The organism is Streptomyces sp. NPDC015346 (assembly GCF_043078785.1).
GTDB lineage: Bacteria > Actinomycetota > Actinomycetes > Streptomycetales > Streptomycetaceae > Streptomyces.
Map to the genome: position 1 here is coordinate 1 of NZ_JBIBTW010000008.1, position 47,035 is coordinate 47,035.

The 47,035-nt window shown below is 68.4% G+C and carries 43 protein-coding genes, 1 tRNA gene and 4 pseudogenes; 31 read left to right on the top strand and 17 right to left on the bottom strand.

Annotation, left to right across the window (positions count from 1 at the left end; genetic code table 11):
* The first annotated feature begins 415 nt into the window (after nucleotides 1-415).
* The 5 genes from ACF06X_RS26480 (at nucleotide 416) to ACF06X_RS26500 (ending at nucleotide 8,129) form a co-directional block, all read left to right on the top strand.
* Nucleotides 416-1,072, top strand: coding sequence for a hypothetical protein (locus ACF06X_RS26480; RefSeq protein WP_392289801.1), 657 nt, complete (start codon nucleotides 416-418; stop codon nucleotides 1,070-1,072).
* A gap of 53 nt (nucleotides 1,073-1,125) precedes the next feature.
* Nucleotides 1,126-3,882, top strand: coding sequence for a Helicase associated domain protein (locus ACF06X_RS26485; RefSeq protein ID WP_392289802.1), 2,757 nt, complete (start codon nucleotides 1,126-1,128; stop codon nucleotides 3,880-3,882).
* A 197-nt stretch (nucleotides 3,883-4,079) separates the two neighbouring features.
* On the top strand, nucleotides 4,080-4,973 hold the full coding sequence (locus ACF06X_RS26490) for a TnsA-like heteromeric transposase endonuclease subunit (protein WP_392290173.1): 894 nt from the start codon (nucleotides 4,080-4,082) through the stop codon (nucleotides 4,971-4,973).
* Entirely contained in the window at nucleotides 4,870-7,113 is a 2,244-nt protein-coding gene (locus tag ACF06X_RS26495; protein ID WP_392289803.1) for a transposase, read from the top strand. The genes ACF06X_RS26490 and ACF06X_RS26495 overlap by 104 nt, the downstream gene beginning before the upstream one ends.
* Entirely contained in the window at nucleotides 7,107-8,129 is a 1,023-nt protein-coding gene (locus tag ACF06X_RS26500; RefSeq protein ID WP_392289804.1) for a TniB family NTP-binding protein, read from the top strand. Before ACF06X_RS26495 ends, ACF06X_RS26500 begins: the two co-directional genes overlap by 7 nt.
* A 15-nt stretch (nucleotides 8,130-8,144) precedes the next feature.
* On the opposite strand, the gene ACF06X_RS26505 is transcribed toward ACF06X_RS26500, so the two are convergent.
* A complete protein-coding gene (locus ACF06X_RS26505) occupies nucleotides 8,145-9,068 on the bottom strand; it encodes a hypothetical protein (RefSeq protein WP_392289805.1) in 924 nt (307 codons plus the stop codon).
* 180 nt (nucleotides 9,069-9,248) lie between these two features.
* Here ACF06X_RS26505 and ACF06X_RS26510 point away from each other — a divergent pair.
* A pseudogene (locus ACF06X_RS26510) lies at nucleotides 9,249-9,530 on the top strand (Helicase associated domain protein); the annotation flags it as partial.
* A 560-nt stretch (nucleotides 9,531-10,090) separates the two neighbouring features.
* The gene (locus ACF06X_RS26515) at nucleotides 10,091-10,597 is read left to right on the top strand and encodes a transposase (protein ID WP_392289806.1); all 507 of its coding nucleotides are present in this window, start codon (nucleotides 10,091-10,093) and stop codon (nucleotides 10,595-10,597) included.
* 32 nt (nucleotides 10,598-10,629) lie between these two features.
* Here ACF06X_RS26515 and ACF06X_RS26520 read toward each other — a convergent pair whose 3' ends face one another.
* On the bottom strand, nucleotides 10,630-11,088 hold the full coding sequence (locus ACF06X_RS26520; protein ID WP_392289807.1) for a hypothetical protein: 459 nt from the start codon (nucleotides 11,086-11,088) through the stop codon (nucleotides 10,630-10,632).
* Nucleotides 11,089-12,019: 931 nt separating this feature from the next.
* On the opposite strand from ACF06X_RS26520, the gene ACF06X_RS26525 reads away from it, so the two are divergent.
* The 3 genes from ACF06X_RS26525 (at nucleotide 12,020) to ACF06X_RS26535 (ending at nucleotide 14,132) form a co-directional block, all read left to right on the top strand.
* Nucleotides 12,020-12,469 (top strand): transposase family protein, encoded by a 450-nt coding sequence (locus ACF06X_RS26525; RefSeq protein WP_392289808.1) that lies wholly within the window; start codon nucleotides 12,020-12,022, stop codon nucleotides 12,467-12,469.
* Between the two features lie 583 nt (nucleotides 12,470-13,052).
* Entirely contained in the window at nucleotides 13,053-13,631 is a 579-nt protein-coding gene (locus ACF06X_RS26530) for a hypothetical protein (protein ID WP_392289809.1), read from the top strand.
* 219 nt (nucleotides 13,632-13,850) lie between these two features.
* Nucleotides 13,851-14,132: a hypothetical protein gene (locus ACF06X_RS26535; RefSeq protein ID WP_392289810.1), complete on the top strand. Its 282-nt coding sequence runs from the start codon at nucleotides 13,851-13,853 to the stop codon at nucleotides 14,130-14,132.
* A 202-nt stretch (nucleotides 14,133-14,334) separates the two neighbouring features.
* Here the strand turns inward: ACF06X_RS26535 and ACF06X_RS26540 are convergent, their stop codons facing one another.
* Nucleotides 14,335-14,649: a hypothetical protein gene (locus tag ACF06X_RS26540; RefSeq protein ID WP_392289811.1), complete on the bottom strand. Its 315-nt coding sequence runs from the start codon at nucleotides 14,647-14,649 to the stop codon at nucleotides 14,335-14,337.
* A 128-nt stretch (nucleotides 14,650-14,777) separates the two neighbouring features.
* Between ACF06X_RS26540 and ACF06X_RS26545 the strand changes: the two genes are divergently transcribed.
* Both ACF06X_RS26545 and ACF06X_RS26550 read left to right on the top strand, forming a co-directional pair.
* Nucleotides 14,778-15,176 (top strand): hypothetical protein, encoded by a 399-nt coding sequence (locus ACF06X_RS26545; RefSeq protein WP_392289812.1) that lies wholly within the window; start codon nucleotides 14,778-14,780, stop codon nucleotides 15,174-15,176.
* 432 nt (nucleotides 15,177-15,608) lie between these two features.
* Nucleotides 15,609-16,001: a hypothetical protein gene (locus ACF06X_RS26550; protein WP_392289813.1), complete on the top strand. Its 393-nt coding sequence runs from the start codon at nucleotides 15,609-15,611 to the stop codon at nucleotides 15,999-16,001.
* Nucleotides 16,002-16,034: 33 nt separating this feature from the next.
* On the opposite strand, the gene ACF06X_RS26555 is transcribed toward ACF06X_RS26550, so the two are convergent.
* On the bottom strand, nucleotides 16,035-16,508 hold the full coding sequence (locus ACF06X_RS26555; protein WP_392289814.1) for a transposase: 474 nt from the start codon (nucleotides 16,506-16,508) through the stop codon (nucleotides 16,035-16,037).
* 524 nt (nucleotides 16,509-17,032) lie between these two features.
* Complete coding sequence (locus ACF06X_RS26560; protein ID WP_392289815.1) at nucleotides 17,033-17,536, bottom strand: hypothetical protein; 504 nt, start codon at nucleotides 17,534-17,536, stop codon at nucleotides 17,033-17,035.
* 264 nt (nucleotides 17,537-17,800) lie between these two features.
* Here ACF06X_RS26560 and ACF06X_RS26565 point away from each other — a divergent pair.
* Together ACF06X_RS26565 and ACF06X_RS26570 are read left to right on the top strand one after the other, a co-directional pair.
* Nucleotides 17,801-18,214: pseudogene (locus tag ACF06X_RS26565) on the top strand (AAA family ATPase); the annotation flags it as partial.
* A gap of 134 nt (nucleotides 18,215-18,348) precedes the next feature.
* Complete coding sequence (locus ACF06X_RS26570; RefSeq protein WP_392289816.1) at nucleotides 18,349-19,386, top strand: hypothetical protein; 1,038 nt, start codon at nucleotides 18,349-18,351, stop codon at nucleotides 19,384-19,386.
* Nucleotides 19,387-19,442: 56 nt separating this feature from the next.
* Here the strand turns inward: ACF06X_RS26570 and ACF06X_RS26575 are convergent, their stop codons facing one another.
* Complete coding sequence (locus tag ACF06X_RS26575; protein WP_392289817.1) at nucleotides 19,443-19,628, bottom strand: hypothetical protein; 186 nt, start codon at nucleotides 19,626-19,628, stop codon at nucleotides 19,443-19,445.
* A 6-nt stretch (nucleotides 19,629-19,634) separates the two neighbouring features.
* Between ACF06X_RS26575 and ACF06X_RS26580 the strand changes: the two genes are divergently transcribed.
* From ACF06X_RS26580 to ACF06X_RS26605, 6 genes and pseudogenes are all read left to right on the top strand, one after another.
* Nucleotides 19,635-19,916: a hypothetical protein gene (locus ACF06X_RS26580; RefSeq protein ID WP_392289818.1), complete on the top strand. Its 282-nt coding sequence runs from the start codon at nucleotides 19,635-19,637 to the stop codon at nucleotides 19,914-19,916.
* Between the two features lie 37 nt (nucleotides 19,917-19,953).
* A pseudogene (locus ACF06X_RS26585) lies at nucleotides 19,954-20,208 on the top strand (TniQ family protein); the annotation flags it as partial.
* 21 nt (nucleotides 20,209-20,229) lie between these two features.
* Nucleotides 20,230-20,553 (top strand): hypothetical protein, encoded by a 324-nt coding sequence (locus ACF06X_RS26590; protein ID WP_392289819.1) that lies wholly within the window; start codon nucleotides 20,230-20,232, stop codon nucleotides 20,551-20,553.
* 34 nt (nucleotides 20,554-20,587) lie between these two features.
* A complete protein-coding gene (locus tag ACF06X_RS26595) occupies nucleotides 20,588-21,313 on the top strand; it encodes a class I SAM-dependent methyltransferase (RefSeq protein WP_392289820.1) in 726 nt (241 codons plus the stop codon).
* Nucleotides 21,314-21,342: 29 nt separating this feature from the next.
* On the top strand, nucleotides 21,343-21,630 hold the full coding sequence (locus ACF06X_RS26600; protein WP_392289821.1) for a S8 family serine peptidase: 288 nt from the start codon (nucleotides 21,343-21,345) through the stop codon (nucleotides 21,628-21,630).
* 691 nt (nucleotides 21,631-22,321) lie between these two features.
* Nucleotides 22,322-24,739, top strand: coding sequence for a SpoIIE family protein phosphatase (locus ACF06X_RS26605; RefSeq protein WP_392290174.1), 2,418 nt, complete (start codon nucleotides 22,322-22,324; stop codon nucleotides 24,737-24,739).
* A gap of 222 nt (nucleotides 24,740-24,961) precedes the next feature.
* Here ACF06X_RS26605 and ACF06X_RS26610 read toward each other — a convergent pair whose 3' ends face one another.
* From ACF06X_RS26610 to ACF06X_RS26645, 8 genes are all read right to left on the bottom strand, one after another.
* Nucleotides 24,962-25,753 (bottom strand): alpha/beta fold hydrolase, encoded by a 792-nt coding sequence (locus ACF06X_RS26610; protein WP_392289822.1) that lies wholly within the window; start codon nucleotides 25,751-25,753, stop codon nucleotides 24,962-24,964.
* A 33-nt stretch (nucleotides 25,754-25,786) separates the two neighbouring features.
* Nucleotides 25,787-26,989 carry a thiolase family protein gene (locus ACF06X_RS26615; protein ID WP_392290175.1) on the bottom strand — a complete coding sequence of 401 codons (1,203 nt, stop codon included), beginning with the start codon at nucleotides 26,987-26,989 and terminating at the stop codon, nucleotides 25,787-25,789.
* A 2-nt stretch (nucleotides 26,990-26,991) separates the two neighbouring features.
* Complete coding sequence (locus tag ACF06X_RS26620; protein ID WP_392289823.1) at nucleotides 26,992-27,639, bottom strand: CoA transferase subunit B; 648 nt, start codon at nucleotides 27,637-27,639, stop codon at nucleotides 26,992-26,994.
* Nucleotides 27,640-28,395 carry a CoA transferase subunit A gene (locus ACF06X_RS26625; RefSeq protein ID WP_392290176.1) on the bottom strand — a complete coding sequence of 252 codons (756 nt, stop codon included), beginning with the start codon at nucleotides 28,393-28,395 and terminating at the stop codon, nucleotides 27,640-27,642.
* A gap of 5 nt (nucleotides 28,396-28,400) precedes the next feature.
* On the bottom strand, nucleotides 28,401-28,700 hold the full coding sequence (gene catC, locus ACF06X_RS26630; RefSeq protein WP_392289824.1) for a muconolactone Delta-isomerase: 300 nt from the start codon (nucleotides 28,698-28,700) through the stop codon (nucleotides 28,401-28,403).
* 42 nt (nucleotides 28,701-28,742) lie between these two features.
* Entirely contained in the window at nucleotides 28,743-29,633 is an 891-nt protein-coding gene (catA, locus tag ACF06X_RS26635) for a catechol 1,2-dioxygenase (RefSeq protein WP_392289825.1), read from the bottom strand.
* 84 nt (nucleotides 29,634-29,717) lie between these two features.
* Nucleotides 29,718-30,821, bottom strand: a complete 1,104-nt coding sequence (locus ACF06X_RS26640; RefSeq protein WP_392289826.1) for a mandelate racemase/muconate lactonizing enzyme family protein — start codon at nucleotides 30,819-30,821, stop codon at nucleotides 29,718-29,720.
* Entirely contained in the window at nucleotides 30,818-31,735 is a 918-nt protein-coding gene (locus ACF06X_RS26645) for a LysR substrate-binding domain-containing protein (protein ID WP_392289827.1), read from the bottom strand. Before ACF06X_RS26645 ends, ACF06X_RS26640 begins: the two co-directional genes overlap by 4 nt.
* A gap of 219 nt (nucleotides 31,736-31,954) precedes the next feature.
* On the opposite strand from ACF06X_RS26645, the gene benA reads away from it, so the two are divergent.
* From benA to ACF06X_RS26700, 11 genes and pseudogenes are all read left to right on the top strand, one after another.
* A complete protein-coding gene (gene benA, locus ACF06X_RS26650; protein WP_392289828.1) occupies nucleotides 31,955-33,349 on the top strand; it encodes a benzoate 1,2-dioxygenase large subunit in 1,395 nt (464 codons plus the stop codon).
* 34 nt (nucleotides 33,350-33,383) lie between these two features.
* Nucleotides 33,384-33,893, top strand: coding sequence for a benzoate 1,2-dioxygenase small subunit (gene benB / locus ACF06X_RS26655; RefSeq protein WP_392290177.1), 510 nt, complete (start codon nucleotides 33,384-33,386; stop codon nucleotides 33,891-33,893).
* 46 nt (nucleotides 33,894-33,939) lie between these two features.
* Nucleotides 33,940-34,971, top strand: coding sequence for a benzoate 1,2-dioxygenase electron transfer component BenC (gene benC / locus ACF06X_RS26660; protein WP_392289829.1), 1,032 nt, complete (start codon nucleotides 33,940-33,942; stop codon nucleotides 34,969-34,971).
* Nucleotides 34,968-35,768 (top strand): 1,6-dihydroxycyclohexa-2,4-diene-1-carboxylate dehydrogenase, encoded by an 801-nt coding sequence (locus ACF06X_RS26665; protein WP_392289830.1) that lies wholly within the window; start codon nucleotides 34,968-34,970, stop codon nucleotides 35,766-35,768. The genes benC and ACF06X_RS26665 overlap by 4 nt, the downstream gene beginning before the upstream one ends.
* Nucleotides 35,769-35,856: 88 nt before the next feature.
* The gene (locus ACF06X_RS26670; protein WP_392289831.1) at nucleotides 35,857-36,372 is read left to right on the top strand and encodes an MFS transporter; all 516 of its coding nucleotides are present in this window, start codon (nucleotides 35,857-35,859) and stop codon (nucleotides 36,370-36,372) included.
* Complete coding sequence (locus ACF06X_RS26675; RefSeq protein WP_392290178.1) at nucleotides 36,366-37,235, top strand: MFS transporter; 870 nt, start codon at nucleotides 36,366-36,368, stop codon at nucleotides 37,233-37,235. Before ACF06X_RS26670 ends, ACF06X_RS26675 begins: the two co-directional genes overlap by 7 nt.
* Nucleotides 37,219-40,014: an AAA family ATPase gene (locus ACF06X_RS26680; protein ID WP_392289832.1), complete on the top strand. Its 2,796-nt coding sequence runs from the start codon at nucleotides 37,219-37,221 to the stop codon at nucleotides 40,012-40,014. The genes ACF06X_RS26675 and ACF06X_RS26680 overlap by 17 nt, the downstream gene beginning before the upstream one ends.
* Before the next feature lie 120 nt (nucleotides 40,015-40,134).
* Nucleotides 40,135-40,260: pseudogene (locus tag ACF06X_RS26685) on the top strand (SMP-30/gluconolactonase/LRE family protein); the annotation flags it as partial.
* 291 nt (nucleotides 40,261-40,551) lie between these two features.
* The gene (locus tag ACF06X_RS26690) at nucleotides 40,552-41,925 is read left to right on the top strand and encodes a hypothetical protein (RefSeq protein ID WP_392289833.1); all 1,374 of its coding nucleotides are present in this window, start codon (nucleotides 40,552-40,554) and stop codon (nucleotides 41,923-41,925) included.
* Nucleotides 41,926-41,991: 66 nt separating this feature from the next.
* Nucleotides 41,992-42,067, top strand: a tRNA-Gln gene (locus tag ACF06X_RS26695).
* A gap of 213 nt (nucleotides 42,068-42,280) precedes the next feature.
* Nucleotides 42,281-42,847 (top strand): YrhB domain-containing protein, encoded by a 567-nt coding sequence (locus ACF06X_RS26700; protein ID WP_392289834.1) that lies wholly within the window; start codon nucleotides 42,281-42,283, stop codon nucleotides 42,845-42,847.
* A 7-nt stretch (nucleotides 42,848-42,854) separates the two neighbouring features.
* Here the strand turns inward: ACF06X_RS26700 and ACF06X_RS26705 are convergent, their stop codons facing one another.
* The 3 genes from ACF06X_RS26705 to ACF06X_RS26715 form a co-directional block, all read right to left on the bottom strand.
* Nucleotides 42,855-44,075, bottom strand: a complete 1,221-nt coding sequence (locus ACF06X_RS26705; protein ID WP_392289835.1) for a hypothetical protein — start codon at nucleotides 44,073-44,075, stop codon at nucleotides 42,855-42,857.
* A 1,031-nt stretch (nucleotides 44,076-45,106) separates the two neighbouring features.
* Nucleotides 45,107-45,430, bottom strand: coding sequence for a helix-turn-helix domain-containing protein (locus ACF06X_RS26710; protein ID WP_392289836.1), 324 nt, complete (start codon nucleotides 45,428-45,430; stop codon nucleotides 45,107-45,109).
* Nucleotides 45,427-46,551: a tyrosine-type recombinase/integrase gene (locus ACF06X_RS26715; protein WP_392289837.1), complete on the bottom strand. Its 1,125-nt coding sequence runs from the start codon at nucleotides 46,549-46,551 to the stop codon at nucleotides 45,427-45,429. Before ACF06X_RS26715 ends, ACF06X_RS26710 begins: the two co-directional genes overlap by 4 nt.
* Between the last annotated feature and the right edge of the window lie 484 nt (nucleotides 46,552-47,035).

Sequence of the window (47,035 nt, forward strand, 5' to 3'; positions counted from 1 at the left end):
CCCCGCGGAGCGGGTACCACATCGCTGCGCGATGTGCAAGCGAACACCCGCGCTGCGCGCGGGTGTTGCCCTCCCGCGGAGCGGGAGGGCTGGTGGGACGCTGCGCGTCCCACTCACCAGGCTTGCTTCGCAAGCCTGGTGACGCTCCGTTCGCTGCGCTTCCGGAGCTGGCTGGGCTTCGCCCCGTTGTTCCTGGGCTTCGCTTCGCTCTGCCCAGGGTCGGCGGGTCCGCTGCGCTCCCCCGCCTTAAGGGCCCTTCCGGCTGCGCCTCCAGGGCTCATGGGCCCGCTGGCGCGGGCCTGGCTGGCTAGGAGGAGTGGGGGGTGCTTGTGTGTCGGGTTTCGGTGGTGTCAGCTGCATCGTCTGATGCAGCATGTAGTATTGGTGAAAACGTGGCATAGGCTCGGGTGGGGAAATGGCGATCGACACAGATATCCCTGCGGGGCTCACACGCAGGGCGGAAGGCTTCATCCGGGCTCATGGATACTGGACCGGTCGCTACGACGTGGAGCAGTACAGGGTTCGGTGGATGGGCCATGGGGTGCCTGCGGCTCAGGTCGATCGCGTGGCGGCCTTCGAGGCGGCTTGGGGCGGTCTGGCCCTTCCTCCTTCTCTTCACTATGACGGAGGGCCGCGGACGCTCAGTGGGGATGTGCCCGAGGGGCCGGACCCTGACTGGCACTTCGGAGCCGGTACGCAGCGTACGGCTCTTCCCTACTCGTTCATGATTGGCCCGAACGGGGAGTTCGGTCTTCACGCCGGGAAGTGGGTGCCGCTGCACGCCAGTGACGAAGGATGGGTGGAAGCCCTGGCTCTGGCGGACCACGCGCGTAACTGGGCGCGCACGACCACGACTCTGAAGGGTGCTGCCGTGGACGAGCTCGTGCTCGAGGGGTTCGAGGCCGTACCGGAGGTTGCCAGCCTTGCGGACACCTGGTGGCGCGGTCCCGACTCGCTGGTCGCCGTCTACCGCGGTGAAGCCGAAGTCATGGACGCCCCTCAATGCCTCACTGCCACCATCTATGCCGGACTCGACGAATGGGGGCTCAGAGGCCTCGGCCCTACGGGCTGAGGCCTCGATATCCCACCGCTGCCCGGGCCTCCACCCAAAAAGGGGAACCAGAAATGCAGGGAGTCTCTCTCAGGGAACATCAAATCGCCCAAAAGTCGGCCTTCCGAAAATGGGTGGGATTCCCTGCAAGATCATCTGTTCCCCCTGAGGGGGCGCGTGCCATGGGGGTGTCCGCGACCGGGTCGGGGAAGACGATCACCACAGCTGCGTGCGCTCTGGAGTGCTTCCCGGAGGGGCGGATCCTCGTCATGGTGCCCACCCTGGATCTGATCGTGCAGAGCGCGCAGTCCTGGCGCCGGGTCGGGCACCGCGCGCCCATGGTCGCGGTCTGCTCAGTGGACAGGGACGAGGTCCTGGAGCAGCTCGGAGTGCGTACCACGACCAATCCGATCCAGCTCGCGCTGCGGGCGGGATCCGGGCCGGTGGTCGTGTTCGCCACGTACGCCTCCTTGGTGGACCGCGAGGACCCGGAGGACCCGTCGGGTCGGCGGACGGTGCCCGGGCCGCTGGAGGCCGCTTTCGCGGGCGGGGAGCGGCTGTACGGGCAGCGGATGGTGCCGTTCGACCTGGCCATTCTGGACGAGGGGCACATGACCGCGGGGGACATGGGCCGGCCGTGGGCGGCGATCCACGACAACAGCCGGATCCCCGTCGACTTCCGGCTCTACCTGACCGCCACCCCGCGGATCCTGGCCGCGCCCAGCCCTCAGCGGGGCCAGGATGGGCGTGAGTTGGTGATCGCTTCGATGGAGGACGACAGCGCCACCTACGGCACCAGGATTTTCGATCTCGGGCTGGCGGAGGCGGTGGAACGCTCGATCCTCTCGGGCTTCGAGATCGATGTGCTGGAGATCCGGGACCCCGACCCGATCCTGGGACTGTCGGAGGACGCGCTGCGCGGCCGGCGCCTGGCGCTGCTCCAGGCCGCGCTGCTGGAGCACGCGGCGCAGCTGAACCTGCACACCACCATGGTGTTCCACCAGCGGGTCGAGGAAGCCGCAGCGTTCGCCGAGCAGATGCCGCGCACAGCCGCCGAGCTGTACGCCGCTGAGGCCTCCGCGGCGGCGCTGGCCGAGGCGGAGGAGCTGCCCGCGTCATCGATCGAGGCCGAGCTGTACGAGCTGGAGGAGGGCCGTCACGTGCCGCCGGAGCGGGTGTGGGCGGACTGGCTGTGCGGGGACCATCCCATCGCGCACCGGCGTGAGGTGATCCACCGGTTCGCCAACGGCATCGACGCCCAGAACCGGCGGGTACACCGGGCGTTCCTATCCTCGGTACGGGCGCTCGGCGTCGGGGTCGACATCATCGGCCTGCGCGGGGTCGAAGCCGTATGCATCGTCGGCTCGCGCAGCTCCCAGGTCGACATCGTCCAGAACATCGGACGTGCCCTGCGCCCCAACCCGGACGGTACGACCAAGACCGCGCGGGTCATCATCCCCGTCTTCCTCCAGCCCGGGGAGGACCCGAAGGACATGGTTGCCTCGGCCAGCTACCAGCCCCTCGTCGACATCCTCCAAGCCCTGCGCTCGCACTCGGAACGCATGGTCGACCAGCTCGCCTCCCGCGCCCTGACACGCGGCACCGAAAGGCGGCGTATCCACGTCCGGCCCGCCCCCGCGGCCGGCCCGGAGAACGGGGACATGCCCGAGGAGACCAGCCAGGCGCAGCAGGAGGTCGACCGGGTCACATCCATCGTGGTCAACTTCGCCTCCCCCCGTGATGCCGCCGACATCGCCGCCCTCACACGCTGCCGCGTCATCCGTCCTCAGTCCCTGGTCTGGCTCGAGGGCTACCAGGCCATGGCCCGGTGGCGTGCCGAGAACGGGATCACCGGCCTGCACGCCGTCCCCTATGACGTCGAGACCGAGGTCGGGACGACGAAGGCGTTTCCGCTTGGGCGATGGGTGCACCAACAGCGAAAAGCGCTGCGGGCCGGTGAACTCGACCCCCACCGCAAAGAACTCCTCGACGACGCCGGAATGGTGTGGGAACCCGGCGACGAAGCATGGGAAACCAAACTCGCCGCGTTCCGCTCCTACCGGCGGGCCACCGGACACCTCGCCCCGAGGCAGGACGCGATGTGGGGCGAAGGCGAGGGAGACGGCCTTGTGCCGGTTGGGCAGCACATGGCCAACCTCCGCCGCAAAGACGGCCTCGGCAAAGACCCGAAGCGGGCCGCCGCACGCGCGGAGCAGCTGGCGGAGATCGACCCGGACTGGAACTGCCCCTGGCCACTCGACTGGCAACGCCACTACAAGGTGCTCGCCGACCTCGCCGCCGACGAGGCCGGTGGAGTGCTGCCCGACATCCAGCCCGGCGTCCTCATGGCCGGCGACGACATCGGACGATGGCTCCAACAACAGCGCAAGCCAGGCACCTGGAAGCAACTGTCGACCGAACAGCAGGAACGACTGTCCAAGCTCGGTGTGCAGCCCGACCAGGCACCGGCCCCCGCCCCAGCGGCGGCGCGTACGGCGAAGGGCACGAGCAAGGCGCAGCAGGCATTCCAACGCGGCCTCGCGGCCCTCAAGCAGTGGGTGGAACGGGAAGGCGCCCACCGGCCGGTACCAAGAAGCCACAGTGAGCAGATCGCGATCGAAGGCGAAACCGAGCCGGTGGCCGTCAGATTGGGCGTGTGGGTCTCGAACACCAAATCGAGGTGGGGCAAGCTCGCCCAGGAGCAGCAGGCCGCCCTCGCTGCACTGGACGTTCCCTGGGCAGTGACCGCGCCGGTGCCGAGTCGGCCTTGGGGCCCGGGTCCGGCGGGTGAAGCCGTCGTCCAGCCCGTACCGTCGGACGCGTCCGGGTAGGAATGCCAGAGCCGAGACGACACCATGAAGGACGAGATCGGCTCCCCAGTCGTAGACCTCGAACTTCGGGCCGCTGTCCAGCCAGACCAAGCCCGGTCTGCCGAGACACCACGCCCTGCGCGAAGAGTTCTCATCCGTTCGGGTGAGCGGCGAGGATCGGAACATCTGCGCTTCTGCTCATGTACTTGGCTTCGGGTATGAAGCCTGGCGGAGTTGTTGGTGTGGATGCGGCGGGTGATCTCAAGGTTTCCGCTGTACCTGTGGCTACCGGCAGGGTCGACGCGTGCTTTCGTGATCCTCTGGGAAAGGCACATCAGGTTTCGTGGCTTGAGGCGGCGCAGGACGTTGTCTTTGAGGACTGTCCTGTGATTCGGTCGTTTCCCGTCCGGTATGGGCGGCGCGTGGCGCCGGGGTGGTGGTGGTCGTCGACCAGTGGGCGGCTGGTGGCGTACGGGTCCGGTGTCATGCGGACCCAGCTGATGCTGCTCGACCGGGATCCGGCGGTTGTGGCGCTGGCCTGTCGGCCAGTGGAGCTGGTGTGGCGTGAGGACGGCAAGGTCGTCTCTCATGCGCCGCAGCTGATGGCCCGGCTTCAGGACGGCAGGGGCCTGTTGCTCGACTGCGCGGGACGCATCGGGGCGTCTGCCCGGCTGGCGGAGCGGGCGCGGGTTGTGGCGGCTGCCGCGGAGGCAGTGGGCTGGTCCTATCGGCTCGCGGGCCGCCGGATCCGGTGTTGGTGGCCAATGTGCGGTGGCTGGCCGGTTACCGGCATCCCCGGTACGCCGCAGGACCGTGGATGCCAGCTCTGGTGGAGGCGTTCAGCAGTCCGCGGCCAGCGGTGGAGGCTGTGCGGGAGCTGGGTGACCCGATCGCCCTGTGGCCCGCGGTCTTTCATGCGCTGTGGAGCGGTGTGCTTCGGGTGCGGCTGGACGAACCGTTGCACGAGCGTGCCGTTGTCTCGGTCGCACGGCAGGAGGCCGGAGCGGCATGACGCAGGCGGTTGTCGAAGTCGGGGCGCGCCTTCGCTACGACGAACGGGTATGGACGGTCGCCGTGCTGGAAGGTGCCTGGGCCACGCTGGTGACCGATGAGGGCACCTCGGCGGTGGTGCTGCTGCCCTATCTGTTCGCTGATCCGTCCTTCGATGTGGAAGGCGGGCCGACGCCGGGGAGAGTGCCGCCGTTCGGGCTGCTGGAGGCCCTGCCGGACCAGGTGCGCGAGCGGGCTGTGGCGTGGCAGCGGCATGTGCGGGAGGTGGAGACCGGCTTCCCTGACGCGGTCAGCCAGGGCGCCCCGCGTGAGCAGTTCGATCCGGCAACGTGGAGCCTGGCGCAGCGGGAACAGGCGAAGGCGGAGGAGTTGAGGGCGGCGGGCTGGGCTGCGAGTGCGGCGACGGTGCGCCGGATGCGAGCGCGCCACCGCAGCGAGGGCTTGTGGGGATTGGTGGACGGCCGGGCGGTGCGGGAGCGGTCGGCGGTGGGGCGGGCCGATGAGCGGGTGGTCGCGGCAGTCAGGAAGGTGCTGGAGGGGCAGCGGGAGCGGTCGACAGGCACGCTGGTACGGCTGCGCCGCCAGGTGGGGTGGCTGCTGGAGGAGGAGTACGGGGCGGGGGTGGTGGACTTGCCGCCGGCATCGACATTCAACCGGCTTGTGCACGCGGTGGCCGACGGGCAGGGCCTTTTGGGAACGGCGGCGCAGCGGCGGTGGCACGCGTCGCGGCCAGCACCTCCGTTCACGCCGACGGTGGCACTGCGGCCGGGCGAGCTGGTGATGCTGGACAGCACGCCGCTGGACGTGCTGGCGGTGCTGGACGATGGTGTGACCGGCCGTCTTGAACTCTGCATCGCGCTGGACGTGGCGACGCGCAGCCTCTGCGCCGCGCTGCTGCGCCCTGTGGGCACGACGTCGGTGGACGCGGCGATGCTGCTGGCGCAGATGGTGGTGCCGGCGGCGATGCGGCCGGGCTGGGACAAGGCACTGTCCATGCAGCGGTCCGTCATCCCGTATGAGCGGCTGATCGCGTTGGACGCTCGGCTGGAGCAGGCGGCCGCACGGCCGGTGATCATGCCGGAGACCGTGGTGGTGGACCAGGGCCGGGTGTATGTGTCGGCTTCGTTCGTCTCCGTGTGCGAGAGCCTGGGGGTGTCGGTGCAGCCGGTACCGCCGGCGAACGGCCCGGCGAAGGGGAACGTGGAGCGGACCTTCCGCGCCATCGCCGACGGTTTCAGCCAGTACCTGCCGGGCCACACCGGCTCGGACGTCTCCCAGCGGGGCGGGGCCACGCAGGAGGATGCGTGCTGGAGCCTGGCGCAGCTTCAGGAGCTGCTGGACGAGTGGGTCATCTGCGGGTGGCAGGAGCGCCGGCACGAGGCGCTGCGGCACCCGATGATGCCGCAGGTCGCCGTCTCCCCGAACGAGATGTGGGCAGCGCTGGTAGCGGTGACGGGGCACGTGCCCGTGCCGTTGTCCGCCGACGACTACGTTGAGCTGCTGCCCGTGAGGTGGCAGGCCATCAACGACTACGGCATCCGCTTCGGCTACCGCACCTACGACCACCCCGGCCTGAACCCCTACCGGCGCCGCCGCTCACCGCAGGCGGACAAGAACGGACGGTGGGAGGTCCACCACAACCCCTACGATCCGAACCGGGTGTGGGTGCGCCTGCCCGAGGGATGGCTGGAGGTGCCGTGGGTCCACGCGGCGGCGGTACGGCGCCCCTTCACCGCGTTCACCTTCGACCACGTCCGCCGCACCGTGGAACGCCGGCATGGCCGCGAAGAGCACGAGGCGGCGATCGCCCAGGCGCTGGATGCACTGCTGCGCCGTGCCAGCCAGGGACTGGGCAGCAGACGAGAGCGGACGGTAGCCGCCCGGGCCCAGGCGGCCGCGCAGATGACCGATCCCTCCCCCGTCACCACACGGCAGCAGTGGCCTGCGCCGCTCGCGCCGGGGGCCTCGTTCGGGCTGCCCGGCTCCTTCACCGTCCCGCTGGACGCCGACGGCTGGGACATCGACGACAGCCTGGATGACATCGATGACGATCCGGGCGGCGAGGACTACCTTCTCGCCGCCCTCGCCGACGGCCAGGACGTCACGGCAGGCCACACGGATGGAGCGTCCGAGACGACGGCCGCAACGGCCGGGGACCAGGCCGCTGAGCAGACGCCGGACGCTGGCGGGGCGGGCGGCATGCGCATCTACGACCCGTACCAGGAGGCCCAGGCATGGTGACGACGGCCCAGCCCGCCAGCACTTTCAGTCCACTGACGACGTGGGACGGGTGGCAGCAGTTCGTCGACGCGCCCCACGCACCGGCACGGGACGCCGACGACCAGGAGTGGACGCTGGAGCAGCGGGAGGACTACCACGCGCGGTTCGTGGTGCTGAAGACCCCCGCCATGGACACCATCTCCACTGCGGTCCGCCGTCTGCTGCTGCTCAACCGCGGCCAGCAGGGCGGAGCCCGGCGCGGCCTGATCATCTCCGGGCCGGCCACCACCGGAAAGACCACCGCCATGCAGCAGCTCGGGCGCACCGTCGAACTCGCCGACCGCCTCCGCCACCCGGACCAGGACGGCCGTCTGCCGGTCCTGTTCATCACCGTGCCGCCGTCCTCCACCCCGAAAATGCTTATCAGCGAGTTCGCCCGCTTCCTGGGCCTGCCGACGCTGGAGCGGATGAACCAGATCCAGATCACCAACGCCGTGTGCGAGCTGCTGTGCGAGATGGGCACCCAGCTGGTCCTGGTCGACGACGTACATTTGATGGACACCCGCAGCCGGGCCGGCGCCGAGACTTCCGACCAGCTGAAGTACCTCGGTGAGCGGATCCCGGCGACGTTCGTCTACTCCGGCATCGACGTCGAAGCCTCACCGCTGCTGACCGGCGTGCGCGGCTCCCAGCTCGCCGGCCGCTTCAAGATCGTGCGCAACCAGCCGCTGCGCTACGGCAGCAGCGGCGACAAGCAGGTCTGGAATGACCTGGTGAACGGCATGGACAGCGCGCTGCGGCTGCGCCAGCACCGGCCCGGCACGCTGGTCACACACGCCGCCTACCTGCACGCCCGCACCGGCGGCCGCATGGGCAGCCTCTCCCACCTCATCCGCGAAGCCGCCCTGGTCTCCCTGCTGGACGGCACCGAGAAGATCACCAAGAAGCTCCTCGAACACATCGAGCTCGACACCGCCGCCGAACAACGGGCCCGGGCACCCAGGCGCCACCCGATGCCCACGCAACGCCAGCCCTGACCGGCGGCGTCTGCCTCAACCGTCCGCACCGATCCCCCGTTCGCCACGGCTCGGATGCCAGTACATCCGGGTCCGCCAGGAAACGACCTCCAATCCCTGATGCACGACTTTCTTCCACCACAGCCGCAGCCACCGCGTATGGCTGCGGCACGACCGGGTCCGGTACGAGTCGCACCGCTGCAGGGCGAGACGAACCTTTCGTACCTGGACCGGCTGGCCGACCGCTACCGGCTCGGTGTCAGAGACCTCGTCCCCGCGCTGCTGCAGGTCGGCGGAGGACTGTTCAAGGGCTACCGTACGGACGGCGAGGTGTACCTCAACGCCGAAGCGCGCACCCGAATCTCCGCGTTCAGCCGCGTCCCTGAAGACGTCCTGGGGCGGGCCCTGCCTGCCTGGACCACTCAGGAACCCCTTGCGGCGGACGGGGCGGGTACGGCCGGGCGGTTCCGCTTCGGCTCCGTGGTCCCGGCTGCGGGGGAAGGCTGCCGGCTGTGCACGGCCGCACGCACCGGACGGGCCAAGCCCGCACGACTGTACTTGCAGCCGCACACCCGGATCTGCCCGCGCCACCGGCGCTGGACGCTCGGCACCCATTGGATCGACGGCGCGCCGGCCGGCACCGAGCAGATCGACCTGACGGGGCTGCCGGAGATGATCACGGCACACCGACGGCACATGAATCTGCTGCGTCACCGGCCGGACGGTGTTCGTGCGTTCGAGGTCGCGCATGCCGTGGCCGTTTCCTGGTGGGCACAGCAGTGGCCTGAGGAAGAGCAGTGGCCGCGCCGAGCACTGCAGCTCGCGCCGCCAGGCACCAATCCCGGCTGGTGGCGGCTGCTGGCCAGGGACGCGGTCACCTACCCAGAGACGGTTGCCCTCGCCTCTGTTCTCGTTGACGAACGCTTCAGGCGGCGGCTGCTCGCCGAGAGCGGCGGCCACCTGCCGCACACCCTTTCGGACACGCCTGCTCTGGTCAGTAAGCTGGCCCAGATCACCAACCGGGGCTGGCTGCCCGAGAAGATCGCTTCGACCTCAGCCGGGCCCTTGCTGGTGTGGGTGCACAACTGCGTGCGGTCCCATGCTGGTGCAGACGCCGCCAATCGTTTGTGGACGCTGCACATGGCACACCGGCCCCGGCCCATCGCCCGGGAACTGCAGGCCTACCGCGACGCGGGCAGTAAGCCGGAGGCGGTGGGGGGCAGCCCGTCGCGGGGCCGCGGGCTTCGGCTCACCCCCGAGCAGGCATTTCATACCGGTCTGGCCCACGCCCGTGCCTACGCTGCCCATCACGGCCACCTCGCGGCTCCGATCGGTGAGCGGTTCAACGGCTTTGCACTGGGCCGGTGGCTGTCCAACCACCGGAAATCCCCCGCGGTACCGCCCGAACACGTCGCGGAACTCGAGGTGCTGGATCCGTGGTGGCGCGATCTCCTCCCTGATCGGGAAGCATCGAGCCTGGCCGCCTGGCTCGCGCAGCGGCCTGGCGCCGAGGTCGTCTGCCGGGACCCCGCGCCGTTCTTCGCAGAAGGTGCCACAGCCGGAGCCCCGCAGGCGATTCAAGTCGCGGACCGGTGGCATCTCTGGCACAACCTCAGCGATGCCGCAGAGCGAAGCGTCGCTCAGCACCGCCGCTGCCTGCCCGTTCTCGTCCCCTCTACTCCCGAAGCGAGTCCGAATCCGAGCCCGCCCCGGCCGCGGACCCGTCCGGCTCGCCGTGGCCGCGAGGCCACCGGTTCGCCGACCGCACCGGGATCGGCACGCTGCGGTCCGCGCCCTGCTGGAGGCCGGGCACAGCCGACGTTCGATCCAACGGCAGCTCGGGATGACCTACCGTACCGTCAAGCAGCTCGCCGACGCCCAGACTCCAGAGGAGCTCTTCACAGGTCAGTGGCAGAACCGTCCCTCCGTTCTCGACGAGTACAAGACCTACCTCGACGATCGGTGGGCCGAAGGCTGCAGCAATGCCTGGAAGCTGTGGGAGGAGATCGTTCCACTCGGCGACAAAGGGCAGCTACCAGCGCGTTCGTGCCTACCTGCAAGAGAAGCGCACGTCACCGCAGACGGTGGCTGCCAGGGCGCCCTCGCCCCGGTCCGTTGCCGGATGGATCCTCCGCCGCCCAGAGAACCTCACCGAGATCGAGCAGCTTCGGCTCAAGACCGTTCGGACGCACTGTCCCGAACTGGACGCGCTCACTCGTCACGTCCGGTCTTTCGCCATCATGCTCGCGGACCGCAAAGGTGAGTGCCTGCCGGAATCGCTCGCCGCAGTCCGGCAGGATGACCTCCCCAGTCTCCACACGCTCGCAGCAGGCATTGACCGCGACCGTGACGCCGTCATCGCCGGCCTCACCCTGCCCTGGAACTCTGGTGTCGTCGAAGGCCACGTCAACAGGATCAAGATGCTGAAGCGTCAGATGTTCGGCCGCGCCGGCTTCGACCTCCTGCGCAAGCGCGTCCTGCTCGCGTGACGAAGCCATGCGGCCTTCCACGGCCGAAATGGCTATACCGGCTCCTCAAACAAGTCGATCCCCGCGGGCCTGCGATCAAGAAGCGGTCCGAGACGTTCCTCCATGTCAGCGAACCACCCGTCGAGGTCCGTATCGGTGTCGTAGAAGAACCAGGAGTCGAAACTTCCCAAAGCGTCCAGGTCCAGTGCTGGCGTGTAGCGGAGTTCGCAGCGAACTTGCACGTAGTGGTCGTGCTTACTGTCGTCACTGACGTTGAGCTGCCTCGTGAGGTCCACAGTGAACATCGGCCGCCCGCCGGAAAGGTACGTGCCGTACTGAAAGAGCAAGCCGTCAGAGTCGGCTTGGGGCGCTGTGTGAAAGCGCCTCCGCCCGAACCGCGTGAAGGCGAGCCATGCGCCCCGAGTCGACCCCTCGGCCGTCGTCGACTGCTCGGCCGCCAGCTCGGCACGCAGACAGTCGAGAGCGTCCTTCGCTTGCGACCTGTTGGGCATGCCGGCTCCCTCGCTTTGTGGATCAGCACCATAACCTGGCGTGGTCGGATCAAATCCAGCCCTGTCGCCGAGGCCTATGTCCCGATGACTCGCAACGCTCGGTCACTGCTGCACGGAAGCTGTGCCAGAACCCGAGTTTCGACAGCGCCTGAGCCTGCTAAGGCGTCGCGCTAACAAAGGACGCGGGGCCGGTAAGAGCTCGCAGCCCGGCAGGGCCACGCCGTGCTGAGCGTATGGGTGCACCTGCCACCAGCGGTCTGCCTCAGCACGAGCCACTTCGGCGTCGTACTGACTCGCGTCGAAGTGGAGCTCCGGCGGAGGGTGGGGCATGTCGGTGTGTGCTGCCCACGGAACCTCCCAGTCCGACCACTGCACGATCTCCTCGAACCGCTGCACGACCACGGTCAGGAAGCCGCAGCACCCGCCGGTGCACTCGGGTTCCCCCAGCTCCAAGCGGCGAGCCTCATTGGTCGCCCGCAGAGGGCTGGGCCGCCCCGGCGGCAGTAGATCGGCGGCGTACGGTCCACGGCCACCCTCGTCGACCGCCTCCTCAACGATGTCCTCGCCGTTGACCCAAAACCGCACCTGAGCCGCGAACCGGTTTCCCGGCGGCAACACCCTGATCTCCAAACGATCGAACATCAGACCACTCTAGAGCGCGCGCGCTAACGTCGACGCGGCCCAGCCGACGCCCTACCTCCACCCGGCCCGCGCGTGGGTCCAGGACGTGCCTCCCGTTCTCGTGAACATCGACCACGGCCCGGGCGGGGCGCCTCCCGAAGTCGTGCACATCTACCGTCAGAACTCGGTTCTGGCGCAGATCTTGGGGAGTCGTCGCGGAGTGTTACCCCGGTGTTCGATTGCGATGAGATGGTTCGCATGAGACCGCGTACGCCTTATCCCCCGGCGATCAGAATTGACGCTCCATCAGATGCTGCCAGGCCGCTGCTGCGCCCGCTTGGTGACGGTGATGGTGCTGGTCATGCAGACCGATGCACCGTTCTGGGGCTCGCTGGTGTTCGAGGGGATCGACGACGTAGATGTCGAGGCGGTAACGGCCGCGTTCGGCACGGTCGAGGTGCTGGCGAGAGGCCACGCGGCCGGGGCTGCATGTCCCGACTGCGGTCGCTTCTCGGACCGAGTCCACGACCGTTACCAGCGCAGGCTGAAGGGCCTTCCGCTCGCTGAGCAGGGCTTCGTGATCCGCCTGACGGTCCGGCGCTTCATCTGCGGATCGGCGGACTGCCCGCGCCGGACGTTCGCCGAGCCGTTCTCCCGGCTGGCTGCCCCGCACGCACGGTTCACGACTCGGCTCAACCGCGCCTTGGAACAAGTGGGGCTCACATTGGCCGGGCGGGCCGGCGCTCGGCTGGCGGCATAGCTGGGCTTCGGCGCGGGAAGGATAACCCTGTTACGCAGAGTCATGGGATTGCCCGACCCACGGTTCGACACGCCGCGTGTGTTGGGTGTTGACGACTTCGCGATCGTCGCGGCCAGACCTACTCCACCGTCTTGACCAGCGTCGAAGACCATCGTGTAGTCGATGTGCTCCCGACCCGTGACGCCGGGCCACTGGCCGCCTGGCTGGTCCGCCACCCCGGCGTGGAGATCATCTGCCGGACAGGGCCGGCGCCAACGCCGAGGGCGCCCGCCGCGTTGCCCCCGATGCTCTGCAGGTCGCTGACCGGTTCCATCTGTGGCAGGGCCTCGGCCGCGCCGTGGAGACCTGCGTCGCCGCCCACCGCGACTGCCTGCGCAATCCTTCGCCCGACGGTATGCTGCCGGAGGCCACCCGACTGGCATCCCGCCACCCGACTGGCATCCCGCCGCCCGCAGGCCACCCCGGCGCCTGTCGTCCGACGAGCCGAGCGGAAGAAGGCAGCACACGCCCTGGTCCACGAACTACTTGCCCAAGGTCATTCACGCCGGGCGATTGCCCGGCACCTGGGCTGGGCCTCAACACCGTGCTCCGGTACGCGAACGCCGCACGCTGGCAGGACATCATCCGCGAGAACCGGCCCCGGCCCAGCAGACTGGACCCCTACAAGCCCTACCTGGAGCGACGCTTCGCTGAGGGATGCACCAGCGTCACCCACCTGCACAGTGAACTCGTTGCCGACAACGCGCCCGTCACCTACCAGATGGTCCGCGCCCACATCGCCACCCTCCTCGTGACTCCCGCCGGCACGCCACCCCGGCCTCCGACGGTGCGCCAGGTGACCGGCTGGCTCACCCGACACCCCACTGCGCTGAGCGAGGAAGACCGGGCCGGCCTGAAGGATGTCCTTGCACGCTGCCCCGAACTGGACACAGCCGCCGGACACGTCCGCGGCTTCGGCGAGATACTCACCGACCGCCTCGGCTCGTGGATCGACGCAGTCGATGACAGCCAGCTCCCCGGTCTCACCGGGTTCGCGCTCCACCTTCTGCGGGACCTTGACGCCGTGACAGCTGGGCTCACTCTCGACTGGAGCTCCGGCAGCATCGAGGGCGCCGTCAACCGGATCAAAAAGATCAAGCGCCAGCGGCCGAGCCGAATTTGAACTCCTCCGCAAGATGATCCTGCTCCAGTAACACTGCGAGAGCAGGCGCCCAGCCGTGGCAGGATGGCCTCATGTTGATCCGAAAGGGCGATGCCGCGTAGGCGTCCCAAGGCCGTCCGCGCAGAGCGGTGGCGGCCACGATGGCACTGTTCGGTCCTGAGAGTCCGCGGTGTCTCCGCGCGGACTCGTGCAGCGATCCGCCGGGTCGAAGACCAGGAGATGTGGCCCAACGCGGTCGCCAATGCGCTCTCATGTTTCGAGCAAGCCTTTAACCAGCCGGGACGCTACCTGGACGCCTCCGAGTTCGAATCGCCCGGGGTGGGAGATGCCCGTGATGACCTCGAGTGGGCGATGCGGCACCTTCCGCCCGGAGCGCAACGGGACTTGGGCCGACTGATCACACGCATCGATGAGGAACTCGAGCGCCGCACCCTGCCCGCCCCCAACAACATCGAGCTGGGGGTGTTCGGCTGGTGGTGGACCAGAATGCGGGAACGCTGACGGGCCCCGGACCCGCGCCCTCAATCGAACGACACCGTCACCCTCCGCGACGGCTCCCCAAGATCTGTGCCAGAACCCAGAACTCGTGAACAGAACCAGCCGACCCTAAATTATCATTCCGTTAGGAGTTCTTAGGGGGTGTCTTCAAATGATCTTGCCTGGTGCTCGCCCCGGGGATCCCTGATGAACGGTCACGGCGTCATCAGCCGTCCAGGAGGACCCCGCCAGTCACACTGATGACAAGGGCCACCACTCCGAGGCCGAGGAGGAGAAGCACCAGGGAGGCGACCATGTGCAGCGCGACCTTGAGCAGCGAGTAACACAGGACCTCCTTGTCCGGATCGGACGGGTGGTAGGCGGCATAGGTGGTGCCCGTTCTGTCCTTGCCCGACAACCGGTGTTTCCCACCATGCAGATCCGTGTACTCGTACGACGCCCTCCCGTTGTGGCTGTACACCGCGACCTTCTCCGTCGCGACGGTGATGCCGTGCCGAGGCAGGTACCACTGCTGGCACACCCAGCCGACCATCACAACGCCGGCTACGGAGAGCCCGAGGCCGAAGGAGCGACGAGCCGGCCATGACCGCGATGCCCCATGCCCCACGGAGCCCGACGGCCAGGACGAGGGCGAACGTCTCGACGCCGATGGCGATCGCCGCCCTCTTCTGCTTGCGCAGCTCCGGATCGTCATCGGACTCGGGCACGGTGCGGGCGGACACCAGCGTCGAGCCGTCGACCGTCTCGGCCTCCTCTGCGCGCACGGGCAGGGCCGCGGTGACGGCCGGGACGAACAGCGCCGCGGCGGCCTTGCTCACGCCGTCGACGCGGTGCACGGCGGGCACCGTGCCTGCCGGGGCGACGAGTTCGACCGTGACGGTGCGCCCCTCGGCTCGGATCCGCTGGATCGCCTGGAGCGTGATGCTCAGCTCCTCGGCGTTTCGGCTCCACATCAGCGCGTCGCCGGTGAACTGGAGCACGGTGCCGCGGGAGCCACGCAGGACGGGTATGGGCGAGATCGACATGCCCGAGATCGTAAGAGCCTGAATGGGATCGTCGGTCACTTCGCGAGCAGTCCTGGCCCGCGAGGCACGCAAGGCGGCGCCTTTGAATGATCGTGTGGAAGTTCCGCACTGGCACGGCCTGGTGGGGTGTGCTGAGCGGTATGGTCCTTGGGCCACGCTTCACACGCGTTTCCGCAGGTGGGCGGCGGACGGAACGTTCGACCGAATGCTTAGGGCCGCTCAGGCTAAGGCGGACGCGGTAGGCGACATCAACTGGCTGGATCGGTCGACTTCACGCTCGTTCGCGCCCACCAGCACGCGGCCAGCAAGACATCTCATGTCGCTGGAAGTCAACTTGATGGGTGGTGGTGGTGTCACGTCCAGCCCAGTGGTCGGAGGTAATGGGCCTGGCTTGTCGGAGCCGCCCGATAGCATCGCCTCGCGTCATAAGAGCGGACACCAGAGAGGACCGAACATGCAGGTCGCTGGCGTTGAGGTTCGGGTGAATCACCCGGTTCTGGCGCTGGGGTCGACCGACTGGCTGCCGGTGTTGGAGCTGGCAGACGAGGCCGCGGCCGGGTGTGACACCCATGTGGTGGTCCGGGTTCAGGCTCAGGTGCAACTCATCAAGGTCCGGCTCTTCACCGAGCCATTCGACGACGGGCTGGGGCCGGATCCTTCCTTCACGACCGTCTTCGAGGGGCCGATCTCGTTGGCTGACGGACGGCTGGTGATCGGTGATGTCATGGGTGTGACGCGCTTCGTGAGCCTCATCGGTGAAGCGGGCAGGCGGCGGATCCGTGTCGCTGTTGACGAGCCTGGCTGGAACGCGGCCGCAGTCGACATCTCCGTGGGTCCGAAGCTCTAGGCAGCGAGCGCGGCAGTTGCAGCGAAGGCCCGTTCAGGGTCGTAGAGCGTACGGTTCTACAGGCAGTGGTAGAGGCAGCCGAGGAGCTTGTTGAACAGGTTCCGCAGGGGCGGCGGTGTGGCGTTCACCGGTGGAACGCCGGCTGTCGTAATGCTCGCGGGGTTCGTGCGAGCGCAGGGCTGCGAAGGCCCACATGTAGCCGGTGGAAGCCAGCCTCTGGTCTTTGACAGTCCGGGCGACCACGACGCGGCTGCGGCCTGAGGCCCGGGTCACCGGGGTGGCGCCGGCGTACGCCTTCAAGGCCCGGGCATCGGCGAACCGCTCCCGGTCGTCACCGACCTCGGCGAGGACGCGGGCTCCGGACATCACTGACAGGCCGGGGAAGCTGGTGACGATCTCCGAGTCGGGGTGAGACAGGAACGCTTCCTCGGTGGCCGTCGCAAGGTCGTCGACGCTTCGGCAGGTGGCTTCGAGCTGCTGGATCAAGGCTTGGGCCTGCTTACCCATGGCCTGCTCGACCTGCGGTAGCTGGTGCAGGCACTCCCAGCGGAAGATCTCCCGGAGCCGTTCGATCTCGGGGTCGGTCCCGCGCCGGAGCCGGCCGGCGTGATTGAGCAGAGCACGCAGGCTGCCGCCCGGGTAGGTGCCGCGGCCAGGACCGCGCGGGCGTGCTTGGAGTCGAGGCCAAGCGTGCCGGAACCGTGAATCCCCGATCCACCTTGGGCGTCCGCCCGACGGCGTATGGGGAGGAGCCGGTCTGGCCTGAGGGATCACAGTCCCGGAACGGCGGCAGGCTTCCACCTCACACAGCAGGCCCTTGCACTTCCGTACTTGGGCTCACTGCAGCGCTATTAGATCCACCTGGCCTGTGACAGCCGGGGCCGCCCGCTCGCTTTCGTCGTGACGGGCGGCAACACCAACGACTGCACCCGGTGCAGCCCGCCTCGTCCCGCGTACGCCACGCACGAGCGCCGCCGCCGACAGGCTGCTGTCGGCGCCGGCGCGGTATCCGTTTCGGTGTCGGTGGCCTGTCAGTGGAACAGCAGGGAGGCGTCGCCGGCGGCGGTGCTGACCGAGCCAGGGCAGAGGAAGCTGCCGGAGGTCTTCGTTGCGGTGAACGCCTGGTTCACGTACTTGCGGGTGGTGCCATCTCGGTTCCACAGGACGTTCGTCGCCTTGTAGCGGCATGAGATGCCGCTCTGCTGTCCCGTGATGTCGATGACGTCGGCCTTCGCCCTGCCGGCCGCGTCGTCGAAGGTGACCGCGGGGTTGTTGTTGAGGACGGCGGTGATGCTTCCGCTGCAGCTGAGGTTGCCGCCCGGCCTGTTGATGGTGGTGCGGTCGATGGTCAGCGCGGCGGGCGGGTTCGCGCTCGTCCGGGCGTTGGTCCAGGTGCAGGTGTTGCCCGCGACCACGATCACGCCGTCGACCCGCTGTTCGGCGGTGGGTCCTGACGCCGTCGCCGCCGCGGATGCCGCGGCGGTGGCCGCGATGATCAGGGCGGTGACGCACGAGAGTTTCGAGAGGTACCTCATGTCGCTCCTTCTGCCACGTCCTTGTGGGGGTGCGAGGGGAGCCCGCGTCCGCGTCCGACAGGCGGAGTCGCGCGGATCCGGGTGCGTTGCGTCATGGAGGGTCCCACAGCGATATTGAATTGTCAGGTTCGCGTCAATCAATTGGCTGGATAGTGCCCACGGGACGACGCCGCCGTGGAAACGGCGGACGATCAGGCCGGATACCAGCTGACCACCCTGCAGGGATGGCGTCGCTTCTCCGACGAACCGCCCGCCCCGCCAAGGCTGTTGAGCGAGGACGAGTACGAACGGCTTCAGCCGTTCCAGCGGGAGCTCTACGACGAAGAACGGCTCGACCACCATGCCCGACTGCGCGTGGTCGCCACGTCCACGGTCCGGCACACCGTCACCTGCGGCCGCCGCCTGGTCCTGCTCAACAAATACGCGATCAGCGCCCGCCGCGGGCTGCGCGTCTCCGGTCCCGCCGGCACCGGCAAGACCATCGCCATCACCCAGCTCGGGCGGGCGCATGAACTCCTGGACCAGGCCCGGCACCCGACAGTCACCGGCCGGATCCCGGTCGTCTACATCACGGTCCCACCCGCCGCGACCGCCCGCATGGTCGCCGCCGAGTTCGCCCGCCTCCTCGGCCTGCCGGTCCGCCGCACGTCCAACATCACCGACCTCATCGAGGCCGTATCGGCGTTCGCGTGAAAGTGCACAGGGTGGTACGCGGAAACGTCACCCCCTGCCGTGCGGCGCAGGGACTCAGTGGCCGTTCGACTAGCCATCGCCCGCGGACGGCTTGCCGGGGGGGCCTAGACTCGCGCGCCATGGAAGAGATGTTCGAGCTGGGGACCATCAGTTGCCCGTCCGGCACCCTAGTGATCATTGACGGTGGTTACCTGGGGCTGTGGAGCGGAGACCGGTCGCCGGCGGACATCGATCCGGCCTCCTTGGGTATCGAAGACCCTGCAATGGCCGCCGACGCCACGGGTGCCATTGACTTCGTGGTCAGCGGGCCGGACGCCTCCGAAGCAGTTCGGACCTTTGATAGGCAGCAAGGCTCCAGGTTCCATGACATCCCGGCCTCGAAGGCCGCCGAGTTCGAGGCGACTTTCGATGGTCACTGCCGATCTGCCGGCCTGGACGCGCGACTGGAGGCCCTGCCGGTTCGGGAGGCTCATGCCCACAGGGCCCGTCGGACAGCCGAAGAGGGCGGTGGCAGCTTTTCGATGTTCGGGGTGCCCGTCGTTGCAGTGGGTGGCGTACCCAGAAGTCGGCACCTGCCCGTGCTGGCTACACAGGTCGACTACGGAGACGGTGTCGGCGCTCGCTGGTCCGAGATCTCGATCCGGATGCGCGAGGGCCAGGTCGCGTCATCGGTTTCCTTGGGTGACATAGGAGTGGACTGGGCACGTGTGCTTTTCGGTGATGTCGAGGCCCTGAACACCTGGCAGCACGATGAGCCGGTGGACGGCTTGGCCGACGTGGCGTTCTGGGGGGCCGCGGCAGACGAAGCAGCCGCGACGTTTGCCGCACCCGAACTGGGCGAACCCGGCGAGGACGGTGTTCGCGGGTGGACTGCCCTGCCCGTCTCGGAGGCCATGGACAGAGCACGTGCTCTGTCGAGATGGAAGGACGAGACCGGACGACGCATGGCGGTGGACTTCCGACCTCACTCCCATCACTGGCAGATCATGCGCGAGGTACGTGCTTCGCACGTCGAAGCCGGATCCGTGGAACTCGGTGATGCCCGAGTGCTGTGCGCAATGACGAGCTGGGGCGACGGCTCCTTCCCGGTGATCGCCGATCTGGATTCGTCGGGTGACCTACTCGCAGTGCGAGTGCGCTTCGCCCACACACCCTGAACAGCAGCCCAGAGCGCGTGGCATGGGTACGTAGCGCCGTACCCCGGTGAGCACTTTCATGTGTACGCCGACAGGCCGTCGTCGTTGTCTGCACCGACACCTGCACCGGTCTGGTCCTGGTCGACGAACTCCACAACATCTCGCTCACCAGCCGCACCGGCGCGGAAGTCGCCGACACCCTGAAGCACTTCTCCGAGTGGATCCCGGCGACGTTCATCTACGCCGGCATCGACATCGAGCACTCCAACTTGCTGTCGGGAACCCGCGGGCAGCAGATCGCGGGCCGCTTCAGCCTCATCCCCATAGCCCCGTTCTCCTCCAACATGGAATGGAAGGGCCTGGTCGCCACGCTGGAGAGCACCCTGCTTCTGCACCGGCACCAGCCCGGCACCCTCACCGCCATCCGAGGCGCCGCGATCGACGCCATCCTCACCGGCACCGAGGCCGTCACCAAGAAGTCGCTCGCCGCGGTCCCCCTGGACCGCTCCGCGCAGTCCTTCTCCCGCACCGCCGCCGGGGCTCGTCGGTGAACGAGTACATGCAGATCCCGCTCCTCTCCCCGTTGACATCCACCCCCGGCTCGGTGAGACGACCGTCAGCTACATCCAGCGCCTCGCGCGAGCCAACCATCTCAAGCCCAGCGAGCTGGTCCGACACCTGGCGCCGCCACCACACAAGACCGGCAACAGGCCCGCCCTGGCCCATCTCGCGAAGGTCTGTGGCCGCTCGACAGACGTCCTGGCCATCACCCTCGCGGATGCCAAACCGGCGCAACTCGCTGTCTGCACGAAGGACGACCTCCGGCTGCGCCGCCGCGTCGCCTTGAAGAACGACGGTTTCGACATGACCGGGTTGATCAAACAGGACGCCCGCTGGAACAAGGACAGCCTGCGGCAGATCGCCAACAGCCGGCAGATCCCGCCCTGGGGCCTGAAGAGGATCCTCAGCCCGCGTTTCCCCGATCCGCAGCCTACATCGCGGCCCTTCATGAGCGAGGACAACTGCCGAAAGATCGAGATCTACTACTCACAGGGCCTCACTGCCAAGGAAACATGGCATTGCTTCCTCGACGACCACGACACCTGGATCACCCTGACGACCATCACGGCGCTCTACATCAGATTCGCCCGACAACCCCAGCCGGCCGAGTCCAGTGAAACTCAGTAGCTCTTCGGGGCCAGCTCTGCATACGTTCGGCCGCATGGCTGACGACTGCTTCGGGCATCCACGACTCGCCGCGATCTACGATCCGCTCGACCCCGACCGCAGCGACCTCGATACCTACCTCCGGATGGCGGAAGAGTTTGGGACGCAGCAAGTTCTGGACATCGGCTGCGGCACCGGGGTGTTCGCACTTCTCCTGGCCGACCGCGGGGCCGACGTCGTCGGCATCGATCCCGCCCAGGCATCCGTTGACGTCGCCCGGGCCAAACCGGGCAGTGAGCGAGTGCGCTGGATCTGCGGTGACGCGACAGCTCTCCCGCCACTGCAGGTCGACCTCGCGACGATGACGGCGAACGTCGCCCAGGAAATCGTTGATCCGGACACCTGGCAGAAGACGCTGCGGGGAGCCTACGAAGCGCTGCGGCCCGGCGGGCACCTGGTGTTCGAGACTCGTGATCCGGCCAGGCGCGCCTGGGAAGAGTGGACCCGGGAGAACTCCTACCACGTGACGGAGATCCCGAGCGTCGGCTCCGTCGAGAGATGGGTCCAACTGACCGAGGTGAGCTGGCCTCTGGTGACCTTCCGCTGGACCTACGTCTTCGCAGCGGACGGACAGGCGCTGACGTCGGACTCGACCCTGCGCTTCCGAGAGCGCGAAGAGGTCGAGACGGACCTGGTCACGCAGGGCTACGCGGTGGAAGACGTTCGTGATGCGCCCGACCGACCAGGCAAAGAGTTCGTCTTCCTCGCACGACGCACCTGATCCCTAGTGATCCACAGCACTCGAATTCGATGGCACTGTGGCCTCGACCCGCAAGCCCGCGATCGCGGCGTTGCTCGCGACGGTGGAATCGCGGCTGGCGAAGAACGGGGCCACGGCGGTCGGGGTGGGCACCGGGGGTGTCCGCCAAGACCCAATGGCCGACGGATGTCCTCGCTGTGGACGACTATTTCTCCCAGCCAGGCCGCAGTATGTCCATCAGCGGCACCTCCATGGCAACGCCGCACGTCGCCGACGCCGCCGCCCTCTACCTTGCCGCCCGCCCCTCGGCCACCCCGGCCAGGTCAGCGACGCCATGACGGCCAACGCCACCACAGGCGCCGTCAAGAGCGCCGGCAGCGGCTCCCCGAACAGGCTTGCCCAATTGGCCGCCCCCGGCGGGCAGGGAGACTGACCCAGTCCGCCGGCAGCGTGCAGCTCCTGCCCGGAGCGGGCATCCGGATATCGACGGACGCCTGACCTGCATCCCCTCTTCGCGTGAGGTCACCTTCGGCAGCGGGGTAAAGTCGCCGGGAATCACATCCAGCAGGCTCAGCACATGGTCTCCCGTACGCAGAGTGATCAGCAGTTCCCACCGCACGTGTCGTGGAACGTCCGGGCGGTGGGACAGGCGGTGCCACAGGGCAGGCCACAGGTAGTGGGTGCCGTCGGGCGCCGCATTCGCTTACCCACGCCGGGTCCAACCGCTGGCTCAGGCCGAGGTCACCCACCCGCTCCTCCAGCCTGGACAACGAGGCCCAGCGCGCACGGCACGCGACCGGCACCGCCGATGGGATTTCCTAGCCCCTCCCCCCGGCGTACAGCGGCGCTCAGCGATGCAGACCAGGCAGGGCATGGGCGCAGGAGGTTGTCTGTACCCCTTCCATCTCCAGGCCGACTGGACGGACCGCGCATGAATGGGCGAAATGAGAAGATTATTAAGGAGTCATTTTGCCTTCGAGGTGAGATGTCCCGGAACGCGCCTTACGGAGAGGAAGAGGGGCGGTGAAGATGCGCGGCCTTACCGCTCCCGAAGACCGGCCGGACGATCCGCTCGACGCCGTCCATCCGGCAACGGCAACGGTTGACGAGGGGGGCGTCGTGACCGGGTGGAGTGAGGGCGCCACGCGCCTGCTCGGCTATAGCCGCGAGGATGTGGTGGGGCGAGCGGCGGCCCGTCTGCTCGCCGAGGATGTCACCGAGGCGGCCAAGCGGTCCCTGTCCGGGCATGAGAGCTGGAACGGACGGGTAATGCTGCGTCACCGCAGCGGCCACTGTGTGCAGGCGGACCTGCTCGCGCACCATCGGGTGGCGGCAAACGGAGTCGACTGGCTCGTGGTGTGGACGACCGCACGTCGATCCGCCCCACGTGTGAGTGACGCGCTGGTGCGGTCGGGATTCGACCAGTCACCGTCCATTCTGGCGATCTACGACACCGATCTGCGCTCCGTGCTGGCGAACGCCGAAATGCAGAACGCGGTGGCGCTCACCGACGAACAGATGCGCGGCATGCGGCTGCCGGAGATCGTGCCGGACAACCCGGAAGCCGAGAACACCGAGCGGGCCATGCGCCGGGCGCTGGAGACCGGTGAACGGCAGCATCTGGAGCACGTCCTGCGCGTCCCGGGCGAGAGTCGCCAGCATGCCTGGTCGGTCTCCTTGGCCCCGCTGAAAGGCTCCTCCGGCCAGCTGTACGGAGTGGGATTGGCAGCACGTGACCTCACGGAGCAGTTCGAGGCCCGGCAGCGTCTGCTGCTGCTCAACGAAGCCAGCAGCCGCATCGGCACCACCCTGGACATGGCGCGCAGCGCACAGGAACTGGCCGATGTGGCCGTCCCCCGGCTCGCGGATTTCGTCACCGTCGACCTGCTGGTCTCCCTGGAGGACGGTGGCGAGCCGCCCTCGGGTCCGCTGTCCGGTCCGGTCACCATGCGCCGAGTCGCTCGGCAGTCCGTCATCCCGGGCGCCCCGGAGTCCGTGGTCGAACTGGGCGGCATGGCGACGTACCCGGCGCTCTCTCCTCCTGCCGAGTGCCTCGCCTCGGGCCGGCCGGCCAGGTACGAGATGACCGACTCCGCCGTCGCCGGTTGGACGGCTCATGATCCCGCCCGGGGCGCCCGCATCCGCGACGTGGGGATCCACTCCGTGATGGTCGTCCCGCTACAGGCCCGTCACATCATCCTCGGCGTGGTCCTCTTTCTCCGCCACCGGCGCCCCGAGCCGTTCGAAGAGGACGATCTGCTTCTGGCCGAGGAGATCACCGTCCGGGCGGCTGTCTGCGTCGACAACGCCCGCCGCTACACCCGTGAGCGCACGACCGCCGTGACCTTGCAGCGCAGCCTGCTGCCGCAGACGACGCCCGGCCAGGCGGCGGTCGAGACAGCTTCCCGCTATCGGCCCGCGGGTTCCCGGGCCGGCGTGGGCGGTGACTGGTTCGATGTCATTCCGCTCTCTGGTGCCCGTACCGCCCTGGTCATCGGTGATGTCGTCGGCCACGGAATCCAGGCGTCCGTCACCATGGGGCGGCTGCGCACCGCCGTACGCACGCTGGCCGATATAGACCTTCCACCCGACGAGCTGCTGACGCACCTGGACGACGTTGTCATCCGCATGTCCACCGAAACGGCCGCTTCTGCCGGCACGCCCTCTGCGGAGGCCACCGTGGCCACGTGCCTCTACGCGGTCTATGACCCGGTCTCCCGCCGCTGCACTCTCGCCCGCGCCGGGCATCCGCTACCGGCAGCCGTCGGCCCGGACGGTGCCGCGTACATCCTCGACCTGCCCGCCGGTCCGCCCCTCGGCCTGGGCGGCCTGCCCTTCGAGGCCGTGGAGGTGGAACTGCCCGAAGGCAGTCTCCTCGCGCTCTACACCGACGGCCTGGTCAAGGGGCGTGACCGCGACATCGATGAAGGATTGGAGGTGCTCCGCCAGGCGCTGGCTGACCCCGCCCCCTCTCTGGACGCCGTCTGCGACGCGGCGCTCGACGCGCTGCTCCCTGCCGGCACCGACGACGATGCGGCTCTTCTCCTCGCACGCTCCCGCGCGCTTGGAGCCAGCCAGGTCGCCACCTGGGACGTACCGTCCGATCCGTCCGTCGTCGCTCGGACCCGCGCGGACGTGGCCCACCAGTTGGCCGTCTGGGGACTCGAGGAGGCGCTGTTCACCACGGAGCTGGTCGTCAGCGAACTGGTCACCAATGCCATCCGATATGGTCGTCCTCCCATCCAGCTGAGGCTCATCCACGACCGCACGCTCATCTGCGAGGTGAGCGACAACAGCAACACCGCTCCCCATCTGCGCCGCGCCCGCGCTTTCGACGAGGGCGGCCGTGGTCTTCTCCTCGTCGCCCAGCTCACCCAGCGGTGGGGCACCCGTCACGCCCGGGAGGGCAAGACCATCTGGGCCGAGCAGGACCTCCCTGTCGGCTGAGAGCGGCAAGTCTCGAAAGGCCTCGGCCATGCGGAGGATCGACGGCCGAGCGTAGTGGGTGCTGCCGTCCCACCCTCGTACAGCGAACACCATCAGTAACGGCTGACTGGTCAGGACGACGAGTCCCCGAGGTCGCGATCGAGCCGGCGTGGTCGGTGGCCGGATGGCGTAGGACGCTGACGGACTGGCCCGCTGACGCGGATCGCCTCGTCGGTACTGTGATCAGCCAGTGTCGGCCGTCTTGATGTGAGTCATCAGCGCTGTCTCCACGGTAAGGGGCTCTTCCGCGGCGAGGTGTCCCGTGCTGATGATCTTCAAGGTCGCCCGTCGGATGCCGTGGGCGAGTTCCTGGGCGTGGTGGGGAGGGGTGGCCACGTCATGGGCACCGCCGATGACAAGTGTGGGGGCGCTGATCTGCCCGAGGCGGGGCCGCAGGTCATAGCCGGCCAGGGCGTCACAACAGGCCGCGTAACCGGCAGGGTCGGCGTCCGCGAGGCTCTTCAGCAGGGCGCGGCCCCGGGGTGTGGTCCTGGTGCGAGGGTCGGCGAACCATCGGCCGGGGTTGGTCACGAGCAGCGGGGCGGTGCCCTTGAGCCGTACGAGTGCGGCGCGCTCCCTCCAGGGGCCCGGAGCGCCGAAGTGGGCGGAGGAGCAGATCAGGGTGAGGGAAGCGACGCGCTCGGGGTGGTGGGCGGCGAGGTGGGCACCGATCGCTCCGCCCAGGGAGATGCCCGCGTAGTGGAACTGCCGGACTCCATGGTGGTCGATGAGGTCGAGGACGAGTGCGGCGAGGTCCGCCACGGTGGTGCCACCGGGCCCGGGGTCGCCCAGCAGATCGGCCGGGGAGTCGCCGTGCCCAGGCAGGTCGAAGGGCAGCACGCGGAAGTTCTGTGCCAGGGCCCGCAGGTGGGGTGCCCATACGGTCATCGACGTTCCGAGGGAGGGACCGAGGACCAGGAGGGGTTCTCCGGGCGGGCCCGAGAGGTGGTGGTGCAGCAAGCGGACGGGGGGCACGGCGGCTCCTACGAGATGAAGAGGGGGCGGGCGTCAGCGTTCCAGGACGAGGGCGAGCCCCTGCCCGACGCCGATGCACAGCGTGGCGACGCCCGTGCCCGAACCGGCGGCCTTCAGCTGGTGGGCGACGGCGCCGGCGAGCCGGGCGCCGGACGCGCCCAGCGGATGGCCGATGGCGATCGCGCCACCGCGCGGGTTGAGGATCGCCGGGTCGAACGAGGGCCACTCGGCGACACAGCCGAGGACCTGGGCGGCGAACGCCTCGTTGAGTTCCAGGGTGGTGAGGTCGGCGAACGTCCTGCCCGCCTTGGCCAGCGCCCGGTTGACCGCCTCGACGGGCCCGAGGCCGAAGTAGTGCGGCTCGATGGCGGTGACGGCGGAGGCGCTGATCCGGGCGAGCGGTTCACGGCCGCACTCCTTCAGGCCCTCGGCATCAGCCAGCAGCAGCGCCGCCGCGCCGTCGTTGAGCGGAGAGGCGTTGCCCGCGGTGACCGTCCCGTTCTCGGTCCGGAAGGACGGCTTCAGCTTCGCCATCGCGTTCAGGGAGGCGTGGTCGCGTATGCACTCGTCGCGGTCCAGGACCACCGGCTCGCCCGTGCGCTGCGGGATTTCGACCGGCACCGTCTCCGCGTCGTACAGGCCGTCCTTCCAGGCGCTCGCCGCCTTCGCGTGGGAGGCGAGTGCGAAGGCGTCCTGCTGTTCTCGCGTGATGCCGTGCTTCTCGGCGATCAGCTCGGCGCTCTCACCGAGTGGGACCGTCCACTGCGGCTCCATCGCCGGGTTGGCCATGCGCCAGCCGAGCGTCGTGGAGTACAGCTGGGTGTGCCCGGCCGGGAAGGGGCGATCGGGCTTGGGCAGGACGTAGGGTGCGCGGGTCATCGACTCGACGCCGCCGGCCAGGGCGATGGAGACGTCGCCGAGTGCGATGGCCCGCGCGGCTTGGATGACCGCCTCCAGTCCGGAGGCGCACAGCCGGTTGACCGTGACACCCGGCACGGTCACCGGCAGGCCCGCCAGCAGCGCCGCCATGCGGGCCACGTTCCGGTTGTCCTCGCCGGCGCCGTTGGCGTTGCCGTAGAAGACGTCACCGATGCGGGCGGGGTCGAGCTCGGGGGTGCGGGCGAGGAGTTCACGGATGGTGTGGGCGGCCAGGTCGTCCGGGCGGACGGAGGACAGGCCGCCGTTGTACTTGCCGACCGGGGTGCGGACGGCGTCGACGATGTAGACGTCACGCAGGCTCATCGGGCCATCTCTTCCGGGACGAGGACCTTGGCGGCTGTGTTGTCGGTGATGTCGGCGGCGGTCACGCCCGGTGCGGTCTCGACGAGGATCAGCCCGTCGTCGGTGACGTCCAGGACACCGAGATCGGTGATGATCCGGTGCACACAGGCACGGCCGGTCAGCGGCAGGGTGCATTCCTGAACGATCTTCGGACTGCCGTCCTTGGCCGTGTGCGTCATGACGACGATCACCCGGCGCGCCCCGTGCACCAGATCCATCGCCCCGCCGATGCCGGTGACCAGCTTGCCGGGCACAGCCCAGTTGGCCAGATCCCCGTCGGCGGACACCTGCATGGCGCCCAGTACCGCGACGTCGATGTGCCCGCCACGGATCATCGCGAACGACAGCGCCGAGTCGAAGAACGACGCCCCGGGGAGCACGGTCACCGTCTCCTTGCCCGCATTGATCAGATCCGGATCGACCTCGTCCTCGTACGGAAAAGGCCCCGTGCCCAGAATCCCGTTCTCCGACTCCAGCACCACATGCACGCCCTCCGGCAGATGTCCGGGGATCAGGGTCGGCAGGCCGATGCCGAGATTGACGTACTCACCGTCGCGGAGTTCAGTGGCCGCCCGGGCGGCCATCTCCTCACGTGTCCAGGCCATCTAGCCGCGCACCGTCCTGTTCTCGATCCTCTTGTCGGCGGCCTGCTCGGCGGTGAGGGGCACCACCCGCTGCACGAAGACGCCCGGCACATGGACATGGTCGGGGTCGATCTCGCCGGGTTCGACCAGTTCCTCGACCTCGGCGACCGTGACACGCCCGGCCATCGCGGCCAGCGGGTTGAAGTTGCGCGCCGACTTGGCGAACACCAGATTCCCGTGCCGGTCACCCTTGGCCGCCCGGAGCAGCGCGAAATCCGTACGGATGCCGTGTTCCAGTACGTGCGGTACGCCGTCGAACTCGCGGACCTCCTTGGGCGGGGACGCCACCGCGACACCGCCGCTCCCGTCGTACCGCCATGGCAGGCCGCCGTCAGCCACTTGCGTACCGACCCCCGCCGGGGTGTAGAAGGCCGGGATACCCGCACCCCCGGCGCGCAGCCGCTCGGCGAGGGTGCCCTGCGGGATCAGCTCCACCTCCAGCTCTCCCGCCAGGTACTGCCGTGCGAACTCCTTGTTGGCACCGATGTACGAACCCGTCACCCGGCCGATCCTGCCCGCCGCGAGCAGCACCGCGAGCCCCGAATCCAGCGCCCCGCAGTTGTTGGACACCACCCCCAGCCCGCCCACACCGCGCTCATGGAGCGCCTGGATGAGCACGTTCGGCACACCACTCAGGCCGAAGCCGCCCACGGCCAATGACACACCGTCAGTCACATCGGACACAGCCTCGGCGGCCGTCGCCACCACCTTGTCCATCGCCATCAGGTCGCCGCCACGGCAGGGGCTTCGAGCGCGGACGGATGGTTCGCCAGGGGAATGACTGTGATCGTCATGTAGGGGAAGAGCGGCAACTGCCACAGGAGGCGGTGCAGTTCCTCGTTGTCCGTGACGTCGAAGACGCTGAGATTGGCGTACTGACCGGCACACCGCCAGATGTGGACCCAGACACCGGACTTCTGGAGTTCCCGGCAGTAGCTCTTCTCGCGGGTCACCAGGTCCTCCCGGACTTCCGGTTCGAGGTCGTGCGGGATACCGACGTCCATCTTCACTGCGAACAACATGGTGTTTCCTTGCCGGTTGAGAGTGGTGTCGCGGTACGTACGTCAGGCCTTGTCGAGCACGAAGTCGTACGTGACCTCGTTGCCGACGCCGGATGCCGCGGGCGCGGTGTCGAGGACCAGCTCCGGCTTGACGGCCGAGGCGATGTCGTCCTCGACGTGGCTGCCGCCCCGGAAGTACAGCTGGGTGGTGATGAGCTGGTGGCCGGGTGCGGAGACCTTCAGGTGCAGGTGGGCGGGGCGCCAGGCGTGCCAGCCGGCCGCGGCGATCAGCTTGCCGCAGGAGCCGTCGGTGGGGATCTGGTACGGAGCCGGCTCCATGGTGTGGATCACGAAGCGACCGTCGCCGTCGGTGACGACGGTGCCGCGCAGGTTCCACTCGGGCAGCCCGGGGGCGAACTGCGAGTAGAGGCCGTCCGCGTCGGCGTGCCACATCTCGACCTTGGCGCCGGCCAGTGGCGTGCCGTCCACGCCGGCCACCTGCCCCTGGAACAGCAGCGGTGTGCCGGGTTCGTCGTCGCGCATGGGCAGGGTGGCCTCGGCGGTGAACGTCGGCGAGCCCGGGACGTAGTACGGGCCCTCGATCGTGCCCTTGCTGCCCTGCCGGTCCTCGTTGGCGACCTCTTCGACGACGTGCTCGACCCACACGTCGAGGAACAGCGGCCATTCACCGTCGAGGCCGACCTGGATGAGCCAGGCCTTGAGCGCGTCGTACTCGGCGTAGGTGACCTTGTGGCGGCAGATGATGTCGTGCACGGCGGCGAGGACTTCCGACGCCAGGGTGTCGACGCGCTTGGTGTCCACGTTCTTGGTGTCGGCGACGGCGGCGGCCGTGCGCTGCGTGGCGCGGAACTTCTCGGTCGCGGCGGCGCCGGAGGCGGCGGCGGTGGCCGCGGTGGCTGCTTCAGCGGCTGTGGGCGTGGTGATGTCGGTCATGTCTCGTTCCTGTTTTTGCTTCTGTTTCTGTCTTTTGTTTCCGTGGCTGGGGCCGGATTCAGTTCCTGGGGCGGTCCTGCGACCTCAGACGTCCTGGCGGTAGCGGGCCAGCTTCTCGGGGTCGATGTCGATCCCCAGCCCGGCACCTTCGCGGATGCGCAGGGTTCCGTCCTCGATGGAGAGCGGCTCGGTGAGCAGGTCGTCGGTCATGTCGAGGAAGTTCGACAATTCACCGGCTTGCCGGGCGGCCGACCGGTGAGCCGCGCCGAAGGCAACGGTGCAGAGGGTGCCGATCTGCCCGTCGATCTGATTGCCCATCACCAACTCGACGCCCAAGGCCTCGCACTGGTGCAGCACGCGCTGGGAGGCGGTGAAGCCGGTGCGCGCCGTCTTGATGCTGATGGCGGTCGCGGATCCGCCGAGCAGCTCGCGGGTCACCTCCGCCGGCCGGGTGGCGCTCTCGTCGGCGATGAACGGGATGGGGCTCCGGCCGACCAGCCAGCGGCGTCCCAGTACGTCGTCGGCGGGGCACAGTTCCTCGGCGAACGTCAGCCCCAGGTCGGCCATCTCGTCCAGGGCGCGGGCCGCCTCGGACGCGGTCCAGCCGCGGTTGCCGTCGATGTAGAGCTCCACGTCCGGGCCAAGGGCCTGGCGCAGTGCGCGGCAGGCGTCGACGTCGTCGGTGTAGGGCCGCCGGCCGACCTTGACCTTGAACGTGGTGATGCCGTGGGCGTCCCGGACGCGCTCGGCTTCGGCAACCATCCGGTCGGCCGGTGCGAAGCCCACCATGTGGCTCACCCTCATCCGGTCGGTGTACCCGCCGAGCAGACCGGACACCGGCATGTCGGCCGCCTGGCCCAGGAGGTCCCACAGGGCCATGTCGAGGGCGGCCTTGGCGGTGGGGTTGCCGACGGTCCGGTCGAGCCGTTCGTGGACGGCCTCCCGTTCCAGCGCCGAAAGGCCCAGGATCTGCGGCGCGAAGATCCTGTCGATCACCGCGACGATGGACTCCTGCGTCTCGCCGTAGGTGTAGGGGCGGGGCGGCGCCTCCGCGACACCGAGCAACCCGTCGTCCGTGTGCACGCGTACCAGCACATGGTCGGCATCGCGTACTTCGCCGCTGGCGAATACGAGCGGCTTTCTGTAGGGAATCGAAAAGGGAATTGCCTCAATCTTGGTGATCTTCATGACCCCTCGATCTCGAGGTTTTCGGGCGCGATAAACACGCGGTTCCTTTCGAGAATGTTCAGCAGATTCCTCACGAGGGGAGATTCGTCGTCCTCGCGCCAAGCCATCGCGAGCCGGACGGGCAGGGCGCCCTCGATGCGTTTGCACAGCACGCCTTCGCGCGGTGCCGAGCGGACGGAGTCCGGCAGTACGGCGACGCCGAGGCCGGCGGCGACCAGGGCCAGCGCCGCGGATGTCTCCGTGACTTCGTAGGCGCGGCGCGGGTGGAAACCCGCTGCCAGACAGCTGCGGATCACTGCGTCATCGACGACTGAGCTGAGCGTGGCCGCGTACATGATGAAGCTCTCATGCCGCAGCTGCTCGACGCGTACGACGTCCGCCTCGCTCAGCCAGTGCTCGTCAGGTACGGCGACGACCAGGGGCTCGTCGGCGAGGGTGCGGTGGGCTATGCCTTCCCGCCGGATCGGCGGGCGCAGTACGCCGACATCGAGGCGCCTTTCGAGCAGTCCCGACTCCTGGGCGGGCGTGAGCATCTCGGTGTGCACCTCCAACATCACTCCCGGCATCTCGCGTTTCACCAGCCGTGCCAGCGCGGGCAGCTGCCGGTACGAGGCGGACCCCGTCAGGCCGACACGCAGCACCCCCTCGGCGCCTGACGCGAAGCGCGTGACCCTGGCCGCCGCCTCCGAGACGGCGTGGAGAATGCGCTGCACGTCGGCGAGGAACACCTCTCCGGCCGCGGTCACGGCGACCTGCCGGGTCGTACGGGTGAACAGCTCGACACCCAGCTCGGCCTCCAGCTGGCGGATCGCCTGGGACAGCGGGGGCTGTGCCATGTGCAGCAGCTGCGCCGCCCTGCCGAAATGGCGGGTGTCGGCGACGGCCGCGAAATACCGGAGGTGCCTGAGCTCCATGGGGCCGCCTCCTGAATTCTCGGGCCCTCGATTGCGCCTCATCGTAGGAAGCGGAATCCCGGACGGACAAATACTTGATTCCAGCGTATTGATACGGAGGCGATATCAATACCCCCCTGGGTCAACCCTGGGGGAATTACCTAGGGCCCAGTCTTCATCGCGATGTCATGGTGCTGAAAAGCAGTCGTAACCGATGCACATGATTCGGAGGAACGGACTATGGTCGAAGCACCCAGCCGGGCGCGGACGATTCTCGAAAACGCCCTGGAGGAAGACCCTACGAGCGGCGTGTACCGCGTCCGCCGGAGCGTGTTCACCGACGAGGAGCTCTTCGAGCTGGAGATGAAGTACATCTTCGAGGGGAACTGGGTCTATCTCGCGCACGAGAGCCAGATCCCGGACGTCGGAGATTACTTCACCACCCACATCGGCCGGCAGCCCGTCGTCATCTCCCGCGACAAGCAGGGGGAGCTGCACGCCCTGATCAACGCGTGCAGCCACCGCGGCGCGATGCTCTGCCGCCGCAAGACGGACAACCGCACCACCTTCACCTGCCCGTTCCACGGCTGGACGTTCAGCAACGCCGGCAAGCTCCTCAAGGTCAAGGACCCGCGCGGCGCCGGCTACCCGGAGCAGTTCAATACCAACGGTTCACACGACCTGACCAGGGTCGCCCGCTTCGAGAGCTACCGCGGCTTCCTCTTCGGCAGCCTGAACCCGGACGTCCCACCGCTTACCGAGCACCTCGGTGACGCGGCGAAGGTCATCGACATGATCGTCGATCAGTCCCCGGAGGGGCTGGAGGTGCTGCGCGGTTTCTCTACGTACACCTACGACGGCAACTGGAAGTTGCAGGCGGAGAACGGCGCCGACGGCTACCACGTGTCGGCCACCCACTGGAACTACGCGGCGACCCAGGCGCGCCGTACCGCGGGTGAGTCGGCCAACGACACCAAGACGATGGACGCCGGTGGCTGGGCCAAGCAGCGAGGCGGCTTCTACTCCTTCGACCACGGCCACCTGCTGCTGTGGACCAAGTGGCTCGACCCCACCAACCGGCCTCTGCACGAGCGGCGCGACGAGCTGGTGGCGGAGTACGGCGAGGACAAGGCCGACTGGATGATCGGCGTCTCCCGCAATCTGTGCCTCTACCCCAACGTCTATCTGATGGACCAGTTCGGCTCCCAGATCCGGCACTTCCGGCCCGTCTCGGTCGACAAGACCGAAGTCACGATCTACTGCATCGCCCCCAAGGGTGAGTCGGCCGCCGCACGCGCCCAGCGCATCCGGCAGTACGAGGACTTCTTCAACGCCACCGGCATGGCCACCCCGGACGACCTGGAGGAGTTCCGCTCCTGCCAGAAGACCTACCTGGCCACCGCCGCCCCGTGGAACGACCTCAGCCGCGGTGCCGTGCACCAGATCCAGGGCCCCGACGAGGACGCCAAGCGCATCGGGCTCAACCCGCTCGCCAGTGGTGTGCGGACCGAGGACGAGGGCCTCTACCCCATCCAGCACGGCTACTGGCTGGAGACCATCCGCCGCGCGCTGGACGAGGAAGACCGGCACGCCCAGCGGCGTGACGACGTCACGGCACCCGCACGATGCGCATGACCACGGCGTTCACGAAAGGAGCAGCATCATGACGATGACCCCCGCGGAGACGAGCACCGTCACGCTGGAAGCGGTCCGCCGGTTCCTCTACCGGGAGGCGCGCCACCTCGACGACCGGGAGTTCGAGAAGTGGCTGGAGTGCTACCACCCGGAAGTCGAGTTCTGGATGCCGGCCTGGGCGGACGACGACGAGCTCACCCGTGACCCGCAGAGCGAGATCTCGCTGATCTACTACGCGAACCGCGGCGGCCTGGAGGACCGGGTCTTCCGGATCCGCACCGACCGCTCCAGCGCCACCAGCCTGCCCGAGCCCCGCACCGGCCACAACATCACCAATGTCGAGATCACCGCTGAGAACGGCGGCCTCGTGGACGTGCGCTTCAACTGGTTCACGCTCTACTACCGCTACCAGAGCGTCGACACGTACTTCGGCACCTCGTTCTACCGCATCGACTTCACCGGCCCGAGCCCACTGATCAGAGCCAAGAAGGTCGTGCTGAAGAACGACTACGTCCACCACGTGGTCGACGTCTACCACGTCTGAACCGAGTGGCCCTTCCCCCCTCCCGCAACCCGAAATGAGCACCACCATGGCATTCCAGGTCGCCCTGAGCTTCGAGGACGGCATCACCCGGTTCATCGACTGCGGACCGGACGAGACCGTCGCCGACGCCTCGTACAGGGCCCGGATCAACATCCCGCTCGACTGCCGCGACGGCGCCTGCGGCACCTGCAAGTCGCTCTGCGAGTCCGGGAGTTACGACGGCGGCGACTACATCGACGAGGCACTGACCGACGACGAAGCGGCGCTCGGCTACTGCCTGCCGTGCCAGATGACACCGCAGAGCGACCTCGTCCTGCGCATCCCCTCCACCTCGGCCGCCGCCAGGACGGCCGCGGCCACCCACACCGCCACCCTCACCGAGATCGCCCGGTACTCCGCCAGCACCGTCGGCATCACCCTGGACGTCGACGACCGCCGGGCCCTGGACTTCCTGCCCGGGCAGTACGTCAACGTCCGCGTCCCGGGGACCGAGCTGACCCGCTCGTACTCCTTCAGCACCGGGCCCCACCAGCACCAGGTGTCCTTCCTCGTCCGTATCACCGAAGGCGGCGCGATGTCGGGCTACCTCACCGACCGTGCCGAAGTCGGCGACCGCATCGACTTCACCGGCCCGATGGGCAGCTTCTACCTACGCGAACTCAATCGCCCCGCCCTGTTCCTGGCGGGCGGCACCGGACTGGCGCCGCTGCTGTCGATGCTGGAACGGCTGACCCAGGCACCGGCCCCGTACCCGGTCCACCTCATCTACGGAGTGAGCACCGACCAGGATCTGGTCCACCTGGACACGCTGGACGACTACGCCGACGTCATACCGGGCTTCACCTTCGACCACTGCGTCGCCGACCCGGCCAGCAGCGCCCGGAACAAGGGCTACGTCACCGGCCTGATCGACGAGAAGGCCCTGCACGACGGTGACGCCGATGTCTATCTGTGCGGGCCACCGGCCATGGTCGAGGCGGTACGCGGCCACGTCGCGGCCCTGGGCATCACCCCTGCCGGCTTCCACTACGAGAAGTTCGCGGTGACAGCGGGAGCGGGAGCAGGAGCGGCCCGGTGAGCCCGACGCCGCCGGCGCACTCGTTCACGCCGCACCCCGGCAGGTTCAGCGGCAAGAAAGTCGTGGTCACCGGTGCCGCCCAGGGCATCGGTCTGGCGGTGGCCCGCCGCCTGGTGGCCGAGTCGGCCGATGTCGTCCTGGTCGACCGCTCGGAGCTCGTCCAGGAGGTCGCCGCCGAGCTGAAGGCCGATGCCGTCGTCGCCGACCTGGAGCGGTACGGGGGAGCCGAGAACGCCATCGCGGTGGCCCACGCGCGGCACGGCAGGATCGACTGCCTCATCAACAACGTGGGCGGCACGATCTGGGCCAAGCCGTACGAGCACTACACACCCGAGCAGATCCAGGCGGAGATCCAACGCTCCCTGTTCCCGACCTTGTGGACCTGCCGCGCCGTCCTGCCCCACCTCATCGCGCAACGCTCCGGGACCATCGTCAACGTCTCATCCGTGGCCACCCGCGGCGTCAACCGTGTCCCCTACGCGGCGGCCAAGGGCGGGGTGAACGCCGTCACCGCCTCGCTGGCCCTGGAAGCGGCGCCGTACGGCATCCGCGTCGTGGCCACCGCACCGGGCGGAACCGACGCCCCGGCCCGGCGCGTCGCCCGCGGCCCAGCGGCCCGCAGCGATCAGGAGAAGTCCTGGTACCAGCAGATCGTCGACCAGACCATCGCCTCCTCCCTGATGAAGCGGTACGGCTCGCTGGACGAGCAGGCCGCGGCGATCGTCTTCCTCGCCTCCGACGAGGCGTCCTACATCACCGGCACGGTGCTTCCCGTCGCCGGCGGGGACCTCGGTTGAACCTCGGTTCAGCACACCCGCCCTCCGCTCCCACCCGCTCCGCGCTCCACCCGCCCAGACCGGCCACCACGATCATGGGATATCCGCGATGAACGCTCAGCCGCACAGACGCACCGGTCCACGCTCACGCCAGCACAACGAGCTGCGCTGGGTCATCGGCATAGCCGCCGTGACCCTCCTCTTCGACGGTTACGACCTGGTCGTGTACGGCACCGTCGTACCGAGCCTGCTGCGCGACCCGGGCCAACTCGGTCCCCTCACCCCCGGACAGGCGGGGGCGCTCGGCAGCTACGCCCTCATGGGTGTCATGGTCGGCGCGCTGGCCGCAGGCGCCATCGGCGACCACATCGGCCGGCGCCGCATCATGCTGGTCAACCTCGCCTGGTTCTCCGTCGGCATGGGGCTGACCGCGCTGACCACCAGCGTCACCGCCTTCGGCATCCTCCGATTCCTCACAGGCATCGGCGTGGGGGCCCTGATAGCCACCGTCGGCGCCCTGGTCGCCGAGTTCGCGCCGCCGGACCGGCGCAATTTTTCTACAACGCGATCGTCTACAGCGGCGTCCCCGCAGGCGGCGTACTGGCGGCCCTGCTGGCGCTGTTGACCTCCGACGCCATCGGATGGCGCGGGCTGTTCCTGGTCGGGGCGCTGCCGATCGTGCTGCTGCCCGTGGCGATGCTGCGGCTGCCGGAGTCGCCCAAGTGGTTGCTGGTCCGCGGACAGGAGGAACGCGCACGCCAGGCCGTGCCGGCCGCCGGGAAGCCCACCACAGCCGCCGACGCGGCACCGGACGCGATCAAGGAGAAGGTCGGCTTCGCGGCGCTCGCGACCCGCCGCTACGCGCTCGCCACCTTCTTCCTCGGCCTGATGAGCTTCTCCGCCCTGCTCCTGACGTACGGCTTGAACACCTGGCTGCCGGAAATCATGGGTCGCAACGGCTACGGAAAGTCGTACTCTCTGGCTTTCCTGCTGACCCTCAACGGCGGCGCCATCGTCGGCGGCCTGATCGCCTCACGGGCCGCCGACCGGCTCGGGCCCAAACGCGTGATCGCCGCCACCTTCGGCCTCGCCGCCGTGTCCCTGGCCCTGCTGACGCTCAAGCTCCCGCTCGGAGTACTGCTCGGCTTCGTCGCTGTCGCGGGGGTGGGCACACTGGGCACCCAGGTCCTCATCTACGGCTTCGTGTCCAACTACTACGACACCGTGGCGCGCGCCGCCGGTGTTTCCTGGTGTGCCGGGTTCGGCCGACTCGGCGGCATCGGCGGCCCGGTCGTCGGCGGGGCACTCGTCGGCGCCGGAGTCCCGCCCCTGTACGCCTTCTACGTGTTCGCCTGCGTCGCCGTCGCCGGCATGCTGGTGACCGGCTTCGTCCCACGTCAGACCGGTGCGCACGTCCCGGCCGCTCCCGAGCAGGAGCCCCTGCCCGGCAGCAGTGCTAGCGTGCTGAGACATGGACACGCGTCCTGAGCGACGCCGGAGCCTGATCGGACGGGCCGGCGAAACTGCCGCGCTGGCCCACAGGCTCAGCGCCGCCCGCATGGGCCATCCATCGATGGTGCTGGTCGCCGGCCCATCGGGGAGCGGAAAAACAGCCCTGGTCGAGCAGGTCCTCTCGGGGGCGGAGGAACCCCTGCACGTCCTGCGCGCCACGGGCGTGTCCTGGGAGTCGGGTGTGGCTCTGGGAGTGTCCGAACAGTTGGCCCGTTCCTGCGACGAGGAGCTGGACGTCCCGGCCACGGCGCCGGACGTGATCCTCGCAGCGGCACAGCGCCTCCACCAGCTCTTCCGGACGGCGCAGCAGCGCAGTCCCCTCGTGGTCGTCGTCGACAACGCCCACTGGGCCGATGTGGAGAGTCTGCGGGCGGTCCGCTCCGCGGTACGCAGGATGTCGACGGAGCAGGTGCTCGTCATCCTGATGGCCCGGGACGATCCGTACGAGCTATACCCCTCGCTGGAGACCTCGGGAACCCAGGAGACGCTGCAAGCGCTGAAGATCTTGGAGTTCCTGGAGGGCTGCCGCGAAGACGCGGTACGTGTCAGCCCGCTCGGGCCGGAGGAGGTCAAGGCACTGGCGAACGAGGCCTGCGGCATCACCCTCGCCCTCCCCACCGCGCGGCATCTGTGCAGGCACACCACGGGCAACCCACGGCACATCACCGAGCTGCTCCGCGAGCTGCCGCCCGACATCTGGCGGGAGTGGCAGCCCGTTCTGCCGGCTCCGGCCCGCTACGCCTTGACCGTACGCCACAGGCTCGCCCAGGTCGGCGAAGCCTCTCGGGCCCTGGTGGAGGCATGTTCCGTCCTCACCGACGGGGCTCTCGTCGCCGAGGCCGCCGCGCTCACGGACCTTGAGGACCCGCTTCCCGCGGCGGACGAGGCACAGGCGGCCGGACTGCTGATGGTGACCGTCGACCCTGGGCAAGTGACGCTTTCCTTCCCGCACCCGCTGGTCAGAGCCGCCGTCCTCACCAGCATCGGGTTGACGAGGCGGGGGGCACTCCACCGTCGCGCGGCGGCGATCACCGGGGACCGCGGCCGGCAACTGACGTACCGCGTCGCCGCCGCCAGCACGGCGGACGCGGAACTGGCTGACGAACTCGATCAGTACGCGGCCGAACGAGCCGCCGCGGGTGAGTGGGCCGCCGTCGCCGATCTTCTGGTGAAGGCCAGCCGCCTGAGCCCGGACCGTGCCACACGCCAGGACCGGCTGCTGCGCGCCGTCGACGCCATGATCGGTGCCGGAGACATCCCCCAGGCCTCGGTCTTCGCCGCAGAACTCGAGAGCTTCCCGGCCGGCACACTGCGCGACGTCGTCCTCGGCTACCTGGCCATCATGCGCGGCCGCGCGTCGGAGGCCGAAACGTTCCTGACTCAGGCCTGGGAGCGGTGTGACCCTGGGCGCCGTCCCGATCTGACAGCGAAGATCTGCCAGCGGCGCGTGCTGCACGCCCTGGCACGCTGGGACGCGCCTGATCTCGTCGCCTGGGCCCGCCGGGCGCTCGAACTGGCGGACCCGAATGACCCCTCAGCCATCGAGTCCGAAGCCATCATGGGACTGGGACTCGCCGCGATGGGCCGGCCGGACGAGGCCACGGCCGCCTATGAGGCAGCCGCTGCCAAGCTGCCCGGCGGCGCCCACCCTCAACGCTTCCAGCTCGGCCGCGGCTGGGTGGACCTCGCCCTGGACGCCCCCGAAGCCGCCCGCAGGGAACTCGAAGAGGCGGTCCCGACCGGTTACCGGATGGGCTCCACCCGGATCTCGCTGTGGGCACAGGGATGGCTGGCCCGCACGCAGTTCGCCCTGGGGGCATGGCAGGAGGCCCTGGAAACCGTGGAGCGGGCAGCCTCCCACCTCGCCGACGTCAGGATCGAACTCGTCCGTCCCCTGGTGCACTGGACCGGAGCCCACATCCACGCACTGCGCGGTGACTGGGACACGGCCGACCACCACGTCAGGGAAGCCGCCGCCGACATGCATCACTACGAGGTCATGCTCGTTCCTGCCTGCCTGGCACGCGCCCAGGTCGCCGAAGCCCGCGGCGACTACGAAAGGGTCGTCGAGGCGCTCGCTCCCCTACTTCGGCTGCCGTCCCTGGAGCGTCTCGACGAGCCGGGATTCTGGCCCTGGCAAGCCGTTCACGCCCACGCCCTGGTGATGACCAACCGCATCGACGAGGCCGACGCCTTCCTCATCCCGTACGAGAACCTCGCCGCACGCCGCGGTCACCACTCCAGCCTGGCCCGGCTCGGCCTGGTACGGGGGCGGATCACCGGCGCCCGAGGCGACATCGAGACTGCCCGCAAGGAGTTCGAGCAGGCCCTTGCCCATCTCGAACGACTGCCCCTGCCCTACGACCGGGCATGCGTGAACCTCGCTTACGGCCAGACACTGCGTCGCGCGGGAAAACGCCGAGAAGCCGACACAGTCCTGAAGAACGCCCGGGACACTTACCTCACCCTCGGCGCCCACAGCTGTGTCGAACGGTGCGAGCGAGAACTCAAGGCGGGCGGGCTGCACACACCTCGTGGCGCACCGGGACTGCCCCGCCTCACCGCTCAGGAAGAGGCCGTCGCCCGACGTGTCGCCGCCGGCGCGAGCAACAAGCAAACGGCCCTGGAGCTGTTCATCTCCGTAAAGACAGTGCAATATCACCTCACCCACGTGTACACCAAGCTTGGTATCCGCTCCCGGAGTGAGCTCGCCGCACGCTTCCGCGAAATGCCGGGCACCGACGAGTCGGCGTAGGGCGGTCTGAAGGCCGGTCGTGGATTCGCCCCCTGGGGCGGCTGGTCGGGACGACTGCCACACCGCCCGGCACAAAAGGCCCGAAGTTGGTCGCGGCGGCCGGAGCCCCGTGCGGCGGCCCGCTTCGATGAAGAGGGCCGGCGCTGGGCCGCCGCGATGGCGGACGGGGTCCACTTTTATGACCCTGACGGCACACTGATCGGGCAGTTGAACGTGCCGGAGGCGGTGGCCGACATCTCGTGGGGCACACGGCCGACGGACGGAGGCGGGCGGACGGAGCCGAGCGGACGGAACCGTCAAGAGACACGCCCCTAGTTCGGAGAAAGCAGGACCCCAAGGTCTTGAGCGGTATTGGCGGAGTGCCCTTGTTCTGCAGCTGTCGTATTCCTGGATGTCGGCTTGGTGGGACAGCGAGCCGCCCTGTCGCGGCCCGGCGGCGGGCTGGCAATCCCGCCATCACCACTGCGGGGTGGTCCGAGGCTGCAGCCGGTAGATATTCAGTTGGGCACTTGGCCTAGGAGTGACAAGGTGAGGGTCATGCTGTCGCCCACCGTCGAAGAAATCCTCCGGGAACTGCACGCCTCGCTCACACTGCGCAAGCGTCCGGAGGATGTAGCCCGGCTCATCCAGGATCTGTATGCGACACAGGGCACCGAACTCGACGAGGTCACTGAGGCCGCACTCGCCAAGGCCGCCGAACACTCGCTGCGCAACCTTTGGCACGGCTACACCTCCATGCGGGAGGATTTTGCCCGCCCGGTAGGCGCACAGCGCCAGCTCGCCCGTGCGGCAAGCCTGTTCACGAATGTGCCGGAGCTTCCGGACAGCGCCGGAGACGACCCGGACCGGATCGAGGTAGTGATCCGCGTTGCAGGCGAGTCCATAGGCCGCGTGTACGGCCAAAATGACTTCGGCGTGGACCGTCTCGACCGGGCCGAGCGAACTGCTGCCGGCCTCGGCGAGGTCTCCAAGCGCCAGTACAACAAGCGCTTCCGTCTCCTGCGCCGCATGGAGGCCAAGCTGGCGCGGCTGATCCACGAGCAACGCCGCCGCGAGGTGACGATGACGGGTAAGGGAGCACTCGCGCACGTAGTGCCGTACGGTCTCTTCGCTGTGGACCCGAACACGGCGGCCTTCATCGCGTACATCACGGCGCGGGGTTACATGCGCAGCGTCTTCACGAATGGCCGCCAGCGCCAGGTCTACGACGAGGTCGCCGAGGCGCTGTTTCAGCGCTTGCGCGCGCAGCCCGAGCGGACCTGCTGGTCTGCGGTCGCGCATGTGCATCCCACGTCGGAGGTGCTCGCGGCAGTCTCCGAGGAGGACCTCACTCAACTGCTGGTCCGATGGAACGGCTTCCTGCGCCAGGTCGCGGACCTGTTGGAGGACGCCTGGAATCGGCACCCGCTGGAGCGCGAAACGATGATCGTGCGCCGCGGCGACGACTCATCGACGTGGAACCAGGCCGCGCAGGCGTGGAACACGGCCCGAGCGCACTGGTTCGCGATTCTGTCCGAACTGGGCCAGGAGAAGATTCTGGACCGGGTCTGCCCGGGTAAGGTTCCTCGCCTGATGGCTGCCGATGTGGCGTATTGGCACCGTATGAGCGGCGGCGGGCTGCACCCTGACACCTACATCTGGGCAGAGCTGCCGTTGCCCTGGGAGGTACTCCGAGGGGAGAAGGAATGCCCACGTTCGTTGGTCGAGGCAGTCTGCGCCCGTCATCAGAGGGATCCCGTCGCCAGCGCCTGGACCGCCCCCAGGCCGACGGCTGAGGCTGTCGCCTTCCGCCGGACGCCCGAGCTTGTGCACGGTGTTGCCGTTGCGGACCCTCTCATGGCCAGTGCCCTCCGGTCGGCAGGCGTGTTCTCCGGCAATGGCAAGCGCGCAGCGGCGAGGGAGTGGCTGTGACTGCTTGCCCAGGGCGTGGGGAAATCGGTTGCCCAAAACGGCAGCCCCAGCCATGATCGGCGTGGCGACGAGGAAGCTCTGCGGAGGAGCGCCCGGCTCTGATCCCGGGTGGACGTAGGTTCGAATCCTGCCCTCGTCGCCACTTCACTTGACATCGCTTTCGTCAGGCCAGCTTTGGGCTGGCGATGCAGTCGAGCCGGTCTCGTTTCGCTCAGCCGGTCCAGCGGAGGGCATTACGGACGCTGGTTCCGGTGAAGTCGGCGAGGACCGTTGGCAGGTCAGCGGCGTCCCCGGATGCGCTGGCACCGCGAAAACCCGCTGGTCTCCGTGTGAGGTCGTGCGCGATGCTGCACACGTGATCGATCGAGAAACCGCAGTTCAGATCGTTGAAGAACAGCTGGAACGCGACTACGAGACGGACCGCTCGGTGCGCCCGGACCCGATGCTCATGGCTGTCGCGGGAGTGGAAGAGCACGAGCTGGTGTGGATCGTCTCCTGGACGTCCGAGGAGTACCTGCGCACCCGGAATCCGGACTTCATGGTGGTCGGAAACGGTCCCTACCTGGTTGATCGACTCGACGGGAGCCTGCACCAGATCGGCGTCGTCTCGGCGGTGTCTGATGGGTGGCAGGAGGACTACAGAAGCCGCATCCGAGGCCAGGCTGTGCGGACGGCGGTGGATGATCTGCACGAAGAGGTTCGCGGTGTGGCGGCTGCTCGTGGGCGGATCCACGCCATGCACACCCTGCGTCAGCGACTGCCGGTGCTGTCTCTTGCCGAGGTCATCGAGTACGTGGGCGCCTTGAAGGACGGCACCGTTCCTGATCATCTTCTAAGGGTCGCCACGGAGGAACTGGTACCCCCTGTCAATCCGGTGCTGACTGCGACGACCATCCGTGGGGGTGCCCGGAGCACCGGCTGACCTTGCGTCAGTTCCTCTTGCGGGTGGCAATGTAGTCGAACCAGTCGCGTCTGGCGTATCCGGTCCATCGGGTGGCGTTGCTGATGCTGGTCGCGGTGAAGTCGGCAAGGACGGATGCCGGCAGGTCGGCGGCCAGGGCGAGGCGGGCGCTGTTGCGGCCGGCAAGAGGCGTGATTCCGTGCTGCCGGAGTTTCAGGCTGAGGTAGGTGGCGCCGAGAGGGCGGGCGGGCTCCTGTCCAGGGAACAGCCACGGGGTGGTGCTGGCCGTCTGGTTGAGCTGCCAGCGTTCCTGACAGCGGTCGCGTAGTACGCGGACCAGCCGGGCGACTTTGGGAGGCAGTGGAATCCGCTGGCCGTCGAGGTTGAGAACTGTGGCTGTTTCATCCTCGACGATGTCGTGCACTGTGAGCTCGAGCAGCTTGGTCGGCTGGAGCCCGAACAGGAGGGTGAGTGCGCCGACCGTGCGGACGTCGATGGGCATGGTGTCGTCGGTCAGGCACTGGTGCAACTGGTCTGCCTGCTCCTTCTCGGTGGTGAAGGTGCTGGGTGCGGGAACGGTTGCCAGGGGAATGGTGAGATCCCCGGTGAGGCGGCGGCTCCGGGCCCAAGTGATAAAGGCTCGTACGTCGCGCCGGTTGGCCGGCCCTTCCTCAACCCATCTTTCGAGTGCTGGCTGTGTGAGCTGCCCGAGGTCTGTGCCGGTTTCGTCGAGCCAGCCGAGCAGCTCCAGAGCCCGGCGCAGTTTGGATCGCATCACGTTCTCGGTGCTGGCTCGCAGGGTCCGGTGCCGGTTGGCCCGGCGGATGCGGTGGAGGAGGTACCAGTGTGTGAAGGGGGTGGCTAGGTGTTTGTGGTGTGCGGGTGCTTGGCTCAGAAGAGCGTCGGCCCAGCGGGGCAGGCCCTCCAGTCGTTCGTCCCTCACGGGCAATACGGCGGCGGCAACGAGGACATCGCGGACGTAGCGGGTGGTCGGCGTGTTGGGCAGGTCGTCCAGATGCTGGTGGGTGAGCTGTTCCTCGGCGTCGGCCAGTTGTGAAAGGAGGGTAGGAACGCCGCTGCGAGTCAGCCAGTGCAGGACCCGACGCGGGCGTCCGGCCCCCGCGAGAGCAGAGTGCACGTCTCGCAGAGCCAACGGAATGGTGGCGCCGTCCACGCCAAGCGCGCTGTCCAGCCGCTTCCTTGTGAAGCAGCGGGTGCACAGGTGTCCCCGGTAGAGCTTGTCGTTCACTCCGCACTGCTGGCAGGCGTAGGTGAGATCAGTTCCTGCGCAGGGTCCGCAGATGCCGTGGCCAGCATCGGTGACGCCGATGAGCGGTCGGCGCTGCCCGCACTGATGGCAGGCGTTGGGGTGGTTGCGGATTGCGGTGTAGCAGGCTTTGCATACCGGGCCCATGGGCCAGTCGGTATGGACTGGGCGGTCGCGAGAGCATCGGATGCACGCACGTGCAGGACGGGGAGCGCAGCCCTGACAGAGGGGCTTGCCTGCCCGTTTCTGAGCACAGGGTCGGATCCGTCCGCAGGCGGAGCAGGCAACAGGGGGCGGGCGGTAGCAGGCGGAGCACAGGTCCGGGGTGTCCCGGCTGGCGCGCTTGTTAATGATGCGAGTTTCTCCGCATTCTCCGCAGGGGCGCTTGGGCTGCTGGTAGCACCGGCGGCAGACGGGGCCGTCTTCCGAGATCGCCTGAGCTGCGGCCTGGGTTCCGCAGCCGACGCATGTGTGTTCGGGGCGCTCCTTGCATCCCTGACAGCGGACACTGCCGTCGGGCATACGCCAGCATGCGCGACGCACGCGTCCGCATTGTCCACATTCGGTGGCCGTGTGTTTGCCGTAGCAGGTGCCGCAAAGGGGCCCGTTCGGCCCCACGGCGTTGATCTGCATCTGCCGCCCGCAACCCGCGCAGGTCTTCGCCGGCCGAACTCGGTAGGAACAGCTCGAACAGCAACGTCCGGCTGCAATGCGGTGTGTGAGGTAAGGCGTGGTCTTTCCGCAGCCGGTGCATGCCGGCAAAGCGACTGGCCCGTGCCCGGCTGCCACCAGGGCATGGGCGAGACGCACGAGGGTCGCTGGAGGAGTCGGGCCCGGATTCATCAGAGCGTCTGCGTGCTGCTCGAGGTGGCGGCACAGGCTGACGCAGGAACGGGCTGTGATCTTCGCGCGCTCAAGGGCCTCCACTGCTTGAGCGCTGGTCACTCCCACGAGCTGTGCGGTCAGGTGGGCGACCACCCGGCGACGCGCCTCGTCGGTACGGAGCGGGGTGGTCATGTCGCCCCAGGGCGCCGGATTGTGGTGCGGCGCGTTTGCGGCCGGGCCCGTGTCTGCTCGCCGACCGCCTTGCGTACTTCGGCGTTGGCGACTTCGACTTGGATCAGGTCGTTGGGTTCGCATCCGAGGATGTCGCACAGCGCGGCGAGGGTGTCCATGGAGAGTCTCTGCGGTGTCTGGGTCACGAGACGGAAGACCTGCTCGCGCGACAGGTGGACTCCACGTTCGGCCAGCAATGGAACAAGGTCCGTGGTCTGGAACATTCCCTTCTCCGCCATCCGGATCCTCAACTGCCAGGCGATGCCCATCTTCCGGATCATGTTCCCTGCTCCCAAAGGTCGCCATGCCGGGCCTGCAGCGAGCGCAGCAGGAGCCGGTTTCGGTACTCGTCCGAGACGTGGCTGTAGATGGCCGTGGTGCTGGCGTACGCGTGGCCGACCTGGTCCTGGACGAACTTCTCCGGATAACCGAACTCGATCAGATGGGTCACGTAGCTGTGGCGCAAGGAGTGCAGATCCAGCTCCTCCGGCAGGCCGGCCGAGCGGCGAGCCCTTTCGAAGGCGTCGTTGAGTCGTCGCAAGGACATCCGTCCCCGCCGCTCGGTGATCCAGAACGCCGGATGCCTGCCCGGCAGGAAGGCTGGGCGAACCTCGGTGACGTACTGGTCGAGAACTTCGACGATCCAGTCCATTTCTGGAACGGTCAGAACGGTGCGGCGTTTGGGCGGCCCTCCCTTGGAGGCCTTGCCGTAGCGGACGAAGAACGCCCCGAAACGGCCGTAGGCAGCGACCTTCGGATTCCGACGCAGGTCACCCAGGTCCAGGCCACATGCTTCCTGGCGTCTCAGGCCGTAGGCGTAGACCGCCTTCAAGACCATGGCGTCACGAAGGGCGGCGAGCGAGCCCTTGCGCCGACGCTTTCGGATCTCTTCGACTCGGCCGTCCGCCGCGTCGAAGAGATTCTGCACTTCGTCGTACGTGAGAGGCCTGCGCTCTGCGGCCCCCTCGTATCCACTGGTGTGGGTGACCGTGTTCCACTCGTGCAGGACCTGAACCGGAGCCCGTCCGAAGCGTTCCCTGCACGTGGCTGGCCATCCGTAGCGGGTGTCGGTGACGTACTCGAAGAACAGCCGTAGATCATTCTGGTAGTTCCGGGCTGTCGACACCGTCAGTGGCCTGCCCGGACGGCGGGTCCGCAGGTGATCGAAGAAGGCCTCAACTTCTCCTGGCGCCCACTGCCATGGGTACTCATTCGTGAAGGCAGCCAGCCTCCGAACCAACGAGATTCTGGGACGGATCGTCGACTCGAAGTTCAGGAATCGCGTGCGCTGCTGTCGCGCCCAGCCCTCCAGCATCGCTTCCAGAACCGCGGGTTCTGGAGCCAGATGTACGACTCCGTCGGCCAGGACCAGATGCGCAGCCCCGGGCAGTTCATCAACCACGCTCACGATGCATCTAACGCAACATCGTTGAGTTGGTAACGGGGGCCTGGTCAGGACCGCAGGGACAGACGCCGGCGCAGCGCTAACGTGAACTCCACCTGCAGGTCAGCGACTGGGGCCCAACGTGGCGGATATTGCATCGAATGCAATACGGCAGCCTGGAGGCAGTGGAAGTAGCGCCGGCCGCTGGGACCGGGGCATGTCTGGCGTGCTGCCTTCGCCTTGTCGAGCGCGGCTTCCTTCGCGAGGGACAACGGGAGCTTCGGCTTCGCCAGGTCGATCCGGACGGGGGCACTGCCCGACTCACGCAGACAGTGTTCACTCCGTAGGCCTGAACCGCTCGCTCCGCCACGCCCGCCTCGAGCAGTTCAAGGACGGCAGGCAGCTCGATCGGGGCCGGCGGGGGGGGGGCGCGGCGCGGGGGGCGGGCGGGGGCGGCGCCGGGGCGGGGGCGGGGGGCGGGCGGCGGCGGGGCGGGCGGCCG

Excerpts from the sequence above, each read along its gene's own strand:
- ACF06X_RS26480 (WP_392289801.1), top strand. The coding sequence starts at position 416 with ATGGCGATCGACACAGATATCCCTGCGGGGCTCACACGCAGGGCGGAA.
- ACF06X_RS26485 (WP_392289802.1), top strand. The coding sequence starts at position 1,126 with ATGCAGGGAGTCTCTCTCAGGGAACATCAAATCGCCCAAAAGTCGGCC.
- ACF06X_RS26490 (WP_392290173.1), top strand. The coding sequence starts at position 4,080 with ATGAAGCCTGGCGGAGTTGTTGGTGTGGATGCGGCGGGTGATCTCAAG.
- ACF06X_RS26495 (WP_392289803.1), top strand. The coding sequence starts at position 4,870 with ATGACGCAGGCGGTTGTCGAAGTCGGGGCGCGCCTTCGCTACGACGAA.
- ACF06X_RS26500 (WP_392289804.1), top strand. The coding sequence starts at position 7,107 with ATGGTGACGACGGCCCAGCCCGCCAGCACTTTCAGTCCACTGACGACG.
- ACF06X_RS26515 (WP_392289806.1), top strand. The coding sequence starts at position 10,091 with ATGCCTGGAAGCTGTGGGAGGAGATCGTTCCACTCGGCGACAAAGGGC.
- ACF06X_RS26520 (WP_392289807.1), bottom strand. The coding sequence starts at position 11,088 with ATGCCCAACAGGTCGCAAGCGAAGGACGCTCTCGACTGTCTGCGTGCC.
- ACF06X_RS26525 (WP_392289808.1), top strand. The coding sequence starts at position 12,020 with ATGCTGCCAGGCCGCTGCTGCGCCCGCTTGGTGACGGTGATGGTGCTG.
- ACF06X_RS26535 (WP_392289810.1), top strand. The coding sequence starts at position 13,851 with ATGTGGCCCAACGCGGTCGCCAATGCGCTCTCATGTTTCGAGCAAGCC.
- ACF06X_RS26545 (WP_392289812.1), top strand. The coding sequence starts at position 14,778 with ATGGCGATCGCCGCCCTCTTCTGCTTGCGCAGCTCCGGATCGTCATCG.
- ACF06X_RS26550 (WP_392289813.1), top strand. The coding sequence starts at position 15,609 with ATGCAGGTCGCTGGCGTTGAGGTTCGGGTGAATCACCCGGTTCTGGCG.
- ACF06X_RS26555 (WP_392289814.1), bottom strand. The coding sequence starts at position 16,508 with ATGGGTAAGCAGGCCCAAGCCTTGATCCAGCAGCTCGAAGCCACCTGC.
- ACF06X_RS26560 (WP_392289815.1), bottom strand. The coding sequence starts at position 17,536 with ATGAGGTACCTCTCGAAACTCTCGTGCGTCACCGCCCTGATCATCGCG.
- ACF06X_RS26570 (WP_392289816.1), top strand. The coding sequence starts at position 18,349 with ATGGAAGAGATGTTCGAGCTGGGGACCATCAGTTGCCCGTCCGGCACC.
- ACF06X_RS26590 (WP_392289819.1), top strand. The coding sequence starts at position 20,230 with ATGACCGGGTTGATCAAACAGGACGCCCGCTGGAACAAGGACAGCCTG.
- ACF06X_RS26595 (WP_392289820.1), top strand. The coding sequence starts at position 20,588 with ATGGCTGACGACTGCTTCGGGCATCCACGACTCGCCGCGATCTACGAT.
- ACF06X_RS26600 (WP_392289821.1), top strand. The coding sequence starts at position 21,343 with ATGGCACTGTGGCCTCGACCCGCAAGCCCGCGATCGCGGCGTTGCTCG.
- ACF06X_RS26605 (WP_392290174.1), top strand. The coding sequence starts at position 22,322 with ATGCGCGGCCTTACCGCTCCCGAAGACCGGCCGGACGATCCGCTCGAC.
- ACF06X_RS26620 (WP_392289823.1), bottom strand. The coding sequence starts at position 27,639 with ATGGCCTGGACACGTGAGGAGATGGCCGCCCGGGCGGCCACTGAACTC.
- ACF06X_RS26625 (WP_392290176.1), bottom strand. The coding sequence starts at position 28,395 with ATGGACAAGGTGGTGGCGACGGCCGCCGAGGCTGTGTCCGATGTGACT.
- catC (WP_392289824.1), bottom strand. The coding sequence starts at position 28,700 with ATGTTGTTCGCAGTGAAGATGGACGTCGGTATCCCGCACGACCTCGAA.
- catA (WP_392289825.1), bottom strand. The coding sequence starts at position 29,633 with ATGACCGACATCACCACGCCCACAGCCGCTGAAGCAGCCACCGCGGCC.
- ACF06X_RS26640 (WP_392289826.1), bottom strand. The coding sequence starts at position 30,821 with ATGAAGATCACCAAGATTGAGGCAATTCCCTTTTCGATTCCCTACAGA.
- ACF06X_RS26645 (WP_392289827.1), bottom strand. The coding sequence starts at position 31,735 with ATGGAGCTCAGGCACCTCCGGTATTTCGCGGCCGTCGCCGACACCCGC.
- benA (WP_392289828.1), top strand. The coding sequence starts at position 31,955 with ATGGTCGAAGCACCCAGCCGGGCGCGGACGATTCTCGAAAACGCCCTG.
- benB (WP_392290177.1), top strand. The coding sequence starts at position 33,384 with ATGACCCCCGCGGAGACGAGCACCGTCACGCTGGAAGCGGTCCGCCGG.
- benC (WP_392289829.1), top strand. The coding sequence starts at position 33,940 with ATGGCATTCCAGGTCGCCCTGAGCTTCGAGGACGGCATCACCCGGTTC.
- ACF06X_RS26670 (WP_392289831.1), top strand. The coding sequence starts at position 35,857 with ATGAACGCTCAGCCGCACAGACGCACCGGTCCACGCTCACGCCAGCAC.
- ACF06X_RS26680 (WP_392289832.1), top strand. The coding sequence starts at position 37,219 with ATGGACACGCGTCCTGAGCGACGCCGGAGCCTGATCGGACGGGCCGGC.
- ACF06X_RS26690 (WP_392289833.1), top strand. The coding sequence starts at position 40,552 with ATGCTGTCGCCCACCGTCGAAGAAATCCTCCGGGAACTGCACGCCTCG.
- ACF06X_RS26710 (WP_392289836.1), bottom strand. The coding sequence starts at position 45,430 with ATGATCCGGAAGATGGGCATCGCCTGGCAGTTGAGGATCCGGATGGCG.